We start from the raw sequence: 56,475 nt of genomic DNA, 5'->3' as shown, positions 1-56,475 counted from the left end.
TCGTGCCGGAGGGGGTGCGGATCACCTCGTCGAGCCGGGGGCCCAGCGGACCGAGGTCGATCCCGTGCGGAGAGCCGAGCAGCCGGGCCAGCGTGAGCCCGCCCGGTACGCGGCCGAAGTGGTCGCCGTAGGGGCCGGACCGGATGCGCAGGTCGAGCAGCCTGCGCGGTCCCCGCTCCGGGAAGTCGGTGACGATCCCGTCCTCGCCGGTGTCGAGCCCGCGCGCGACCGAGGCCCGCAGCGACGCGGCGATCTCGTCGTCGACGAGCCCGGGGTCGGCGCCGGGGCCGCGGCCTTCGTAGATCGCGCAGAGCCGCAGCAGGATCTCCCACTCCGGGATCATCCCGTCGGGCACCGGCCGGGCGGGCCGGGAGAACCGTGCGAAGTTCCGCTGAGCGAACTGGTAGAGCACCAGGTCGAAGTGGTCGCGGGTGAGCGAGCCCGGCGGCGGGAGGATCACGTCGGCGTACCGGGTGGTCTCGTTGAGATAGGGGTCGACGCAGACGAGCGCGTCGAGGTCGGCGAGGGCCCGCTGCATGCTCGTCGAGTCCGGCATGGACCGGGCGAGGTTGCCGCCGTAGACCACCATCCCGCGGACACGGCCCGGACCGGGGGTCAGGATCTCCTCCGCCAGCGCGGCGACCGGGAGCTCGCCGAGCACCTCGGGGTGCCCGCCGACCCGGGTGCGGTACCGCCCGGTGGTGAAGGGCCGCGGGGGCCTGGTCGCCCGCCGGGTGGTGGGGGAACCGGTGACGGGACGGGTGAACTGCAGCCCGCCCGGACGGTCGAGGTGACCGCACACGACGTTCAGGACCTGCAGCGCCCAGCAGGTCAGGGTGCCGTGCCGGTTGAGCGTGGTGCCGAGCCGCCCGTACACTGCGGCGCGTCCGGTCCCGGCGAGCTCGCGTGCGAGCCGGACGATCGCGTCCGGCGCGATCCCGCAGGCGCGGGCCGCGGCGTCGGGCGTCCAGGGCGCGACCGCGGTGCGGAGCTCCGCGAGTCCGGAGACGCGGCCCTCCGCGGCCCGCAGCCGGACCCGGTCCTCGGTGATCACCACGTGCAGCAGGCCGAGCAGCAGGAACAGGTCGGTGCCCGGCCGCACCCGCAGGTGGTCGTCGGCGACGTCGGCGGTCGCGGTCCGCGCCGGGTCGACGACGACGAGCCGGCCGCCGCGCGCCCGTAGGGCACGCAGCTTGCCGCGGTAGTCCGGCGAGGCTCCGACGCTGCCGTTGGACACCAGCGGGTTGCCGCCGATGATCACGAGCAGGTCGGTGGTGTCGAGATCGGGCACCGGGATGCTGCTGGGCTCGCCGAACAGCAGGGCTGCGGTCACGGTCTGGGGCAGCTGGTCCATGGTGGCCGGCGAGTAGGTCTGGGCGCTCCCCAGTGACCGCGCGAGCCTGCCCGCCAGCAGGGTGAAGGCGACGTTGTGGCCGGTCGGGTTGCCGATGTAGGCGGCGACGGTGTCGCGGTCCGTGGCGAGCAGCGGCCCCAGCAGCCGGTCCACCTCGGCGAACGCCTCGTCCCAGGTCGCGGGGCGCAGCTCCCCGTCGCGCCGCACGAGCGGCCGGGTCAACCGGTCGGGGTCGTCGTCGACCGCGCCGAGCGACGCCCCCTTGGGGCAGAGGTAGCCCGCGCTGTAGACGTCGTGGTCGTCGCCGCGGACCGTGACCACGCGGTCGTCGGCGTCGAGGGTGACCGCCAGCCCGCACATCGCCTCGCAGAGCGGGCACCCGCGCGGGACGGTGCGCGGGACGCCCGGTCCCGGGTCGGGGAGCGGGACGGTCGACGGGCGGGTGGACATGGCCGAATTCTATAGCCGTTAGGTTTTGTCGTCCAGGTCCGCCGGGGCGCGGCGGGACCGTCCGGGCAGCGGCCGTGCGGTGCCGGCGAAGGCCGAGCGCAGGAACGTCCCGATGCGGTCGAGCGAGCGCGAGGCCTCCGGGAGCACCGGCGCGAACGCCTGGAACACGTGCGGCTGGCCGTGCCAGATCTCGAGCACGCAGTGCGCCCCCGCGGCGGCGAGGCGGCGCGCGAGCTGCTCGGTCTCCTCCCGCAGCACCTCGGCGGAACCGACGGTCAGCAGGGTGGGCGGCAGGTCCGCGAGGTCCGCCCGCAGGGGCGAGTACCGGTCCGGCGCGTCCCCGGCCAGGATCATCTCGATCATCCACTGGAGGGCGGCCGCCGACCCGGTCGGATCGTCGCCGGGATCGAGCGCGGCCCGCGCGGCGGTGTCGAGGTCGTAGACCCCGGACATCCCGACGACGGCCGCCGGTCGCGGCAGGCCGCGTTCCCGGGCACGCAGGGCGGTCGCGACGGCGAGGTGCCCGCCGGCGGAGTCGCCGGCGATCGCGATGCGCCCCGGCGCGATCCCGCGGGCGAGCAGCCACCGGTAGGCGTCGAGGCAGTCCTCGATCTCCTGGTCCAGCGACACCTCCGGGACCATCCGGTAGGCCACCGCCAGGGCGGCCTGCCCGGACGCCGACGACAGCCGGGAGACCAGCGAGCGGTGCGAGTTCAGGCCACCGAACAGCCAGCCCCCGCCGTGCAGGTAGAGGACGACGGCGTCGGGGTCCCGCACGCCCCGCCCGACCGACCACTCCGCGGGGAGGCCGTTGACCGAGGTGCGGCCGACCCGTGCGCCCCAGGGCACCGGCACGTGGGCGGCCCACTCGTCGAAGCGTGCCAGCCGGTCCCGCAGCGCCTGGGTCAGCGTGTCGCCGGTCAGGGCGCGCAGGGCCCGGGCCATGAGCTGGTCCATGACGGCCGTCAGGACGCGGGACCGGATGCTCGGCCGGTGGTGCTCCGTGACGAGCACGCCCACCGGCTCCGGCCCCTCGGGGTGGGCCGCCGCCCGCGGACGGCCGTGGTGCTCGGCCGTCATCCGCGCAGCGTCGGCGTCGCGGTGCCCGGCGCCAGGTCGAGCACCTCGGTGAACCCGTCCACCAGGCACTGCAGGTACAGGTCGCCGTCGGCGAAGGCCGCGGTGTCGAGGCCGACCCCGATGCAGGCGGTGGAACCGTGGCTGACCAGCGTGATCAGCGAGGCACCCCCGCCGAGCGGGCCGTAGCCGTAGAACCGTTCGACCCGGGCACCCGCGAGGTAGTGGTCCCCCTGCAGCCCCGGCACGTTGCTGGCGTGCAGGTCGTTGCCCTTCGTCATCGGCCCGGCGAGGATCGCGGCGAGCGCGCCGGGCATGCGGCCGAGCAGCGGCGAGAACAGGCCGATCACGTCGACCGCCGGCTCCTCCCGGACCTCGGACACCACGGCCCGGATCCGCTCGACCCGGCGGGCGACGTCGGTCTCGGCCATCGGACCGGCGAACCGGGCGGAGGCGATGCGGTTCCCGCCCTCGGGATCGTCGGACCGGCGCAGCGAGATCGGCATGGCGGTCGGGACGGCCTCCGGGACCGGCGCCCCGGAACGCTCGTGGAAGAGCCGGTACCCGCCGAGCAGCGCGGCCAGGAACGCGTCGTTCACGCTGCCGCCCGCGGCCTTCGCCGCCGCCCTGAGCCGGTCGAACGGGACGTCGACGGCGGCGAGCCGGAGGGTCAGGCCCCGCTCGGCGAGCAGCGCCGAGTTCTCGGCGGCCGGGGGAGCGAGCACTCGGCCCAGGGACGACACGTACCGGGACACCGCCCCGGCCGTCGAGAACGGCGCGGCCAGCGACCGCAGTCCGGCCGAGCCCAGCCTGCCCACCTCACCGGTCACGCGGCCGAGATCGGCACGGGCCTGGGCGACCAGCGCCTCGTAGGGCGACATCGGTGGCGTCTGCAGGTGCGCCGGCCGCGGCCCGCCCGGGACGTCGTCCTGCCGCTCCGGCGCCAGGATGCGCGCCAGGTGCTGCATCACGCCGAGACCGTCGGTGACGGCGTGGTGCATCTTCAGCGCGTACAGGGCGCGGCCGCGGGGGAGCCCCTCGACCAGGAGGGCCTCCCACGGGGACCGCGCCCGGTCGAGCGGGCTCATGTAGAACTGCGACAACCCCTCCATCAGCTCCGGCCAGCCGCCGCGGGCCGGGAGCTGGTGGCGGCGGAGGTGGAACCGGAGGTCCATCGCCGGGTCGGTCGTCCACCGCGGCACCCCGAGCCCCAGTGCCGGCTCCACGACCCGCTGGCCGAGCCGGGGGACGACGGCGACGGCGGCCTCGTGCACCGCGGCCAGCCGTCCGGGGTCCGGGACGGCGTCGAGCTCGAGACAGGCCATGGCCGGTGTCCGCAGTGCGGGATCCGACTCGATCCGCCACATGACGGTCTCGAAGGCGTTCATCTCCTCGCCGGCGGCGTCCATGCGACTCGTCCCCGTCACTGCACGCGGGGGAACTCGGTCGTGGGCTCGTCCCGGAACCCGTGCCGGGCGGCGCCGGCGCCCGCCGGGACCGCCTGGTCGTCCATGTTCGCGCGGATCGCCTCCTGGGCCGCGGGCGACAGCGTGTGCATCATCTCGCGGACCCGTTCCTGGCGGCGCCGGACGGCCGCCCGCTCGGGCATCCCCGGGGAGGCCTGGAGCTGCGGCTTCATCGGGGGCAGCCCGGCCAGCCCGCCGGCCTCGGCCATCTCCCGTTCGGCCTGCGCCGAGTCCTTCTCCTCGGACATCCCGATCGGCCCCTGCCTGCGGCCGTTGAGGAACTGTGCGACGACGGGCTCCTCGGAGGTCAGCAGCTGCTCGCGGGGGCCGAACATGGCGAGGTGCTTGCGGTACAGCAGGCCGATGTTGTCCGGGATCGTCTGCGCGGTGTTGATGTCGTGCGTGACGATCAGGAAGGTGGAGTCGGTCTGTGCGTTGAGGTCGATGATCAGCTGGTTCAGGTACGCCGTGCGCACCGGGTCGAGGCCCGAGTCCGGCTCGTCGAACAGGATGATCTCCGGGTCCAGCACGAGGGCCCGGGCCAGCCCGGCCCGCTTGCGCATGCCGCCGGAGATCTCGCCGGGCAGCTTGCCCTCGTCGCCGCGCAGGCCGACCAGGTCCATCTTCTCGAGCACGATGTCGCTGATCTGCGACTCGTTCTTCTTCGTGTGCTCGCGCAGCGGGAAGGCGATGTTGTCGAACAGGTTCATCGACCCGAACAGCGCGCCGTCCTGGAACAGCACGCCGAACAGCTTCCGGATCTCGTAGAGCTTCGACTCGTTGCACCGGACGAGGTCGGTGTCGTGGATCACGATCGACCCCTGCTCGGGCTTGAGCAGCCCGATGAGGGTCTTCAGGAACACGGACTTGCCGGTACCCGACGGGCCCAGAAGCACCGACACCTCGCCCGGAGGGAGGGTCAGTGACACGTCCGACCAGATGTTCGCCTTGCCGAACGACTTCGACAGGTTCTCGACCTTGACCTCCACGCCCTTCACGGCGCACCTCCTCGTGTCGCTGCGTCGGCGATGACCGCCTCCGATACTGAAACAACGAAACATCTTTCGTCGAGTGTCTCTTACTCGGCTGCTCGTTCGGGTGATGTCTCGGTGGGTCAGTACTCCGATCGGGTTAACAGTGAGACGTTGAACGAAACTTGTCAAAGCGTAGCTCGTTCTGCCTCTGAAGACGGAGCGCCGTCCCCGCGACGCCCGTCCCGAACCCCGTCGTCTCAGAGCAGAGGCCCCCGATGCAGCCCGACGTTGTGACCTGCACCGATGCCACCCCGAGGGGGATGGCGTCATGAACACCCCCCCGGCGGTCGCGCGGACCGTGACACCGCTCGGCACCTTCTTCGCCTTCACCGCGGACACCTTCGTCGCGATGTTCAGGCGCCCGTTCCAGTGGCGCGAGTTCGTGCAGCAGACCTGGTTCGTCGCCAGCGTCTCGCTCGGGCCGGCGATCCTGCTCGGCATCCCCTTCGTCGCACTGGTGACGTTCCAGTTCAACCTCGTGCTCGTCGAGATCGGCGCGATCGATCTCAGCGGCTCGGGGTCGGCGTTCGCCACGGTGACCCAGATCGGACCGGTCGCGACGACGTTCATCATCGCGGGGGCCAGCTCCACCGCCGTCTGTGCCGACATCGGTGCGCGCCGGATCCGCGAGGAGCTCGACGCCATGGAGGTCCTCGGCATCGACGTCGTGCACCGCCTCGTCGTGCCGCGGGTGCTGGCGACGGCGGTCAACGCCTTCCTGCTCAACGGCGTGATGATCCTGATCGGTCTCTCCGGCGGCTACGTCTTCGCCGTCTACCTGCAGGACGCCAGCCCGGGTCAGTACATCGACTCGCTCACGCTGCTCGTCGGCTTCGACGACCTGGTGCACGGCGAGCTCCGCGCCGTCGTGTTCGGCGTCGTCGGCGCCCTCATCGGCTGCTACCGGGGGATGACCTGCAAGGCAGGTCCGCGCGGTGTCGGGAACGCGGTCAACGAGACCGTGGTCTACACGTTCCTCGCGCTCTTCCCGATCAACATCCTGCTGACGCAGATCCCCTACTCGCTCGGACTCGTGTGAGGGACGTGCCCATGCTCTCCTCTGTTCGCAACGCCCTGGGCGCTCCGCTCCGGCTGCTCGACGACCTCGGCAAGCAGGCCGAGTTCTACGGCAAGGGCGTCGTCTGGATCCCCAAAGCCGTCAAGAGCTACAAGACCGAGCAGGTCCGGCTGATCGCCGAGGTCGGTATGAGCACCGGCGCGCTCGCCGTCATCGGTGGCTCGTCGGTGATCACCTTCTTCATCACCCTGTTCGCCGGTGTCACCGGCGGCCTCCAGAGCTACGACGCGCTGGCCAACCTCCAGCTCGAGGCGCTCGGCGGGTTCGCCTCGGCGATCATCAACCCGCGCCTGCTGGTGCCGATCATCGCGGGCGCCGCCCTCGCGGCCACGGTCGGCAGCGGGTTCACCGCCCAGCTCGGCGCGATGCGGGTCTCCGAGGAGATCGACGCGCTCGAGGTGATGGGCGTCCGCTCGCTCCCCTACCTCGTCACCACCCGCCTGGTCGCCGGAATGATCACGATCATCCCGATCTTCTCCATGTCGATGGTCGGCGCCTGGGTCGGCTGGAAGGTCACCCAGGTCGGCTTCTTCGGGCTCTCCGAGGGCACGTTCGACCACTACATGCAGACGTTCATGCAGTGGCAGGACGTCCTCTACTCGTTCGCCCAGGCGATCGGGATCGCGATCGTCGTGATCTCCATCCACACCTACTACGGCTACACCGCCAGCGGTGGCCCGGCCGGCGTCGGGAAGGCGGTGGGGCAGGCCGTCCGCACGTCGCTGATCGCGGTGCTGACCGCCGAGCTCGCCATCTCGATGGCCCTCTACGCCGACTCCGACGCCTTCCGCATCACGGGATGACCTGATGAACGAGACCTTCTTCTCGCGGTTCAAGTACCGCGTCTACGCGTTGATCCTGCTCGGGATCATGCTCGGGTTCCTCGGGCTGTGCACCGCCATGTACCTCAACGCCTTCGCCAAGACCGTCCCCGTGCAGCTGCGCGCGGACCGGTCGGGCCTGCAGATGTACCCGGGCAACCGGGTGCAGCTGAAGGGCGTCGACGTCGGCGAGGTCGGCTCGGTGTCGCTGGCCGACGGCGACCGCGGTGCGGTCGACATCGTCCTCGACATGGACGCCGACCGGATCGGTCAGGTCCCGGCGGACGTGTCCGTCTCCCTCGACCAGCTCACCGCCTTCGGCGCGAAGACGGTGCAGATGACCATGCCCCAGGCGCCGTCGGGCCGGATGCTCGCCGCCGGGGACCGGATCAGCAGTGACGCGGTCACGGTCGAGGTCAACACGCTGTTCGACTCGCTCGACCAGATCCTCGACACCCTCGAGCCGGCCCAGGTGAGCCAGGTGATCGGCAACCTCGCCACCGCGCTCGACGGCCGCGGCGAGGAGATCGGCGAGACGGCGACGCAGCTGAACGCCTACCTCAAGCGGTTCAACGCGAACCTGCCACAGCTGCAGACCGACTTCCGCAAGGGCGCGGACCTCACCAACCTCTACGGCGACGTGGCCGGTGACCTGGCGTCCACCCTGGACAACGCCACGGTGACCAGCCGGACGGTCGTCGAGCAGCAGGCCGACATCGAGAGCTTCCTGTTCCAGCTGTCCCGGGTCTCGAAGACCGGCGAGTCGTTCTTCCTGCAGAACCGCGAGGGGATCCGCGACGTCGCACAGACGGCGTTGCCCACGACCGACCTGCTGCGCGAGTACTCCCCGATGTTCTCGTGCTGGCTCAAGGGCCTGGACAAGTCGCGCCAGCAGCTCGAGCAGCAGCAGGGCAACACCGTCCCCGGCTTCGTCGGGCTCGTCACGCTGCAGCCGGGCGACACCGTCTACAAGAGCCCGCCCGAGGTCGGCGCCGACAACGGCCCGGACTGCCACCAGATGCCCGGGCTCGACGGCAGCGTGGTGCCCGAGTCGCTGATGAAGAACGTCGACAAGGGTGGCGAGCCCAACCCGGACGGCGACAACACCGTCCGGATCGGCGAGCCGCCGCTGGTCACACAGCTCTTCGGCCCGTTCGCCGGTGCCGGTGAGGGGCTCGGCCTCCCGGGCGCCCAGGTCCAGCCGGTCCCGGGCGGCGAGAACGCGCCGGCGCCGGGGGCACCGGCCGGGCCGGGCGCTCCGCCCGCTCCGGCACCGGGCGCTCCCGGACCGCTGACCCCGGAGCAGGAAGCGACGCCGCCGACGGCGCCGGACGGTGGGTCCGGCGGTCTCCTCGGCGGGCTGTTCACCGACGAGGAGGGCGGCCGATGAGCGTCTCGAAGGCCCAGAACATCAAGGGCCCCCTGGTCAAGTCGACGATCTTCGTGGTCGTGACGATGCTCGTGCTCGCCGTCGTGAGCATCGAGATGGGCGCGGGCTCCGGGTTCGGCGACCGCAAGAGCTACTCGGGCGTCTTCACCGACACCTCCGGGATCCTCGAGGGCGACTCGGTGCGGATCGCAGGCGTCGAGGTGGGGTCGGTCCAGGACGTCTCGGTCGTCGACAACACCCAGGGGAAGGTCACCTTCACCGTCGACTCGGCGAAGGAGCTCCCCGCCGACACGAATCTCGCCGTCCGGTACCTCAACCTGACCGGTGACCGCTACCTCGAGGTCTCCCGGGGCACCGGCGGCGGCGCGCCGCTGGCGGAGGACGCGGTCATCCCGGTCGCGCAGACCCGCCCGGCCCTCGACCTCGACGTCCTGCTGGCGGGCTTCTCGCCGCTGTTCGAGGGGCTGGCGCCGGACCAGATCAACCAGATGAGCTCCGACATCATCTCGGTCTTCCAGGGGCAGGGCGGCACCATCGAGTCGCTGCTCGCCCGGGTCGGCTCGCTGACCAACACGCTCGCCGACAAGGACGCGGTGATCGGCTCCGTCGTCGACAACCTCAACACCGTGCTCGGCACGCTCGACAAGCGCGCCCCCGAGCTGGAGTCGACGATCGGCCAGCTGCAGGAGCTCACGACCGGGCTGGCGAACGACCGGGAGCGGATCGGCAACTCGCTGGAGGGCGCCAACCGGCTCACCAGCAGCGTCGACGAGCTGCTCGGGAAGGTCCGCGGCCCGCTGAAGGGCACCGTGGACCAGCTCGACCGGGTGTCGAAGCAGGCCAAGGCCGGTGAGGCGGCGATCGACGAGAACCTGGCGCTGCTGCCCGGGGCGTACCTGCGGGTCAGCCGGCTGGGTTCGCGCGGCGCGACCTACAACCTGTTCATCTGCTCGGTGCGGGTGAAGACCACCGGCCCGGCCGGTGACCCGGTCTACTCGCCGTGGGTGGGCCCGGCCGACAACGTCGACCGCTGCAAGTTCGGCAACTCCCCGCTGGAGACGCCCGAGCAGCGCGAGGCGAACCCGATCCCGCAGGAGGACGCCGCGGACCAGGGCCAGGTCCCGAACGAGCTCCTCCGCACCGACGGTACGGAGGGCCCGCGATGAAGCTCCGGTTCCGGGAGAAGAACCCGGTCACGATCGCGATCGCCGGCCTGGCGATCCTGGCGGTGCTGCTGGTCGCCTCGTTCCAGCTGGCCGAGCTGCCGGTCTTCGGCGGCAAGAAGTACGAGGCCCGGTTCACCGAGGCCGGTGGCCTGCAGATGGGCAACACCGTCCGGGTGGCCGGTGCCGAGGTGGGCCAGGTCAAGAACGTCACCCTGGACGGGCCGGACGTGGTCGTCGAGTTCACGGCGAAGGACGTGGAGCTCGGCGACCTGACCTCGGCGACGATCGGCACGCAGACCCTGCTGGGCGAGCGCAACCTGGAGATCCGGCCGGACGGGCGGACCCCGATGGAGGCCGGCGGGGTCATCCCGCTGGAGCGGACCGTCGCGCCGTACAGCATCACCGAGGGCATCGAGGATCTCACCCGGCGCACGGGCGAGATCGACATGAACCAGGTCAGCACGGCGCTCGACACGTTCACCGACGCCTTCCAGAACACCCCGGACGAGCTCGGGCCCGCGTTCGAGGGCATCACCCGGCTGTCCCGCACGATCGCCAGCCGGGACGCCGCCATCGGTGACCTGCTCGAGCGGGCGGAGAGCGTCACGGGCGTCCTCAACCGGCAGACCGCGAAGCTGACGACGCTGCTCACCGACGGCAACAAGCTGCTCGGTGAGCTGGAGGCCCGCCGCGACATCATCGGTGAGCTGCTCGTCACCACCCGGCGGGCCACCGACCAGATCGTCGGCCTGACGGAGGATCAGCGGGGGCGGCTCGCACCGGCGCTGAACGAGCTCAACGGAGTGCTCGAGATCCTCGAGCGCAACGAGGGCAACATCGTCTCCGCCGTCGAGCGCGTCTCGAGCTTCATCACCGGCCTGGGCGAGGGTCTCGCCGGCGGCCCGTTCTTCGCCGGGCACGGCGACCTGGGGAACGCCGGGCCCACGTTGTTCCCGGCCGCGGACTTCCTGCCCAGCCTGGCCGTTCCCACACCGCCCGCCGGGGGCGCACCACCCGTCCCCACTCCGCCCTCGATCGGCGGCCTGATCGGTGCCGGAGGAAACTGAGATGTCCCGTCTGAAAGCAGGAACGGCGCTGACCCGGCTGCTCGCCGCCGGTCTCGTGGCCGCCGTCGTGGCGGCTGCGGTGATCGTGCTGGTCAGCACGTCGTCGAAGACCGGTGTGGCCTACTTCGAGTCGGTCAAGAGCATCTACCCGAACGACCGCGTGAAGATCCAGGGCGTCGACGTCGGCAAGATCAGCTCGATCGAGCCCGCCGGCGACAAGGTCCGGATGGAGTTCACCTACGACTCCCAGTACGACCTCCCCGCCGAGGTGAACGCCGCCGTCGTGTCGCCGACCCTGGTCGCGACCCGGTTCCTCCAGCTCGCACCCGCCTACACCGGCGGCCCCGTGCTGGAGGACGGTGCGGAGATCCCCGTCGAGCGGACCGTCTCCCCGCTGGAGTTCGACGACCTGAAGAAGGAGCTCCAGAACCTGAGCACGGCGCTCGGGCCCGACGAGGCGAACCAGAGCGGTTCCCTGTCCCGCTTCCTGGACATGGCGGCCCGCAACGCCGCAGGTGGCCAGGGCCAGAAGTTCAACGAGCTGGTGCGTGAGGCGTCCTCGGCGGTCGAGACCCTGTCCGAGGGGCGCGGCGACCTGTTCGGGACGGTGCGCAACCTGCAGGCCTTCGTCACGGCGCTCAAGCAGGTCGACGGCCAGATCGTCGAGTTCAACTCGCGGCTCGACACGGTCTCCGGAGTCCTGACCGACAACGAGGACGAGCTGTCCCGGGCGCTCGAGGGCGTCTCCCGGGCCGCCGTGGCGGTCGACGAGTTCGTCGCCGACAACGGCCCGGTGCTCAACGAGTCGGTCACCGAGCTCGGTGACCTCACCCGGACGCTGTCGAACTCGCGCGACGAGCTCGCGACGATCCTGCACGTCGGCCCGAGCACGCTGATGAACCTCTTCAACATCGTCTCGCCGAGGACGCGGGCCCTCTCCGGGAAGCTCGTGGTGGACAACCTCAACACCCCGGCGGACTTCGTCTGCTCGGCGTTCACCGCTGCGGCCCAGGACCCGATCAAGGGCATCGACTACTGCAAGAGCAACCTCGGCCCGCTGTTCAACCTGCTGCGCGTCCAGCAGCCGCCGGTCGGCGTCAACCCGATCGCCGTCCCCGGTACGGGTGGGCCGACCGACAACCAGCCGGGCAGGGACGCGCCCTACCGGCAGCCCACCCCCGGACCGGAGGCCCCGCCGGACGTCGACGCCCCGGGTCTCGGCGGCCTGCTGTTCCCCCAGGGAGGCAACTGATGGCCAGGACGCCACGCAGCGTCGCGATCGCGATGATCGCCGCCTGCTCGGTCTCGCTCTCCGCGTGCGGGTACAGCGGGCTGAACGACTTCACCCTGCCCGGTGTGCCCGGCGTCGGGGACGGCGCGTACACGGTGCAGATCGAGCTGCGCAACGTGGCCGATCTCGTGCCGAACAACCCGGTGCGGGTCGGTGACCAGCCGGTCGGCAACATCACCAAGGTCGAGCTCGACGACTGGAACGCGCTCGTCACGGTGTCGCTGAACTCCGACGTGGAGCTGCCGGCGAACACCCAGGCCCGGATCGGCCAGGCCTCCCTGCTCGGCGCGAAGTTCGTCGAGCTGACGCCTCCGGCCGACCAGGCGCCGACCGGGCGCCTGACCGACGGTGCCCGGATCGGGCTGGAGCAGTCCGGCAAGTACCCGGAGACCGAGGAGGTGCTGGCCTCGGTCGCGACCCTGCTCAACGGCGGCAACCTGCAGAACCTCAAGACCATCACCGGCGAGGTGAACAAGGCGCTGGGCGGCCGCACCGAGGACTTCCGGGGCCTGATCACCGAGCTGGAGACCTTCTCCCGCGGGCTGGACGACCAGAAGCAGGACATCACCCGCGCGATCGACGGGATCGACCGCCTGGCGGCCAACTTCGCCGAGCAGGACCAGGCCATCGACGGGGCCCTGCAGGCGATCCCGCCGGCGCTGACCGTGCTGAACCGGGAACGCGAGAACCTGACCGACACGCTCGTGTCGCTCGGCAAGTTCGGTGACGCCACGGACGCGGTCGTCGCGGAGAGCTCGGACAACCTCGCCCGCAACCTGGACAACCTGACCCCGGCCCTGGCCGGGCTCGCGGACGCCAACAACTCGCTGACCGACTCGCTCGGGCTGCTCGGGACGATCATCTTCCCGCTGCGCAACTTCGGCGAGACGTTCCAGGGCGACTACATCAACTTCTGGCTCACGCTGGACCTGACGCTCGGCACGCTCGACCAGAACTTCCTGACCGGCACGCCGTTCGAGGGTCAGCTGAACCGGCTGCAGGACATCATGAAGGCCGGCGGCAACGCCCTCGGTGCGGCGAATCCCCTGACGGCGCCGGTGCTGCCCGAGGAGCCGGGTGCCCCGGTCGGTGAGCCCGGGCTCGACCTGCTCGACGGCGCCGTGCCGAACGAGCCACCGCCGGGACCGCCGTCCGGCACGCTCGAGCGCCCGGCCCCGCCGGAGCAGAGCGAGTTCGAGCGGCAGCAGGAGCAACAGCAGCAGCAACGACCGGCCGAGGAGCCCTCCGGCGGCGGCCTGCTCGACGGCCTGACGGGAGGCAACTGACGTGATCACCAGGTACGTCAAGGTCCAGCTGGCGATCTTCATGGTCCTCACGCTGCTCGCCTCGCTACTGATCGTCTTCTACTACGTGCGGGTGCCCCAGGTGCTGGGGTTCGGCCGGATCGCGGTGACGGCGACGCTGCCGGCCACCGGTGGCCTCTACCCGAACGCCAACGTGACGTTCCGCGGCGCCACCGTCGGGACCGTCACCGACGTCGACCTGGACCCCGAGGGTGTCCGGATCCGGATGACGCTCGAGGAGGACCGGCTGCCGCCCAGCGGCAGCCGGGCCGAGGTGCACAGCGTGTCGGCGATCGGTGAGCAGTACGTCGACTTCGTCCCGCAGGACCCGGCGGCCCCGCCGCTGGCCGACGGGGACCACATCCCCAAGGAGATGACGACGGTCCCGATCCCGACGGCCGACGTCCTCCAGAACACCGACAACCTGCTGACCTCGGTGGACCAGGACAACTTCACGACCGTCCTGAACGAGTTCGCCGACGCGTTCCGCGGGATCGGGCCCGACCTCGGGCGGCTGGTCGACAACACCCGGCTCCTCGTCGACGAGGCGGACAAGAACTACGAGCCGACCGAGCGGCTGATCAACGACTTCGAGGGCTTCGCCGACCCGCAGCTCGCGACCAGCGACTCGATCCGGAACTGGAGCCGGAACCTGAACTCCTTCACCGGGCAGCTGCGGGAGAGCGACACCGATCTGCGGTCGGTGTTCACCGACGGCACCCGTGCGGCCGAGCAGGCCGAGGGCCTGCTCGGTGACCTGAGCCGGAGCACGCCGACGCTGCTGAGCACCACCGAGGTCCTGACCCGGCTGGCGGAGGCGTACAACGCGCCGATCGAGCAGATCCTCGTCGTGTACCCGATGTTCACGGCCGGATCGCTGGTCGTCGCGCCGGAGGCCGAACCGGGGATCTTCCGGTTCAACCTCGAGACCAACGCCAACCAGCCCAACTGCGTCGAGGGATGGATCCCCGCCGGCCAGCCGGGCGGACCGCGGAACGCGATGGAGACGGGTGACGTCCCGCTCCCGGAGAACAGCTACTGCAAGCTGCCCCAGGACGACCCGACGCTGGCCCGCAGCGCGCGCAACCTGCCGTGCTTCGAGCCGGGGTCGCCCCCCGGCCGGCGTGCGGCGACGATCTTCCAGTGCCGTGGCGAGGGCTACAGCCCGACGGCGGCCGGCCGCCTGACGCTCCGTCCGGACACCGGGCTGAACGGTGAGCCCGCCTTCGAGCCGCTGGGTGCGATCGGCGCCGTGAGCACGCCGGCACCGCCCGCGGACCAGATGACGCTCGGCGGTCTGATGTCCGTCCCGGGCCCGGCCTGACCGTGGTCAGCAGTGGTACCGGACCCCGGATGCGAGACAGTCGAGCCAAGATGTCACGATCGAACGGCCGTGACGGAGACAACATCGTTGGTCCGTCCGGTCGTGGGCACGGCCGCACCCGCTGTGCGGCCGGGCCCCCACACGGCGCCGGCACCCCGCGCCCCGCTCACCCCCGGAGCGGGGCGGCCCGGCACCGCCGAACCGAGGAGTTGACGTGGTGAGAACCTTCCAGTCCGGCAGGCGGGCGACGACGCCCGCGGCCGGGGACGAGGCGGCCGACGCCGTCACGTCGCAGGAGAGCGACGTCCGCACCGAACGGACCGAGACCTCCGGTGCGGAGAACACCCCGGAGCGCGAACCGGACGGGCTCCCCGCCGCGCCGCCGCTGCGCACCGGTGACGACGAGGACGGTGAGGACGGCGACGGCGGCGAGGCCGGCCGGGGTGGCTCAGGCCCCGCCGCGACCCGCCGCGAGCCCGAGAGCGGCCCCGCGCCGAGCGCGACCGTGCGCCGTGGTGTGGCGGCGGCCTTCGGGCTGATGCTCGTCGCCGCCGTGGCGACGGGCATCTGGTGGGGCATCGGGCAGCAGGCGGAGTCCGACCGTGCCGCGGCGCTCGAGTCCGCCCAGGCCGCGGCCGTGAGCCTGACCTCGATCAACTTCGAGACCGCCGAGGACGACGTCCGCAAGGTCGTCGAGGAGTCCACCGGTGACTTCGGCGGCCTGTTCGCCCAGAACCTCGACTCCTACATCTCCCTGGTGAAGGAGTCCAAGGTCGCCACCCAGGGCGAGGTCACCGGTGCCGGCATCGACCGCATCGACGGCAGCACCGCCCGCGTCGTGGTCGCGGTCAAGGCGGACGTCAAGAACCAGAGTGTGCCGAACGGGGAGCCCCGCTTCTACCGGATGGTCACCGAGCTCGAGAAGAAGGACGGCGAATGGCTCGTCTCGCGAGTGGAGTTCGTGCCGTGAGGGGCCCGAAGGCGTTGCTGCGGCCGGTGGGCCGTGGCCTGAGGTGGGTCGGCCTGCTGCCGGTCCGTGCGTACCGGTCGGTCGTCGGCTGGTACCGGGACCGGCCCCGGCAGGCGACCCGGGTGCTCGGCGCCGGTGCCGTGGTGCTGGCGGTCCTGGCGGTGCTGTTCACCGTGCTGCAGGTGCAGAACATGCGGACGGACTCGGCCCGGAACGAGGCGCGGGCGGTGGCCGAGGAGGTCGTGCCGCGGCTGCTGTCCTACGACCACCGCAGCATCGCCGACGAGATCGACGAGCGGACCCAGCAGGTCGGCGGCAGGTTCCGCGACGATTACACCAGCCTGGTCCGGGACATCGTCATCCCGGCGTCGGACCGTGACCAGCTGGTCACCCAGACCTCCACGGCCGCGGTCGGCACGACCGAGGTGTCGTCGCCGGGGCAGGTCCAGCTCATGATGTTCCTGAACCAGACCTCCACGCGGGCGGGGCAGGACCAGCCGACCCTGTCGGGCTCGCGGGTGCGGGTCACGATGGAGCAGGACGGTGACCACTGGCTGGTGTCGGCACTCGACCCGGTGTGACGGACCGCGCCGGGAGGTCCCGCCTCCCGGCGCTCCGTCGGTCCGGTACCGGCTCAGTGCCCGCTCATCCCGCCGTCGACGGCGAGCGTCGTCCCGGTGACGTAGCCGGAGGCGGGGGCGGCGAGGAACAGCATCGCGGCGTCGAGCTCGCGCTGGGTGCCGAGCCGCTGCAGCGGTGCCCCGGCGAGGAAGCGGCCGAGGGTCTCCTCCGGCATCTCCTCGGTCATCTCGGTGTTCACGAACCCGGGTGCGAGTGCGTTGACCCGGATCCCGCGGCGGCCCGACCACTGCTGGGCGAGGTCGCGGGTCAGGCCGAGGAGGCCGGCCTTGCTCGCCGAGTAGGCGGCCTGTGGCAGCGCCGACGCGACGAGGCCCAGCACGCTCGCGACGTTCACGATCGCCGAGCCGGGCTCCATCCGCCGGGCGCAGGCCTGTGCCATCCAGTACGCCCCGGACAGGTTGACGTCGAGCACGCCCCGGAAGTCGCCGGGCTCCTCCCGCAGCGCGGGCACCACGCTGCTGATGCCGGCGTTGTTCACGAGCACGTCGACCCGGCCGAAGCGTTCGAGTGCGGCTCCCGCGACCCGGTCGCAGTCGTCCGGGTCGGCGACGTCGGCCGCGACGGCGTGCCACCCGCGGCCGTGCCGGGCCACCGCGTCACCGGTCTCGGCGAGGCGGTCCGCCCGGCGGGCGGCGAGGACGACGTCCGCGCCCGCCTCGGCGAGCGCGACCGCGAACCCGGCCCCGAGCCCGGAGCTCGCCCCGGTGACGACGGCGACCTTCCCGTCGAGCCGGAAGAGGTCGAGCAGGGGTGTCGGCGGGGCGGGGTCCCCCGCGGGAGCGGCTTCGTCGGCGATCATGTGACGGATGATGTCATATGTATCCATCAGTGCCGTACGAACGTGCTCTCACCTGGTGTGACGCGCCGCGCGATGCTTCTTGCGAGACAAAAACCCGAGAACGTATTGACGGCCCTACCTACCAACTTTAGGCTGGTCCACGCTCCGGAGGGTCCCGATCTTCCCCGGCCCCTCGCCGAGGCCGTCGAGGGAGACGGTCGCTCCGCTCCGAGCGGCATACCGCACATTCCCCGAGAGGAACAAGACGATGAAGTCGAGGGCAGCTGTCCTGTGGGAAGCACCGGGCGAGTGGGACGTCATCGAGATCGACGTCGACGAGCCCAAGGAGCACGAGATCCTCGTGCGGTACACCTCCGCCGGGCTGTGCCACTCCGACGACCACCTCACCAAGGGTGACGTGCCGTCGGCGCACTACCCGTACTGCGGCGGGCACGAGGGTGCCGGCGTGGTCGAGCGGGTCGGCTCCGGCGTGCGGGACCTGCAGCCCGGCGACCACATCGTGGCCAGCTTCATCCCCGGCTGCGGCCGCTGCCGCTGGTGCGCCGAGGGCAAGCAGAACCTCTGCGACAACGGCGCGTTCATGATGACCGGGACCCAGCTCGACGGGACCTTCCGCCTGCACCACGGCGACACCGACATCGCCCAGTGCTCGCTCGTGTCGACCTTCTCCGAGTACAGCGTCCTCCCCGAGTGGGGCGCCATCAAGATTGACAAGAGCATCCCGCTGGAGAGCGCCGCCCTCGTGGGCTGCGGTGTCCCGACCGGGTGGGGATCCGCCGTGAACGCCGGCCAGGTGCGGCCCGGGCACGTCGTGATCGTCATGGGTGTCGGCGGGATCGGCATCAACGCGGTGCAGGGTGCGAAGCACGGTGGCGCCCTGCGCGTCATCGCGGTCGACCCGGTCGAGTTCAAGCGCGAGAGCGCGCTCAAGCTCGGTGCGACCGACGCGGTCGGTACCATGGCCGAGGCCACCGCACTGGCCAAGGACCTGACCAACGGCCAGGGCGCGGACAGCGCGATCGTCTGCGTCGGCGTCGCGACCGGCGAGCACGTCGCCGAGGCGTTCGCGTCGGTCCGCAAGGACGGCATCGTGGTGCTCACCGCCGTCGCGAACTTCATGGCCACCGGCATCCCGGTGAACCTGATGGAGTTCGCGATGTACCAGAAGCGGATCCAGGGCGCACTGTTCGGCATGTCGTCGCCGACCCGCGACGTGCCCTACTTCCTGAACATGTACCAGCAGGGCTACCTGCGGCTCGACGAGCTCGTGAGCCGGCGGTACAAGCTCGAGGAGATCAACCAGGGCTACGCCGACATGCACGCGGGCCTGAACCTGCGCGGAGTGGTCGACTTCGCGTGACCGGCGTGGCGCAGGCGGAGGTGACCGTCCGGCGGAGCGGTCCGGCGGCGACGGTCGAGCTGTCGAACCCGGGCCGGCGCAACGCGCTGACCGCCTCGATGCTCGACGAGCTGTACCGCCTGCTGACCGAGCTCGACGACGACCCGCAGGTGCGGGTCGTCGTCGTGACCGGGCGGGACGGCGACTTCTGCTCCGGGGCGGACCTGTCGGCGGTGTCCGACGAGCGGCACCCGCTCGGCTCGATGAACCGGATCAACCGCACGGCGCTGGCGCTGCACCGGATGGCCACCCCGACCGTCGCGCGCGTCGACGGGGTGGCCGTCGGGGCGGGGCTGAACCTGGCCCTGGCCTGCGACCTCGTCGTCGCGTCCGACCGGGCCCGCTTCTCCGAGGTGTTCGTCCGGCGCGGGCTGGCCGTCGACTTCGGCGGGTCCTGGGTCCTGCCCCGGCTGGTCGGCCTGCACCGGGCGAAGGAGCTCTGCCTGCTCGGCGAGATCGTCCCCGCGGACCGCGCCGCCGAGATCGGCCTGGTCAACCGGGTCGTGCCGGTGTCCGAACTCGACACCGTCACGGGCGACCTGGTGGACCGGCTCGCCGCCGGGCCCGCGGTGGCGATGGCGCTGACCAAGCGGCTGCTCACCGACGGCGGTGACCGCAGCATCCAGGAGGCCCTGGACGCGGAGGCCGCCGCGCAGGCGATCACGCTGCGCGGCGACGACTCGCGGGAGGCCTTCAGCGCGTTCCGCGAGAAGCGGGACGCGGAGTTCACCGAGCGGCTCTGACGCCGCCGCACCGGATCCCAGCGGGAGGAGACAGATGGCGCTGCGTACGAGGTTCACCGAGGTCTTCGGGATCGAGCACCCGGTCGTGCAGGGCGGGATGCAGTGGGTGGGCCGCGCGGAGCTCGTCGCCGCGGTCGCCGAGGCCGGCGGCCTCGGCTTCCTGACCGCGCTGACCCAGCCGACCCCCGAGGACCTGGCGAAGGAGATCGCGCGCTGCCGCGAGCTCACCGACCGGCCGTTCGGGGTGAACCTGACGATCCTCCCGGCGATCGACCCGCCGCCGTACGACGAGTACCGGCGGGTGATCGTCGAGTCCGGCATCCCGATCGTCGAGACGGCCGGGTCCAACCCCGAGCCGCACCTCCCGCTCTTCCACGAGCACGGCGTGAAGGTGCTGCACAAGTGCACCAGCGTCCGGCACGCCCTCAAGGCCGAGCGGGTGGGCGTGGACGGCGTGAGCATCGACGGGTTCGAGTGCGCGGGGCACCCCGGCGAGGACGATGTGCCGGGGCTCGTCCTGATCCCGGCGGCGACGGCCCGCCTGTCGGTCCCGGTGGTGGCCTCCGGCGGGTTCGCCGACGGCCGCGGCCTCGCGGCGGCGCTCGCGCTCGGCGCCGACGGCATCAACATGGGCACCCGGTTCATGGCGACCGCGGAGGCGCCGGTGCACCGGAACGTGAAGCAGGCGATCGTGGACGCCGACGAGCGGGCCACCGACCTGATCTTCCGCCCGCTGCGGAACACCGCACGGGTGGCGCGGAACGCGGTCAGCACCGAGGTCGTCCGGATCCTCGACGAGGGCGGGCAGTTCCCCGACGTCCGCGAGCTGGTGGCGGGGGCCCGCGGGCGGACCGTGTTCGAGACCGGCGAGCTCGACGCCGGTGTCTGGACGGCGGGCCAGTGCCAGGGACTGATCGACGACATCCCCACGGTCGCCGAGCTGGTGCACCGCATCGTCGCCGACGCCGAGGAGGTGCTCGGCCGGCTCGCCGGCCGGGTCGTCCTACCGGCCTGACCCCGTACCGGGCCGGTCCGACGGCCCACCGAAGGATGTCCACGTGACCGGGAGGTCCGGGGCCCGAGGCCCCGTCCGGTCGCCGGCTGCGCACCGTGGCGCGAGAAGGAGAATCATGGCGACGTCAGTTGCATCGGCCCTGCACTGGTGGGCTCGTCGGAAGCCGGACCAGCAGGCCGTCGTCGTCGGCGACGACGCCGTGACCTACCGGCAGCTGCAGGACTGGTCCGGACGGCTCGCCCGCAGGCTGGTCGGGGAGGGCGTCTCGCCCGGCGACCGGATCGGCCTGATGAGCGCGAACAGCGTCGAGTGGGTCGTGACGGCCTGGGGGATCGTCAAGGCGGGCGGCGTGCTCGTCCCGCTCAACCCCCGGCTGGTGGCGAGCGAGCTGCACAAGATCCTCGGCGACTCCGGCGCCCGGGTGGTCGTGACCGCGGAGGCGCACGAGGAGACGCTCAAGGAGGTCGTCGGGCTCGGGCACGACCTCACGACCGTCCCGTTCGACGAGGTCGGCCGGCTCCGCACCGGCGGCACCGACGACTTCCGGATCGACCTCGACCCCGCGGACCCGGTGGCGATCCTGTTCACCAGCGGGTCGACCGGCCTGTCCAAGGGTGTCGTCTGCACCAACCGGACGCTGCTCGACATCGTCTTCGAGAACTCGCTGACCGACCCCGGGATGCGGCCCGGCGCGCGGACGCTCCTGCTGCTGCCCCTGGCCTTCACCCCGGGCCTGGTCTACGGCGTGGTGATCACCGGTGTGCTCGGCGGGACGCTGGTCGCGGAGCGGGAGATGAAGCCGTCGCGCGCCGTGCAGCTGATCGAGAAGCACCGGATCACCGTCATGTTCGGCGTGCCGCTGATCTTCCAGGCGCTGGCCGCGACCCCGGAGTTCGCCGACGCCGACCTGAGCAGCCTGGACACCGCGATCGTCGGTGGCGCGGCGGTGCCCGTGCCGCTGCTGGAGGCGTACGCGGCGAAGGACGTCGTGCTCCGCCAGATCTACGGGATGACCGAGGTCGGTGGCGTCGCGACCGCGACGTGGCCGGAGGAGGCCGCCGACCACCCCGACAAGTGCGGCAGCGGCAACGTCTTCACCGAGATCAAGGTCGTCCGTCACGACGGCACCGAGTGCGAGCCCGGCGAGAACGGCGAGATCCTCATGCGCGGGCCCGGTGTCACACCCGGGTACTGGCAGGACGAGGAGAACACGGCCAAGGCGCTGCGCGACGGCTGGCTGCACAGCGGCGACCTCGGGAACCGCGACGAGGGCGGCCGGCTCACCTTCGTCGACCGGCTCAAGGACCTGATCATCACCGGAGGCATCAACGTGTCGCCGTTCGAGCTGGAGGCCGTGATCTCGAAGATCCCCGGGGTGAAGGAGGTCTCGGTGATCGCCGCCGAGGACGAGCGGTTCGGCGAGACCCCGGCGGCGATCGTCTGGGGCGAGGGCCTCGACGAGGCGTCGATCATCGCGGAGTGCAACCGGCACATGGCGGACTACAAGGTCCCGCGCTACGTCGTGGTCCGCGAGGACCCGCTGCCGCGGCTGCCCAGCGGGAAGATCGCGAAGCCGGCGATCCGCACCGAGTACTCGGACATCACGTCCACCCACCAGAAGGTGCGTTGATCCCCAGCACGACGCATCCCGCCGCCGGCGGCGGGCCCCGACGGGCCCGCCGCCGGCGGCCTGCTCCCGTCCGCACCGTCGAGGACCACCGATGACCCATGTGATCACCCGCTCGTGCTGCAACGACGCGTCCTGCGTCGAGGTCTGCCCGGTCGACTGCATCCACCCGACGCCCGACGAGCCGGGCTACGCGAGTGCCGAGATGCTCTACATCGATCCGGACACCTGCATCGACTGCGCGGCCTGCATCGACGTGTGCCCGGTGTCGGCGATCGTGCCGGACGAGGACCTCGAACCGGTCGACGAGCGCTACCTGCGGATCAACGCGGCCTGGTACGACGGCCGGGAGCCGGCCGCGCGGACGGAGCGGACCGAGCCGGAGATCAGCTCGCCCGAGGGGGCGGGGCCGTTGCGGGTCGCCGTCGTCGGGACCGGCCCGGCCGCCTGCTACGCGGCGGAGAGCATGCTGCGCCGGCGCGGGCTGGACGTCGAGATCACGATGATCGACCGCCTGCCGGTGCCGGGCGGCCTGATCAGGCACGGCGTGGCCCCCGACCACCAGGACACCAAGGGCGCGGGCACCGCGCTCGCCCGCACCTGGGGGCGGCGGAAGGTCGACCTGCACCTCAACGTCGAGGTGGGGGAGCACATCGGGCACGACGAGCTGCTCGCCCACCACCACGCGGTGCTGTACGCGGTCGGTGCCCCGGGCGGGCGGAGCCTCGGGATCACCGGGGAGGACCTGCCCGGCTGCAGCTCGGCCACCGACTTCGTGGCCTGGTACAACGGCCATCCGGACGCCGCGGACCGGCAGTTCGACCTGTCCGGCGAGCGCGCGGTCGTCGTCGGCAACGGCAACGTCGCCCTCGACGTCGCCCGCGTGCTGGTCGCGGGGGAGGAGCACCTGGCGGGCACCGACACCTCGGCGCACGCGCTCACCGCGCTGCGGGACAGCGCGGTCCGCGAGGTCGTGGTCCTCGGCCGCCGGGGCCCCGCCCAGGCGGCGTTCACCACCCCCGAGATCCTGGCGCTCGGCGACCTTCCCGGGATCGACGTCGTCGTCGACCCCGCGGAGATCGAGCTCGACGAGGTCACGGCGGCCCGGCTGGAGCGGGAGCCGGACCCGGTCCTCGCCCTGAAGCTGGACGCGCTGCGCGAGCTCGCCGGGCGCGAGCCGGGCGGTGCCGGCCGCCGCATCGTCCTCCGGTTTCTCACCGGGCCCGACGAGATCCTCGGGGAGAAGCGCGTCGAGGGCGTCCGCGTCGCGCGGAACACCGCGGTCGCCGACGGGGACCGGGTCGCCGCCCGGCCGACCGGCGAGACCGAGGACCTCGACTGCGGGCTCGTCCTCACCTCGGTCGGCTACCGCGGCGCGCGGATCCCCGGGGTGCCCTTCGACGAGCAGCGCGGGGTCCTCCCGAACGACGACGGCCGGGTCACCGACCCGGACACCGGCGAGGCCGTGACCGGCGTCTACACCGCGGGCTGGATCAAGCGCGGCCCGAGCGGCGTCATCGGGACGAACCGCTGGTGCGCCGAGGACACCGTGAACGCCCTGCTGGCGGACTGGTCGGCGGGCCGGCTGGACACCCCGCGGGCCGGGGGGCCGGAGTTCTCGGCGCTGGTGGCCGAGCGCAGGCCCGAGGCGATGGGGCTCGCCGCCTGGAAGGCGATCGACGCCCACGAGCGGCGGACCGGCCGGGGCGAGGGACGACCCCGGGTCAAGCTCGTCGACATCCGGGACATGCTCGACGTGGCCGAGGCCGCGGCGACCCGCTGACACCGTCCGTCCCGTTCACCGCCGGTCCGACCGGCCGGAAGGAGAGACCGCGTGGAGACCGACCTGTACGGGGCCGACCACGAGGCGTACCGCGAGACGGCCCGGGCCTTCGTGACCCGCGAGGTGGTGCCCAACGTGGAGCGGTGGGACACCGACCGGCAGATCGACCGGGAGACCTGGAAGAAGGCGGGTGCGGCCGGCCTGGTCGGGCTCGCGGTGCCGGAGGAGTACGGCGGCGCGGGCGAGCCGGACTACCGGTTCCGCTTCGTGCTGTCCGAGGAGATCGCCGCGGCCGGGGCGGCGTCCCTCCAGTCCGCGTTCGGGACCAACGACGACATCGTCCTCGGCTACCTGCTGAACCTCGCCGGCCCGGAGCAGCGGGAGCGCTGGCTCCCCGGCTTCGCGACCGGGGAGACGATCGCCGCCATCGCGATGAGCGAGCCCGCGGCGGGCAGTGACCTGCGGGGCATCGCGACGACCGCCGTCCGCGACGGCGACCACTGGGTCCTCAACGGCTCCAAGACGTTCATCAGCAACGGGATCACCTCGGACCTGGTCGTCGTCGTGACCCGCACCGACCCGGACGCGGGCTCCGCCGGGTACTCCCTGTTCGTCGTCGAGCGGGACACCCCGGGCTTCGAGCGCGGCCGCAAGCTGGACAAGATCGGGCTCCCCGGCCAGGACACCGCGGAGCTGTTCTTCCAGGACGCCCGGGTGCCGGCGGCCAACCTGCTCGGCGAGCTCGGCGGCGGACTGCCGGCGCTGATGCAGAACCTGCCCCGTGAGCGAATGGGCATCGCGGTCGCCGCGCAGTGCTCGGCCGAGGCCGCGTTCCGGTGGACGCTCGACCACACCCGCGAGCGCACGGCCTTCGGCAAGCCGCTCGCCGCGCAGCAGAGCGTCGGGTTCACGCTCGCCGACCTCCGGACCCGGATCGAGGTCACCCGCAGCTACGTCGACCGGTGCGTCCGTGAGCTGAACGCGGGCCGGCTCACCCCGGTGGACGCCGCCAAGGCCAAGTGGTGGGCCACCGAGATGCAGTGGCAGGTGATCGACGCCGGGGTCCAGCTGCACGGCGGCTACGGCTACATGACCGAGTACCCGATCGCGCGCGCCTTCACCGACGCCCGGGTCCAGCGGATCTACGGCGGCGCGAACGAGATCATGAAGGAGATCATCAGCCGGGATCTCGTCCGGGGCTGAGATCCCCTCAGGTCCCGGCGAGCTCGGCGACGACCGGGGCCATCCGCTCCAGCAGCGTCTCGTTCACCGTCAGGTAGCTCACGCCCGTCTCGTCGCGGCGGCGGCGGAGCTCGTCGGCGATCTCCGCGGTGTCCCCCACGAGCACGCTGGGCAGCCGGGGTACCTCGCCGGGCGCGACGCCGAAGCTGTCGGCCAGCCGGTCGATCCGGGCGGTGTCGGCGCGGTCGTGGATCCCGGTGATCGACATGTGCAGCTCGACCGTGGCCCCGCGGGCCGCGGCCACCTCCCGGATCCGGGCCGCCTTGGCCATGACCTGCTCCCGTCCGGTGGTCCGTGCCGCGGCGCGGCCGATCCGGCCGCTCCGCATGTCCGGGGCGATCCCGACGACGTCGGCGTGCCGGGCCGCGAGATCGAGCACCCGCCGCCCGCCGCCGCCCACGAGCAGCCGCGGCGGGGTCGCGGTGGCGGCACCCTCCGGCAGGTCCTCCAGCACGTAGTGCGTCCCGGCGAACGACGTCCGCCCGGCCCAGCACCCCCGGATCAGCGCGAGGGCCTCGCCGAGGCGGTCGACCCGCTCGGCGGGCTCCCGGAACGGACGGCCGAGCATCGTGTGGTCGGCGGCCATCCAGCCCGCCCCGATGCCCAGTTCGAACCGGCCGCCGGTCGCGGCGGCGAGCCACGCGGCGTCCCGCGCGACGACGGCCGGGTGGCCGGTCTCGTTGTCCAGCACCAGCGTCCCGACGGTCAGCCCCGACGTGGCCGCGGCCGCCGTCGCGAGGGCGGGCAGCGGCGGTACCGACGGCACGCTGAAGTGCTGGGGGACCTGGAGCACGGACCAGCCCTGGTCCTCGACCCGCCGGGCGAACGCCGGCCAGCCTCCTGGACCGCAGGTGGCACCGGTGCTGAGCACTCCGAAACGGAATCCCGACATCGCTTCACCTTAAGGCAGAAGGTAGCGTCCAGTGTCGTGAGATGATTGACAGATATTGTCTCACGTGTCACGGTTCGGCGACGGACGGAGGAGGAGTGGTGGGCGGATACTCGTTGCTCGACGGCGTGCGCGTCGTCGAGGTCGCGCAGCTGGCGCCGTCGTCGGTCGGCGGGCACCTCGCCGATCTCGGCGCCGACGTCATCAAGATCGAGACGCCCGGCCGCGGCGAGGGCGTCCGGTACGCCGGGGCGCAGGCCGTCGGCGGACCGGACGGCCCCGGGTTCATGCACCTGCGGTGGAACCGCGGCAAGCGCAGCGTCGAGCTCGACCTGCGCACGGCGGAGGGCGCCGAGGCGTTCCTCCGGCTCGCCGCGTCCGCCGACGCGGTGGTCGAGGGGACGAGGCACGGGTACCTCGACCGGCTCGAACTCGGCTGGGAGCGCCTGGCCGGGCAGCGCCCGTCGACCGTGCTGTGCGAGGTCTCCGGCACCGGGGCCGAGGGGCCGTACCGGGACCTCGCCACCGGCGGGATGTGGTTCGACGCCTACGCCGGGCTGCGCACGGTGGACACCGCGCGGCCGTCCCCGCCCGGGGTGATGGGCGGCTCGGGGGAGACCCCGCAGGCGATGTACGCCGTGGGCGCGTACGGCGCGATGGCGGTCCTGGCGGCGGTGCTGCGGGCACGCACCACCGGAGAGGGCGCGCGCCTGCAGGTGAGCAGCGCCGACGTCGCGATCGCCTGGATGCCGGACCGGATCGACGGCGCGCTGAACGCCGGCCGCACCCACCGGCGTCCGGGCTGGACCGCCGACGGGCGGCTGCCGGACTGGCCGCTGCTCGACGCGTACGCCACGAAGGACGGCGGCGCCATGGTGTTCGGCTCGCACACGCCGAAGTTCTGGCGGGCGTTCTGCGACGCGGTCGACCGGCCGGACCTGCTGGAGGTCGATCTCGTGTCGGTGGACGAGGGGTCCGACGCGCGCGCCCGGCACGTCTGGCGGGAGCTCGACGCGGTGTTCCGCACCCGGACGCGGGCCGAGTGGACCGCGCTGTTCCTGGCCCGCGACATCGCGGGAGGCCCGGTCAACACCGTGACCGAGCTGGTGGACGACCCGCACTTCACGGCCCGCGCCACCACCTACGACCAGGACGGGTTCCGGTTCGCCGCCAGCCCCGTCCGGGTCGTCGGCGAGGAGTTCGCGCCGCAGCGGGCCCCGGACCTCGGGGCCCACACCGACGAGGTGCTCGGGGAGATCCGAGCGTCCCGCCCGTCGACCACCACCACCCTGGGGACCGAGACATGACACTGCTGAACGACGACGTCGCACACACCCTCGCCGAGCACCTGCGCGCCGGGACCACGGAGATGTCCCCGACCGATCTCCGGGTGCCGATCTCGCACTTCGTCGGTGAGGAGCGGGCCGCGCAGGAGCGGGCGCTCCTGAAGCGGCTGCCGGTGATCATCGGGCACGGTTCGGAGATCGCGAGGCCCGGCAGCTTCCTGACCCGCGAGATCCTCGGGATGCCGCTGATCGTCGTCCGCCGGTCGGACGGCACGGTCGGCTCCTACCTCAACATCTGCCGGCACCGCGGCGGCCGGGTGGAGGACGAGCCGTGCGGTCAGAAGCGGATCTTCACCTGCCATTACCACGGCTGGAGCTACTCCCGGGAGGACGGCGGCCTGCGCGGCGTGCCGTACGACGACTTCTACACCCACGTCGACAAGGACCGGCACGGCCTGCACCGGATCCGGACCGAGGAGCGGCACGGCTTCCTGTTCGCCGTCCTGTCCGGTGACCAGGACCTCGAGATCGACGACTGGCTGGGGCCGGAGGTGGACGCGCAGCTGTCGCCCTACGGCCTCGGCGGCGCCGAGATCTTCCTCGACGAGTCGTTCACCCTGGACATCAACTGGAAGATCGTTCTCGACGGTGCGATCGACGTCCTGCACCCGAAGTTCCTGCACCCCGAGGGCGTCGGGAAGCTGATCGAGACGAACACCAGCGTGTGGCGGCAGTACGGCCGGCACGGCCAGTCCTTCAGCCCGCGGACCCGGATGGGCGACCTCGCCCGCGCCGGGGAGGAGGTCGACGCCGACTTCCGGCTGCTGGGCAGCAACCTGTTCCTCTACCCGAACTCCATGGTCATCTCGACGCCGGACCACGTGGAGTTCTGGACCGTGTGGCCCGACACGACCGACCCGAACCGGTCGACGACGCAGATCCGGTTCCTGGTCCGCCCGGAGAAGCGGACCGAGCGGATCGAGCGGCGGATCCGGCGGAGCTGGGAGATCCTGCAGGACGCCGCCGTGAACGAGGACTGGCCGATGGAGCTGACGATCCAGCAGAACGCGGCCGCCTGGCCGCACGGGACGTTCCTCTACGGCCGCAACGAGCAGGCCTGCCAGCACCTGCACCGCGAGCTCGCCGCCGACCTGGGTGACTGACGCGCTCCGGCCGGCCCGCTCAGCGGGCCGCCGTGAGCGCGGGCACGACGAAGTCGGCCACGAGCCGGCGGATGCGGTCCGTGTCCTCCGGCGTGTCCTCCAGCTGGACGATGAACATGATCTCCAGCCGGGAGATCCACTCGCACAGGCCGACCAGGTCGAGGTCCGCCCGGATCTCGCCGGTGTCCCGTGCCGCGGCCAGGACGGGCTCCCAGAACTCGTGGGTCAGCTCCGTCGCCAGCCCGGTCGAGCTCAGGAGGGTGTTCGCCAGCGCCATCTGCTCGGGGGAGACGAGCGCGTGCATCAGCGGGTCCCGGTGCCCGACCCGGACGTTGAGCGTGATGCCCTCCACGACGCGCTCGGTGAGCGAGCCCAGCGCCATGATCCGGGCCCGGCTGCGCTCGATGTTCATCCGTGCGCGGCGGCGGACCAGCGCCGTCAGCAGGCTCTCCCGGTCGGAGAACGTGCGGTAGAGCGTCGCGCGGGAGATCTCCGCCGCCGACGCGACGTCCTCCATCGTCGTCTTGGCGATGCCGTAGTGGGCGAAGCACGCGTCGGCGGCGTCGAGGATCCGCTCGACGGCAGCGGAGGGCCGGGCGGTCACCGGAGGCGAGCGGTCGGGCACCGGCCCAGCATACGGAGCGGCCCCGATGTTCCTCGACGCTCGTCCCGTGCAGGCGCTGTGACAATGGACGGTATTCGTCTCACGTGTCAGGATGATCGGAACCGAGGAGAGGACGTACGCGTGCCGTCACCCGACGCCGCGGCCCGGCGGGTCGCGCTGCTCACCGGAGGGGCCCGCGGGATCGGGGCCGCGGTCGCCCGGCGGCTCGCGGCCGACGGCCACGCCGTCGCCGTCGACTACGCGACCAGCGGGGCCGAGGCCGAGGCGCTCGTCGAGGAGATCCGGGGAGCCGGCGGGACCGCGGAGTGCCTGCAGGCCGACGTCACCGATCCCGCCGCGGTGACGGAGCTGGTCGAGCGGGTGACCGCGCTGTGGGCCGCACCGTCGGTCCTGGTCAACAACGCCGGGATGAACCTGACCGCGTCGGCCCGGCGGCTCGACCCCGCCGACTGGGACCGGGTGATCGGCGTCAACCTCAGCGGGGCCTTCTACTGCACGCACGCCGTGCTCCCGGCGATGTACGAGGCGGGGCACGGCCGGATCGTGTTCGTCGGCAGCCCGGCGGCCGGCCGGTCGGTCCTGCCCGGGACCGGCGCCTACGCCGCCGCGAAGGCGGGCGTCGGGGCGCTGGTCGAGGTGCTGGCCAAGGAGACGGCGCGCCGCGGGATCACGGTCAACTCGGTGATCCCGGGGTTCGTCGAGACCGGGATGACCCGCGGCGAGGGGGAGAAGGCCATGGAGGTCCTCCGTGGACAGTGGCCGGAGATCCCGCCCGACGCCGTCGCCGACGCCGTGTCCTACCTGGTCTCGGACCGCGCGGCACACGTCTCGGGTGAGCAGCTGGGTGTGTGGCTGGGCGGTCCGTCCGGCCTGCACCGGTGAGCCCGCCGAGAGAACCCCTGGAGGACGGATGACGACCACCGGCGACGCCGTACCCGTACCGGACGACCGGCCGGTCCTGACCGACCGGCCGGAGCCGGGGATCCTGCGGATCACCCTGAACCGGCCCGGAGCGCTCAACGCCATGGGTGCGGAGCTGGTCGAGGCCCTGCACGACGAGCTGCGCGCGGTCCAGGAGGACTCCGGGGTCCGCGCGATCGTGCTGACCGGCGCCGGCCGGGCGTTCTGCGCGGGCCTCGACCTCCGCGGCTACGGGGACCCACCGGGCAGCCCTGCGGAGGAGGGACGCTCCCAGGCGGGGATGCGCGTCCAGCAGCACATCTCGAGCCTCGGCGAGACCTTCCGGCGGGTCCGGGCCCCGATCATCGGCGCCGTCAACGGCGCGGCGGTCGGTGGCGGCATGGCGCTGGCCGTGTTCTGCGACATCCGGCTGATGGCACGTTCGGCGATCCTGCAGGCGTCGTTCATCCGGCGCGGACTCGGCGGCACCGACATCGGGCTGAGCTGGCTGCTGCCCCGGATGGTCGGCTTCGCCCGGGCGACCGACCTGATCCTCACCGGCCGGACGGTCGACGCGGACGAGGCGGAGCGGATCGGCCTGGTCGCGGCGGTCGTCGACGACGACGCACTGCAGGAGGCCGCCCTGGAACGGGCCCGGCTCATCGCCGGCCACAGCCCGTTCGGTGTGTGGATGAGCAAGGAGGTCCTGTGGGCGAACCAGGAGACCGGCAGCTTCCAGGCCGCGGTCGAGCTGGAGAACCGCTCGCAGATCCTGACCGCGCTGACGAAGGACCACCGCGAGGCGGTCGAGGCGTTCCTGGAGAAGCGCCCGCCCGTGTTCCGGGACCGGTGACCGGGCCCGCGCTGGCCGGGCGCACCGCGGTCGTGACCGGGGCGGCGAGCGGGATCGGGGCGGCGGTCGCCGCGCGGTTCGTCGCCGAGGGGGCCTCGGTGCTGGTGTGCGACGTCGACACCGAGCGCGGTGCGGCGCTCGCCGGCGAGCTGGGGCCGCGGGCCCGGTTCCGGCGGGTCGACGTGCTGCGGGAGTCCGACGTGGAGGGCGCCGTCGCGGAGGTGCTCGACCGGGACGGCCGGCTGGACTGCCTGGTCGCCAACGCCGGTGCCGTCGGCCGGTGGCGCTTCGTGGACGACATCCCGGCCGACGAGTGGGACGCCGCGTTCGCGCTGCTCTGCCGCTCGGTCCTGTTCGGGATCAGGTACGCGGTGCCGCCGATGCGGGCCGCCGGGCACGGCAGCATCGTCGCCACCGGCAGCGTGGCGGGCCTGCGGACCGGGTACGGCCCGCACGCCTACGGGGCGGCGAAGGCCGCGGTCGCCCAGCTCGTCCGCAGCGCCGCCGTCGAGCTCGCCCCCGACGGGATCCGGGTGAACACGCTCGTCCCCGGCGGTGTGGCGACACGGATCGTGGGGCACGGCGCGGGCCTCACCGGTGACGCACTGGACCGCTCGGTCGACACCGTCCGGGAGAACCTGCGGTCGTTGCAGCCGCTGCCCCGCGCCGGGGAGCCCGACGACCTGGCCGACGCCGCGGTGTTCCTCGCCTCGGACGCGTCGGGCTTCGTCACCGGTCAGGAGCTGGTCGTGGACGGCGGCGCGTCCCTGGGCCGGGGGTGGCCCGCCGACGCGGTCCGGGCGGCGTCCCGGGCGCGGCGGCGCCACCGCTGACCCGGCGGGCCCGGACCGGGCCCGCCGGGCCGGTGGTCAGGCGGGTGTCGTGTCGCGCAGGGAGACCGCCTCGGGCGGGACCTCCCGGAACCTCTCGCGCAGCGCGGCCTTGGTCAGCTTCCCGGAGAAGGTCCGCGGCAGCGGATCCGGCGAGGCGACGGCGTGCCGCGGCTGCTTGAACCGCGCGAGCCGGGACCCGGCGGCGGCGGCGAGCTCCGCGACGACGACGGACGCGTCGCGCTCGGAGTGGAAGACGACCATCGGCACCTCGCCCCACACCTCGTCGGGGACCCCGATGACGGCGAGGTCACCCACCCCGGGGACGGCCGCGAGCACCTTCTCGATCTCGGCCGGATAGACGTTGATGCCGCCGGAGATCACCAGGTCCTTGCTCCGGTCCACGATGGACAGGAAACCCTCGTCGTCCATCCGGCCGAGGTCCCCGGTGTGCAGCCACCCGTCGACGACGGTCTCGGCGGTCGCCTCCGGCCTGCGCCAGTACTCGCGCATCACGTGCGGGCCGCGGACGAGCACCTCACCGACCTCACCGGTGGCCGCGGCGACCCGGACCTCGGTGCCGACCAGCGCCCGGCCGCAGGACTCGGGGCGGTGCAGCGCGTCGTGCCATGGCAGGCTGGTGACCAGGCCGGACGCCTCGGTCAGGCCGTAGACCTGGTTCAGCGGGACGCCCCGGTCGCGGTAGGCACGCAGGGTCTCGGTCGCGACGGGCGCGCCGCCGGCGGCGGCGTAGGTGAAGGCGGAGAGTGCGGCGTCGGCGAAGCCGGAACGGGCGGCCATCCGCTGCCAGATCACCGGGACGAACGTCGCCGCGGTGACCCGCTCGCGCACCATGATCTCCAGGCTGCGCTCCGAGTCGAAGTCGGCGAGCAGCACCATGGTCGCGCCCGGGTAGATCACGAGCTGCACGAACACCGACACGACGGAGCCGGTGTAGACCAGCGGGGCGGGTACCAGGACGCGGTCCCGCCAGGACAGGCCGTAGGCGATCATCTGCGCCTGGGCGGGCGCGAGGACGCTGCGGTGGGTCAGCAGTGCGCCCTTCTGCACGCCGGTGGTGCCCGAGGTGTAGCAGAGGAAGGCGCCGTCGTCGTCGGCGATGTCGGCCGACGGTGCCGGGCCGGGGGTGCCGAGCAGCGTGTCGTACCCGGGGACGGCGGTCGAGCCCAGCGAGACGACGTCGTGACGTCCGTCGCCGTCGGCGACCAGGGAGAGCAGCGACTCCTCGGTGACGACCAGGGAGCAGTCCGCGTCGTCCAGTAGTTCGGCGAGCTCGCCGGACAGCAGCCGGAAGTTCAGCGGGACGCAGATCGCGCCGAGCTTGAGCACCGCCACCATGGTCCGGGCGAGCTCGGGGCGGTTGTGCATGAGCACCGCGACCCGGTCACCCCGGGCGATCCCGCGGGCGGCGAGACCGCGGGCGAGGTCGTCGGTCGCGGCGTCGAACGCGCTCCAGGACTCGGCGGCGCCCTCGAAGGCGATCGCGTCGTGGTCGGGCCGGGTGCGGGCCCAGAATCGGACGAGCTCGGGGACGTTCATCGGCTGCTCCGGTGGTGGGACGTCGGGTCGGGACGGACGCGGTGCTCACGGGCCCGTCGCCGAGCGCGCCGGTGCGGTCGTGGTCCTGCATGTCCAGACTGACACGTGAGACAAAGAACGTCTAAAGTCTCATCGTGTTGCGACCTGCTCCCGGCCGATCCCGGCGCGCGGAACTTCCGAGGGGGCATGCGCGAATGGTCCGGGCCGGCTCCGGGAACGGTGTCCGATCGGTGACCGGAAAGCGACGGAATGTGTTCGCGTGGCGATCTCCGTCGTCGGGGTCGCGATATGGGGACGCGATTCGGGAATGGTGGCCGACCGTCCTGACGGAAGTACCTTACGGCGATAGGTAGAGAGTGTCAAGGGTCACTCCGGGGGGTCACGGCGTCCGTCGTCGCGGGTCTCGCGGGCGTCTCCGGCCGCATGGCGTCGATGCCGCGCAGGAACGTCCGGACGGACTCGGCCCAGAGGGTCTCGGGGTCGAGCGCGTTGTTGCCGATCGCCCGGACCAGGGCCGGGTGCTGCTGCGGGTTCGCGTGCGGGAAGACTCGGTCCTGTCCGGCCGGCGCCTTCATCGCATCCGTCAGTGCGGCGCCGAGGGTGAGGCGGTCGAGCCCGTCGAGGACGAGGACGTGCAGGTGGGGCGGGATGCCGACCTCCTCCAGGAAGGTCGCCGAGGTCTCGTAGACCGGCGTGAAGACCTCGCGCGGCATGAACTCCAGCAGGATCGGCGCGGCGTGGGCGTGGCGCAGGATCGTCCGGCGGAAGAGCAGGCTCAGGGCGACGAAGTACTCGATCCAGTCGTCCGTGTCCCGGGCGACCGGCTGCGGCGTCTCGCGGATGATCGACCGGGCGACGGCCTCGAGGATCGATGCCTTGTCCGGGAAGTGGTGGTAGAGCGAGGGGGCCTGCACGCCCATCTCGCGGGCGAGCCGGGTGAGGCTGAACGCCTCCAGTCCGTCGGCGTCGATGATCGCGAGCGCTGCCGTGACGATGATTCTCCGGCTCAGCATCGGGCGGTCGGGTCGTGGCATGGAGGAATCATGCCGGACCGTCGGAGAAATGGTTGACCGCTTCTCACCTAATTGCATAAGGTTCGGCCTCCTCGCGCGCCCGTTCCCGGCCGACGCGACCCAGCACACGGAGGACGTCGATGTCCAGATCCGCCACACGCAGCACCGGGTTCCGGGCCGTCGTGTCCACCTGCCTCGCGGTGACCGTCCTCGACGGGGTCGACCTGCTCATGTTCGGAGCGGTCCTCCCGGTCCTGCTGCAGGACCAGGTGTGGGGCATGACGACCGTCGAGGCCGGACTGATCGGCAGCGTCTCGCTGTTCGGCATGATGATCGGGGCGATGCTGGCGGGGTGCCTGACCGACATCGTGGGCCGGCGGCCCATCGTGCTCGGCTGCGTCGCGAGCTTCAGCGTGTTCACCGGGTTGTGCGCGCTCGCCCCGAGCCTGGAGGTCTTCGCGATCCTGCGCTTCCTGGCGGGGCTCGGGTTCGGCGGCGCGCTGCCGACCGTCATCGCGCTGACCATGGAGTACGTGCGGATCGAGCGGCGTCAGTTCTACAACGGCGTCGTCCAGACGGGGTTCCCGATCGGCGGCGCGCTCGTGTCGGTCATCGCCATCGTCGTCATCCCGGTCTTCGGGTGGCAGTCCCTGTTCGCCGCGGCGGGCCTGGTGGGGATCGTGCTGTTCGTCGTCGCCTACCGGAACCTGCCCGAGTCGATGGCGTTCCTCGTCGCCCGCGGCCGTGCCGACGAGGCCGCGGAGCTCGCCCGCCGGTACGAGGTCGGCGTCGCCGCCGAGTCCGGCCTCGCCGTCCGGCAGGGCGCCACCGCCGGGGACGAGCGGCGCTCGGCGTTCCGCCTGTTGTCCGCCCCGGGGTTCCGCGTGGCCGCCGTGCTGTTCCCGCTGATCAGCTTCTTCGGGTTGCTCGTCTCCTACGGTATGAACACCTGGATCCCGCAGATCCTCCGCACGACCGGCTACGACCTCGGCTCGGCGCTGTCGTTCATGCTGGCGTTCAACCTCGGCAGCGCCGTCGGCATGGTCGTCCTGACGGGGCTCGCCGACCGCTTCGGCTCGCGCCGGGTCATCTCCACCGGGTTCCTGGCCGGCGCGGCGGCCGTCGCGGCCCTGACCCTGGGGCCGGCCCAGGGGGTCGTGTTCGGCCTGGTGCTGCTGATCGGGTTCTGCGCGTCGTCCCAGTCCGCGGTGTACGGCTTCGCCGGCGTCTACTACCCGGCTGCCGCGCGGGGCACGGTCCTCGGGCTGTGCACCGGGCTCGGCCGGCTGGGCGGGGTCGCCGGGCCGATCATGGTCGGCATCGTCATCGCGGCCCCGGCCGGTGCGACCGGCGTGTTCTGGGCGTTCACGGCGGTCGGGCTCGTCGCCGCGGTGCTCGTCGCACTGGTCCCGCGGACCGGGCTCACCGACCGGCCCCGCCCGGTCGTGGACGACGGCCCCGCGGACCGTCAGGTCCCGGCGTGACCGGGGCGGACCCGCGGTCGCCGTGGGAGCGCCTGCTCGGGACCTGGGACCTCGTGTCGTTCGTCCGGCTCGTCGACGGCGACCCGATCGGTGACGTCCTCGGGCCCGATCCGGTCGGCCGGCTGACCTACCAGGCGGACGGGCGCGTCACCGCCCTGCTCGCGCGTCGCGACCGTCCGTGGCGGTCCGGTGAGACCTTCCTGTCCGCCGGCGACGAGGCCCGCGGGGCCGCTGCGCGTGAGTTCGTCGCCTACTCGGGCCGGTTCGAGGTCGTGGACGACCGCGTCGTGCACCACGTGGACATCTCGCTGTACCCGGAGCACCCGGGGACCGACCTGGTGCGGACGGTGTCCTGGCGCGACGGGCTGCTCGAACTGCGCACGCCGTCGCGTGACACCCGGTCCGGGCGCTCGATGTGCGACCGCCTCACCTGGCGCCCGGAGTCCGGGGCCTGCCGTCCACCGTCGGTGACGAGCGCAACGGCGACACGGGGCCCGGAAGGGTGGTGAAACAGATGACGGATCCTGTAACACTGATGCATCAGCTCCGGGCCGCATCGTCGCGGCACTGACCGCGGACCGCCCCGGATGCCAACGACGTCGATCCCTGGAGGTCAATCGTGCGGGACGCAGTCATCGTCGAAGCGGTGCGCAGCCCGGTCGGCAAGCGCAAGGGCGGTCTGGCCGGGGTGCACCCGACCGATCTGTCGGCCCACGTGCTGCGGAGCGTGGCGGAGCGGTCGGGTGTCGACCCGGCTGAGATCGAGGACGTGATCTGGGGCTGCGTGTCGCAGTCCGGTGAGCAGACCCTGGACATCGCCCGCAACGCGGCGCTGGCGGCCGGGTTCCCGGAGTCGGTGACGGGTGTGACGGTCGACCGGCAGTGCGGGTCGAGCCAGCAGTCGGTGCACTTCGCGGCGGCGGGCCTGATCGCCGGGCAGTACGACGTGGTCGTCGCCGGTGGTGTGGAGTCGATGACCCGGGTGCCGATGTTCTCGTCGAGCCAGGGCGAGGACCCGCTCGGTGCGGACTTCGCGGCGCGGTACGGCACCGCCCCGAACCAGGGTGTGGGCGCGGAGATGATCGCCGAGAAGTGGGGCTTCTCGCGGCAGCAGCTCGACGAGTTCGCGCTGCAGTCGCACGCGCGTGCCGCCGAGGCGCAGGACGCGGGCCGGTTCGACGGCCAGATCGCGCCGCTGGCCGGGGTCGCCGCGGACGAGGGTGTGCGGCGGGGCGGGACGCTCGAGGGTCTCGCGCAGCTGAAGACGGTGTTCAAGGAGGCCGGCCAGGGTGGGGTGATCCATGCGGGGAACTCGTCGCAGATCTCCGACGGGTCGGCGGCGTTGCTGATGACGACCTCGGAGAAGGCTGCGGAGCTGGGGTTGCGTCCGGTGGCGCGGGTGCACACCGCGGTGCTGGCGGGTGCGGATCCGGTGATCATGTTGACGGCGCCGATCCCGGCGACGGAGAAGGCGCTGGCGAAGTCGGGGCTGGGTCTGTCGGACATCGGGGCGTTCGAGGTGAACGAGGCGTTCGCGCCGGTGCCGCTGGCGTGGCTGGCCGACATCGGTGGGGACGACGCGGGTGTGGCGCAGCGGTTGAACCCGAACGGTGGGGCGATCGCGCTGGGGCATCCGCTGGGTGGTTCGGGTGCGCGGATCATGACGACGCTGGTGCACCACATGCGGGACAACGGCATCCGTTACGGCCTGCAGACCATGTGCGAGGGCGGCGGGCAGGCGAACGCCACCATCCTCGAACTCCTCTGATCCCTACCTTCACACGTTCCCCACGGAAAGGACCGCTACAGACATGGACATCAACGGTTCCGTCGCCGTCGTCACCGGTGGGGCCTCCGGCCTCGGCCTGGCCACCACCGAGAAGCTCGTCGAGCAGGGCGGCAAGGTCGTGATCATCGACCTGCCGTCGTCGCAGGGCGAGGCCGTCGCCGACAAGCTCGGTGACGCGGTGCGCTTCGTGCCGGCCGACGTCACCGACGAGGCCCAGGTCGGTGCCGCGCTCGACGCCGCCGAGGAGCTCGGCACGGTGCGCATCGCCGTGAACTGCGCGGGCATCGGCAACGCCGCCAAGACCTACGGCAAGAAGGGCGCCTTCCCGCTGGACGGGTTCACGAAGGTGATCAACGTGAACCTGATCGGCACGTTCAACGTGATCCGGCTGGCTGCGGAGCGGATCGCGACGGCCGAGCCGGTCGACGGGGACCGCGGCGTGGTGATCAACACGGCGTCGGTGGCGGCGTTCGAGGGTCAGATCGGGCAGGCGGCGTACTCGGCGTCGAAGGGTGGCATCGTCGGGATGACGCTGCCGATCGCGCGTGACCTGGCCGACCTGGGGATCCGGGTGTGCACGATCGCGCCGGGGCTGTTCGAGACCCCGCTGCTCGGGGCGCTGCCCGAGGACGTGAAGGCGTCGCTGGGCAAGCAGGTGCCGCACCCGTCGCGGCTGGGGCAGCCCGCGGAGTACGCGAAGCTGGCCGCGCACATCGTCGAGAACCCGATGCTCAACGGCGAGACGATCCGCCTCGACGGCGCGATCCGGATGCAGCCGCGGTAGCGGGCCCGGCGCGAGGAGGAGACGTCCGATGCGGCGCACACTGTACGAGTCCGACCACGAGGACTTCCGGTCCGCGTTCCGAGCCTTCGTCGACAAGGAGGTCGCTCCGCACGGGGAGCGGTGGACCGCCGACGGGATCGTGCCCCGGGAGCTGTTCACGACGGCCGGCGCGAACGGCTTCCTGGGCATGGACGTGCCCGAGTCCTACGGCGGCGGCGGGGTCCCGGACTTCCGGTTCAACGCCGTCGTCATCGAGGAGCTGATGGACGCCGGTGCCGGCGGCCTGGGCCTCGGGATGACCCTGCACAACGACATCGTCATCCCGTACCTGCTCGCCTACGGCTCCGACGAGCAGAAGCAGCGCTGGCTCCCGGACGCGGTGAGCGGGAACGCGATCCTGGCGATCGCGATGACCGAGCCCGGAACCGGCTCGGACCTCGCCTCGATGACGACGACCGCGGTCCGGGAGGGCGACCACTACGTCGTCAACGGGTCCAAGACGTTCATCACCAACGGCATCAACGCCGACCTGGTGGTCGTGGCGGTGAAGACCGACCCGTCGCAGAAGCACAAGGGCATGAGCCTGCTGGTGCTCGAGCGCGGGATGGAGGGGTTCGAGCGCGGCCGGAACCTGGACAAGCTGGGCCAGCACGCGCAGGACACCGCCGAGCTGTCGTTCACCGACGTCCGGGTCCCGGTGGGGAACCTGCTCGGGCCCGACGAGGGCCAGGGCTTCACCCAGCTCGTCACCAACCTGCCCCAGGAACGGCTGTCGATCGCGGTCGCGGGCGTCGCCGCGGCCCGCACCGCCCTGACGCAGTCCCTGGAGTACGTGAAGGAGCGCAAGGCGTTCGGCTCGCCGATCGGCTCGTTCCAGAACTCGAAGTTCGTGCTGGCCGAGCTGGACACCGAGATCGACATCGCCGAGCACTACGTCGACGACTGCGTGCGCGCCCTCAACGCGGGCGAGCTGACCGCGGTCGACGCGTCGAAGGCGAAGTACTGGTGCACCGAGCTGCAGGGCCGGGTCGTCGACAAGTGCCTGCAGCTGCACGGCGGCTACGGCTACATGAGCGAGTACCCGATCTCCACGGCGTACGCCGACGCCCGGATCACCCGGATCTACGGCGGCACGACCGAGATCATGAAGGAGGTCATCGGCCGGGGCCTGGGACTCTGAGGCCCCGGGACCGCGGCGTCACCGGAGCGCCGCGTCCAATCGCCGGACCAGCTCGCCGACCCGTCCGCCCCCGCCGCGTGCCCCGCGGCGCGGGCGGCGTCGCTCGCCGCGGCCAGGCCCGCGTCGCGGGTCTCCTGCGCCGCACGGTGCGCGGCCCACGCGGCGTCCCTCGTCGCCCTGGTGCGGTCGGCGCCCCCGGCGAACGCGTGGGCCGCGTCCACCGCGTCGCGCGGGCGCGGGTCGCCCGGACACGCGTGCTCGACGATCTCCAGGGCGGGCCGCGCGCACGCCACGGCGAACGCGGTGACGGCCCGGAGCTCGTCGTGGCCCAGCGGGATCGTCGTCGGGTCGTCCGGCACGGTGTCCCTCCCGGTCAGGGCCGTGTGCCGGGTGCGCGGTCCCGGTACCGCTCGACGACGAAGTCGGCGAACCGGGCCACGACGGGCGGGGCGGGCCGTTCCCGCAGCCAGGTCAACCCGATCGACCGGTGCGCCGTCGCGTCGGTCAGCGGGACGTAGGAGACGCCCGACTCGGCCCGGTCCGGCCGCGGCTCGGGCACGATCGCGACCCCCAGCCCGGCCGAGACGAACCCCTCCAGCGTGCCGATCTCGGTGCTCTCGAACGCGAACCGCGGGCTGAGCCCCGCCCGGGCGCAGAGCTCGTCGGTGAGCCGCCGCAGGCCGATCGGCGCGCGCAGCGCCACGAACGGGTCCGTCCCCGCCGCCGACAGCGCGACCCGCGGGCGGCCGGCGAGCCGGTGGTCGGCGGGGACGGCGAGGCACAGCTGCTGCCGGTACAGGCCGGTCCAGGCCAGCTCGTCGTCGTCCGGGCGCGGGGCGGTCAGCCCGAGGTCGGCGCGCCCGGCGCGGACGTGCTCGATGATCTCGTGCCCGGCGGCCTGGGTGAGCTCGAAGACGACCCCGGGGGCGTGCGAGCGGTAGGCCCGCAGCATCTCGGGGGTGAGGCCGGCCGCGATCGAGTGCAGGAACGCCAGCCGGACCGTGCCGTGGTCCGGGTCGCGCAGCGTCGCGATCCGGTCCCCGGCGGCGGCCAGCTCGGCGAGGCTGCGCCGGGCGTGTTCCAGCATGATCTCGCCGGAGGCGTTCAACCGGAGCCTGCGGGCGACCCGGTCGAACAGCGGGGCGCCGACCTGGCGCTCGAGCCGGCCCAGCGCGCGGGACAGCGTCGGCTGGGCGACGGAGAGCTTCTCCGCGGCCCGGGTCATGTGCTCGGTCTCGGCGAGCACGACGAACCACTCGAGCTCGTCCAGCGTCGTCACCGCCTCATCATGTCACCGCCCGCGATGCACCACGGACATGACGCGGGCCGGGCGGTCAGACGGGGGCGCCCGCCTGGCGGAGCACCTCCCGGGCGTGCGCGAGCACCGGCGCGTCGATCATCCGGCCGTGCAGGCGGAACACTCCGCCGCCGGTGTGCTCCCGTGCCGCGTCGAGGACCTCGCGGGCCTCGGCGACCTCGTCGTCGGTCGGCAGGAACGCCTCGCGGACCACGGTGACCTGCTTCGGGTGGATGCAGGCCTTCGCCGCGTACCCCGAGCCGACGGCCGACTCGCTGTCGGTGCGGAGCGTGTCGAGGTCGTCGATGGCGACGAGCACCGTGTCGACCGGGGTGACCCCTGCGGCGCGCGCGGCGTAGAGGATCCGGATGCGGGCCTCCTCGACGGCCGGGCGGTAGCCCCCGCCAGGTGCGCGGCCGGGGCGTCCGCCCAGGTCGGCGACCAGGTCCTCGCTGCCCCACATCAGCCCGGTGCAGTTCGGTGCGGCGGCGATCTCCGGTGCTGCGAGGACGCCGGCCGCGGTCTCGCACAGCGCGATCACCGGGCGCGGCGCCAGCGCGGCGACGTCGGCGGCGCGGGCGGCCATCGGCAGCATCACCGCGACGTCCGGGTGGCCGGCGAGTGCGGCGACGTCGGCGTCGTGCCACGCGGTGCCCGGGGCGTTGACCCGGACGACCACGGCGGCCGGGTCGAGCTCCGCCAGCCCGGCGACGACGGCGGCGCGCGCCGCGTCCTTGCCGTCCGGGCCGACCGCGTCCTCCAGGTCCAGGATCACCGTGTCGGCCGCGGCCGCCGCCTTCGCGTACCGCTCGGGTCGGTCGCCCGGGCAGAACAGCAGGGCCGGGCCGCGCAGCGTGTAGCCCGTGTCCGTCGTCGTGTCCGTCATCCCCGCTCCAGTCCGCCGCGCTTGACCAGCTGTGCGGCGATCACGTTCCGCTGGATCTCGTTGGTCCCCTCGCCGACGATCATCAGCGGAGCGTCGCGGAAGTACCGCTCGACGTCGAACTCGGTGGAGTAGCCGTAGCCGCCGTGGATGCGGACGGCGTTCAGCGCGACCTCCATCGCGATCTCGGAGGTGAACAGCTTCGCCATCCCGGCCTCCATGTCGCACCGCTCGCCGCGGTCGTACTTCTGGGCGGCGTAGAGGATCAGCTGCCGGGCGGCGGTGATCTTCGTGGCCATGTCGGCGAGGTGGTTGCCGACCGACTGGTGCTGCCAGATCGGCTTGCCGAAGCTCTCCCGGTCCTGGGCGTAGCGCAGGGAGTCCTCCAGGGCGGCGTCGGCGACGCCGAGCGCGCGGGAGGCGACCTGGATGCGGCCGGTCTCGAGGCCCTTCATCATCTGGCCGAAGCCCCTGCCGGGGGTGCCGCCGAGGACGGCGCCGGCGGGGACCCGCATGTCGTCGAAGATCAGCTCGCAGGACTCGACGCCCTTGTAGCCGAGCTTGGGCAGATCCTTGGACACCGTGAGGCCGGGGCCGTGCTCGACGAGCAGCACCGAGATGCCCCGGTGCTTGGGCTCGGCGGCCGGGTCGGTCTTGCACAGCAGCGCGATCAGCCCGGAGCGGCGCGCGTTCGAGATCCAGGTCTTGGACCCGTTGATCACGTAGCCGTCGCCGTCGGGCGCGGCGTGGGTGGCCATGTTCTGCAGGTCGGAGCCACCGCCGGGCTCGGTGAGCGCCATCGTGGCGCGCAGCTCGCCGGTGGCCATCCGCGGCAGGTAGCGGTCCTTCTGCTCCTGGGTGCCGAACTCGACGAGCAGCTTCGCGACGACGGTGTGCCCGCCCATCGCGCCGGCCAGGCTCATCCAGCCGCGGGCCAGCTCGGCGGTGACCAGGGCGTAGCAGGGCATCGAGACCGGGGCCTCGCCCCAGGGCTCGGGGACCGCGAGCCCGTAGATGCCGAGCTCCTTCATCTGCTCGATCCACTTCTCGGGGTACTCGCCCGAGTGCTCGACCTCGTTGACCGAGGGCTTGACCTCGCGGTCGACGAAGTCGCGCACGACGTCGACGACGGCCTGTTCCTCGGTGCTCAGCACACCCATGACTCGGTTCTCCTGCTGGTCGTGGTGGGGGTCGTCCGGCCCGGTCTCAGCCGAGGTGGACGGTGGCCGTCAGCGAGGGCTGCACGCCCTCGGCGGCGACGGCGACGGTCGCCTCGGCCCCGCTCCGGTCGCCGGTCGCGACGAGGGCCGACGGCACGAACGCCGGGCGGGCGAGCCGGTACTCGAACCCGGTGACCCGGTCGGACGGTGCGTTCTGCCGGGGGAGCTCCAGGGCCAGCAGTGCCATCAGCGGGCCGTGGATCACCAGGTCGGGGTAGCCCTCGACGCCGGTGACGTAGGGGAGGTCGTGGTGGATGCGGTGCCCGTTGTAGGTCAGCGCGCTGAACCGGGACAGCAGGACGGAGTCGGTCGGGCGCCGCAGCCGCCACGCGCCGCCGGGATCGGGCTGGTCGGCGACCGGACGCTCGACGACGCGGCGCTCGGTGCCCTCGGGCTCGGAACGGTAGACGATGTCCTGCTCCTCGACCGCGACGACGTCGTCGCCCCCGTCGACGGTCAGCTCGTGGCGGACCGTCACGAACAGCATCTCGCCGGACCGCCCGGACTTCGGCGTGACGGTGGTGACGGACGACCGGCTCCCCAGCACCGAGCCGAACGGGATCGTGCCGTGGGCGTGGAAGCGGCCTCCGGCGAACATCCGGCGCCGGCCGGGTACCGGCGGGAGGAACGGGCCGTCGGTGGGGTGCCCGTCCTCGCCGATCTCCGAGGTGCGCGGGTGCGGGAGCAGGAGCAGCCAGTGCCACATCGGGGGGAGCGCGGCGCCGTCGCGGAGATCCGGCACCGGGGCGTCGAGCAGGTCGGCGAAGGCGGCGGCGGGCCACGGGTCGACCCGCCTGCTGTCGGTGACCTGCGGCGGGTCCCAGTCACGGACCAGGTCGGCCAGGACTCCGGTGGCGGCGGTCTCGGGCACGTCACTCCCTCGTTCGACGGCTCGGGGCGGGGCCGGCGCCCGTCGTGGTCGCCGGCCGGTCGGGATCAGTCTCCGCCCCCGGCGGCCCCGGGGGAAATGACCGTTGGTGGGTGACCCCATGTGTCCGGGACATGGACGCGGGGGACGCCCGGTGGGCACGTCACCGGATCGGGGACCGCTTGTTACCCGCGCGACTCCTGCGCTCCGCCTCGCCGGAACATCGCCTGGGCACGCTGGGGTCATGAGTGAGAGCAGCACGCAGCACGCGGACGCCGGGTGGCCGCACCCGGCGAGCGAGGCGGCCCGCCTCGACGGCCGCTACAGCCCGGACCGGACCGGGGCACCGACCCGGCTCACCGACGACGCCGGCATCCACCGGGACTGACCCGCGCACGACCCGACCCACCGGCCGGGGTCAGTCCGAGCAGACGCCCGGGCACCGCCCGAGCGTGCCGTGGAAGGTGACGGTGGTTCCGCCCGGGCCGCGCTCGACGCGCACGTCCTCGGTGACCGCCTCGATCATGCCCAGCCCGCGACCGCGGCAGCCGTTGTCCTCCGGCGGTTCCCGCCAGGAACCACGGTCGGAGATCTCCATCCGCACCCGGGCGCCGTCCGCCGTCCCGCGCAGCGAGACCGTGCCGGACGGTGCCGCCCGGTAGCCGTGCTCGACGCAGTTCGACACGGCCTCGTTCACGGCCAGCACCAGGTCCTGCGCGGTCTCGCACGGCCGGTCGGCGCCGCACAGCGACGTCAGCCAGCGGCCGGTCTCCCGGCGCGACCGGCCCGCCGCGCCGGGATCGGCGGGCAACTCGACGTGCAGACGCGGTCCCATGGGGGCTGGGGTACCCCGACCGGTGCACCCTGATGCGTGCCCCCGGCCACACCGCGTGCACCGCATCCCCCGTCCGGTGCGGCGTCGCGGCCGATCCGGTGCGGTTCGACGCGCGGGCCCCCCCGACGCCGCCCTATCGTCGCTGGTGATGAGACCAGACCACCGCCTTCCGTGGGTGCGGGATGGCTGAGCCGGACACCCGGATGGACACCGCGACCGTCGCTACCGACGACGAGTACGCGCACCTCGACGCGCCGCTGCGGGCCTTCGCGGCCGCACCGGGCGACGACCCGGAGCGCGCCGCACTGCGCGAGCAGCTCGCACGGGGATTCCATCCGGTCGTCCGGCACATCGCCGGGCGCTACCGGCACCGCGGTGAGCCCGCCGACGACCTCGAGCAGGTCGGCGCGATCGGCCTGCTGAACGCCCTCGACCGGTTCGACCCGGAGCAGGGGACCCCGTTCCTCGCCTACGCGGTCCCGACGATCACGGGGGAGATCCGGCGGCACTTCCGGGACCGGACCTGGTCGATGCGGGTCCCCCGGCGGCTGAAGGACTTCCAGACCCGGATGACCCGCGCCCAGGAGGAGCTGGCGGTGCGCCACGGCCGGGCACCGAAGGTGTCCGAGCTGGCCGAGCACCTCGGGACCAGCCGGGAGGAGGTCATCGAGGGTCTGCAGGCGCAGGACTCCTACCGGTCGGACTCGCTCGACCGGCTCGCCGGTGACACCGAGAGCCCGCTCGGCGAGATCGTCGGAGGGGCCGACGCCGGCATCGGCACCGTCGAGGACAGGGAGGCGTTGCGCCCGGCGTTGCGCCGGCTCCCCGAGCGCGAGCGGACCATCCTGCTGCTGCGGTTCTTCGGCAACAGGACGCAGACCCAGATCGCCGAGGAGGTCGGGTTGTCCCAGATGCACGTCTCCCGGCTGCTCGCCCGCAGCCTCGCCACGCTGCGCCGGCACCTCGTCGAGGAGCCCGGTGGGGACTCCGTGTCCCCGATGTCCGACGCGGGGTGAACGCCGCCCCGGCGGGCCGGGGAACGCCGCCCCGGCGGGCGTCGGGGCCGCGCCGCCGGTCACATTGCGTGTTTGCCGGGCGGTCACCGGGGAACCCTCCTGTGTTCGCGCACGACACCTCCCGATCACGGGGCCGGTGCTCGTGCGACACCGTCGTCATCCCGCACGGGGCGCAGGCGCGCCGCCGACCCGGCCGGGTGCACCGGGGCCCGACCCGGGCCGCACCGCCGGCACGTCGCCACGCCCGCTCCGGCCGGGACAAGGGGAGGACCTCGTATGGCCAAGAAGGACAAGAAGGACAAGAAGGGTTCCGGCGCTGCCGCCGAGCAGACCCTGACCGCCTCCGCCACCCGGATGGAGCGGGCGGCCGAGCGGGCCGAGCAGGCCGCCGTCCGCGTGCAGCGTGCGGCCCGCATCGCCACCGAGGCCGCCGACTCCGTGGCCGGTGGGTCCGGCGACGCGGCGGGCGCGACCACGGAGAAGGCCGGGAAGTCCGAGAAGGCCGGGAAGTCCGGGAAGTCCGAGAAGGCGGAGAAGGCCGGGAAGAAGTCCGGCAAGAAGGACGGCAAGAAGGACGGCAAGAAGGCCCGTCGCGCGGAGGAGAAGGAGGCCGAGCAGGCCGTCCGCGCCGCGGCGAAGGCCGAGAAGAAGGCCAAGGCCGAGGCCGACGAGCAGCGCAAGGCCCAGAAGGACGCCGCCAAGGCCGAGAAGAAGGCCGCGAAGCAGGCCAAGGCCGCCCGGCTCGAGAAGGTCGCGAAGCGCGAGAAGGCGGACAAGGCGGAGAAGAAGGCCCGTCGTGCGGCGACCGAGAAGGTCGTCGCCGAGAAGCCCGGCTCCGGCGTCGGCGCGCCCGAGACCGCGCCCGCCGACCGGGAGGCCCGCCGTCGCGAGGCCGAGCGTGAGGCCGCCCGGATCGCCGCCGCCGTCGAGCACAAGGTGGACAGCGACCAGCCGGCCGAGGTGCATCACACGAACGCGATCCGCAACTGACGCGTTCGTCGTAGTCCCGCACGCCCGGGCCCTCCGTACGGGGGTCCGGGCGTGTCCGTGTTCTCACACATGAGTGGATGTTCAGTCTTGCAGGGTTGCGCTGCGCAGCCGTAGCGTTCCGGCGAACCGCTGGACCTGCGAGGAGAACACCCGTGCACATCGCCGAGGGCTATCTGCCGCCGCTGCACGCGGCGGCCTGGACCGTCGTCGCCGCGCCGTTCGTGGTGCACGGCGCGCGGGCCGTCGTCGTCCGGGTCCGGGAGGACCCGGACACCAAGCTGCTGCTCGCCGCGGCCGGGGCCTTCACCTTCGTGCTGTCCGCGCTGAAGATCCCGTCGGTCACCGGGTCGTCGTCGCACCCGACCGGCACCGGACTCGGTGCCGTGCTGTTCCGGCCACCCGTCATGGCGTTGCTGGGGACGGTGGTGCTGTTCTTCCAGGCCGTCCTGCTCGCCCACGGCGGCCTGACGACACTCGGCGCGAACGCCTTCTCCATGGCGATCGCCGGGCCCTGGATCGCCTACGGCGCCTACGTCCTGGTGCGCCGGCTCGGCGGCGGGCTCGGGCCCGCCGTGTTCGCCGCCGCGTTCCTCGGCGACCTCGGCACCTACACGATCACCAGCGCGCAGCTGGCGCTGGCCTTCCCGGACCCCACCTCGGGGTTCGGCGGCGCCTTCGTCACGTTCGCCTCCATCTTCTCCCTCACCCAGATCCCGCTGGCGGTCGCCGAGGGGCTGCTGACGGTGCTGGTCGTCCGGCTCCTCGTGAGGATCACCCCGGACGAGCTGCGCCGGCTCGGCGTGCTGCGCCCGAAGGACACCGCCGGTGACGGCGCCGCGTCGAAGGAGGCATCGGCGTGAGCCGTTCCACCCTGGTCAACGTCCTGCTCGTCGTCGCCGTCGTCGCGCTGTTCGCGATCCCGGTGCTGTTCGTCCCCGGCGAGTACTCCGGGGCCGACGGCCAGGCCGGCGAGGCCATCGAGGCGTCGGGCTACGAGCCGTGGTTCTCCCCGGTGTGGGAGCCGCCGTCGGGCGAGATCGAGTCCGGCATCTTCGCGCTCCAGGCCGCGGCGGGTGCCGGTGTCCTGGGGTACTGCCTCGGCGTCGCCCGGACGCGGTCGAGGCAGCGGGGCGCGGACTCCGCGCCGACCGAGACCTGATGCTGCTGATCGACGAGATCGCGCACGCCAACCGCTGGCGGGGCAGGCACCCGGGGGAGAAGGCGTTCCTCGCGCTCGGCCTGCTGGTGCTGGCCGTCGCGCTCCCGCCGTGGCCCGGCGCGCTGCTCACCGGCACCGCAGCGGTGGCGCTGCTGCTCGCCGGTGCCCGCGTCCGGCCCGGGACGGCGCTGCGGCTGCTGCGGCTCCCGCTCGGGTTCGTGCTGGTGGGGGCGTTGCCGCTGCTGGTCACGCTCGGCGGGGACCCGTGGCTCGCGCTCGCGCCGGGCGGCCCGGCGCGGGCCGCCGAGCTGGTCGGCCGCTCCATGGCGGCCGTGGGCTGCCTGATCCTCTTCGCCGCGACGACCCCGCTCGCCGACACGCTGCCGCGGCTGCGGTTCGTGCCGCCTGCCGTCCTGGAGATCACGTTGCTGATCTACCGGATGCTGTTCCTGCTGCTGGACTCGCTGAACGCGGTGCGCGAGGCGCAGTCGCTGCGGGTGGGGTTCCGGACCCGCCGTGCCACCTTCCGGTCGCTGGCCGGGCAGGGGAGCGCGGTGTTCGTGCGTGCCTTCGACCGGGCCCGGCGGCTGGAGGCGGGTCTGGCGTCGCGCGGCTACGACGGCAGCCTGCGGGTGCGGGTGACCTCCCGGCCGGTGTCTCCGCGGTTCGTCGCGGCGAGCGCGGCGCTGCTGGTCGCGGTCGGTGCGACGGCGCTGGCGGTGCGCGCGTGACCGCCCCGGTGCTGGAGGCGCGCGGCGTCGCCTTCGCCTACCGCGACGGGCCGCCGGTCCTCGACGGCGCCGACCTCGCCGTCCGCACCGGACGGCGGCTGGCCGTGCTCGGACCGAACGGCGGCGGCAAGACGACGCTGTTCCGGTTGCTCCTCGGGCTGCTCGAACCGGCCCGGGGCGAGGTCCTGCTCGACGGTGCCCCGCTCGACCGGTCCCGCCGCGGGCTCGCCCGGCTGCGCGAGTCCGCCCAGCTCGTGCTGCAGGACCCCGACGACCAGCTGTTCGCCGCCGACGTCGCGCAGGACGTCTCGTTCGGCCCGCTCAACCTGGGCCTGCCCGACGCCGAGGTCGACGCCCGGGTCGGCGAGGCACTGGCCGCCGTCGGGATGGCGGAGCTCGCCGACCGGCCCACCCACCGGCTCTCGTTCGGCCAGCGCAAACGGGTCGCGATCGCGGGAGCGCTCGCCGTCCGGCCGCGGATCCTGGTGCTCGACGAGCCGACGGCCGGGCTGGACCCGGCCGGGGTGGAGGAGCTCGTCGCCGTCCTGGGCCGGCTGCACGACGAGGGCACCGCGGTCGTGCTGTCCACGCACGACGTCGACCTCGCGCACCGCTGGGCCGACGACGTCGCCGTCGTCCACGACGGGCGGGTGCGCCGGGGGCCGTCGGCCGAGATCCTGGGGGACACCGGGCTGCTCGCCGCGGCCCGGCTCGGTCCCGCGTGGGCGCCCGCGGTCGCCCGGCTGCTCGCGGCCGCCGGGCACCCCGGGCCCGCCCCGCGCACCGCGGCCGAGCTCCACGACGTGCTGACCGCCCTTGCGCTGCGAGAGGAAATAGCGAGAGGGTAACGCCATGATCGACCCGGACCGGGCCGGAGGCCCCGATCTCAGCCTCCCCAACCCCGCCCGCGTCTACGACTACATGCTCGGCGGCGCGCACAACTTCGACGCCGACCGCGCGTTCGCCGAGCGCCTGCTGGAGGCACTGCCCGGTGCCCGCGACGCCGCCGTGGCCAACCGGGCCTTCCTCGGCCGCGCGGTGCGGGCCTGCCTGGACCGGGGCTGCCGGCAGTTCCTCGACCTGGGCTCCGGGATCCCGACGGCCGAGCCGCTGCACGAGATCGTCCGCCGGCACGATCCCGCGGCCCGGGTCGCCTACGTCGACAGCGAGCCGGTCGCGGTCGCGATGTCGCGGGAGATCCTCGACGGCGTCGACGGGGTGACGATCTCGGCCGCCGACCTGACCGACGCCGACGCCGTCCTCGCCGCCCCCGGCGTCGCGGACCTGTTCGATCCCACGGTGCCCACCGCCGTGCTGGCCGTGTCGGTGCTGCACTTCGTCCGCGACGACGCCGTCCTCACCCGGCTCCTCGACCGCTACTGCGACGCCTTCGGGCCCGGCGGCCTGCTCGTCCTCTCGCACGGCAGCACCGACGTCGACGACGAGCGCGCCGCCGAGGAGATGCGGACCATCGAGCGGTTCACCCAGGAGAGCGCCCAGCCCGCGGCCGCCCGGGACCGCGCGACCCTGCGCCGCCTGCTGCACCGGGTCGACCTGCTGGAACCGGGCCTCGTCGACGTCAGCCGGTGGCGCCCCGAGCCCGGCCACGAGCCGGGCCGGGTCGTCGGCATGTACGCCGCCGTGGGCGAGATCGTCCACTGACCGGCCCGGCCCGGAGCCACCCGCCCTCGCACAGCCCCACGGCAGCCGCACAGCCCCACGGCAGCCGCACAGCCCATCGGCATCCGCACAGGCCGGCCGGCTGCCGCACAGGTTCGGGCTCGTGCGGGAGGCCCGGACGCTGTGCGGCTGCGCCGTGCTAGTCGCGGTAGGTGCCGGGGCGCTTCTCCAGGAACGCCGACACCGCCTCCTGCAGGTCGGCGGAGACCAGCTGCCCGCCGTTCCAGGTCGCGATCTGGTCGAGGGAGTCGGCGACCGTGTGGTCGCGGGCGTAGGTGATCGCGTACTTGGTGCCGCGCATCGCCAGCGGGGACTTCGCGGCCAGCTCCGCCGCGAGGCCCGCGACGCCCTCCTCGAGGGCGGCGGCGTCGTCGTAGACGCCGTTGACCAGCCGCAGCTCCCGCGCCTCGGTCCCGGAGACCGGGCGGCAGGTGTAGGCCATCTCCCGCGCGACGCCCTCGCCGACGATCCGCGGCAGCCGCTGCAGCACGCCGACGTCGGCGGCGAGGCCCATGTCGACCTCCTTCAGCACGAAGGACGCGTCGGCCGTCGCGTACCGCAGGTCGCAGGCCACGGCGAGGTCGAGACCGGCGCCGAGGCAGACGCCGTGCACCGCCGCGATCACGGGCGTGCGGCAGCGCTCGACCGCCGTCAGGCACTCCTGCAGGTCGAGGATGACCCGCCGCAGCCGGTCCGCGCCGTGGCCCGGGGAGTCGTCGGCGGCGGTCTCCTTCAGCCCGCCCAGCATCGCCACGTCGATGCCGGAGCAGAAGTGCCGCCCGTTGCCGCTGATCACGACGACGCGGACGGCCGGGTCGTCGTCCAGCGCGCGGAGCGCGTCGCGCAGCCCGAACCACATCGGCTCGTTCAGCGCGTTCGCCGCCTCCGCGCGGTCCAGCCGCAACCGCGCGACCCCGTCCGCCACCTCGACCGCGATGCCCGTCGGCTCGCCCATGCGCACTCCCTCGTGTCCGATCCGGTCCGACCCGGAGGCTACCGCGGAGTAACCCCGGCCTGACAGGATGCGTCGGTGCGGCAACGGGGCGCGGGGGACCGGACGTGGTGGGTGGCGTGCGGGCTGCTGTTCGCGACGGCGTTCGGCACCAACGTGCCGACACCGCTGCTGCTCGTCTACCGGACCGAGCTCGATCTCGCGCCGAGCACGCTCGCGGCGATCTTCGGCGTGTACGCGCTGGGGCTCGCGCCGTCGCTGCTGCTCGGCGGGCCGGCGTCGGACCGGTTCGGGCGGGTCCGCGTGCTGCTCCCCGCCTCGGTGGGGGTGGTGCTGGCGTCGCTGCTGTTCCTCGGCGGGGCGTCGGCGCTGTGGCTGCTGTTCGCGGCCCGCTTCGTGCAGGGCCTCGCCTCGGGCGCCGTGTTCTCGGTGGGCAGCGCCTGGCTGCAGGACCGCGCCGGTGCGGACGGTGCGGGCCGGGCCGCCCGGGCGGCCTCGGTGGCCCAGACCGCGGGGTTCTGCCTGGGTCCGCTCGCCTCCGGGCTGCTGGCCGCGTACGGGCCGTTGCCGCTGACCCTGCCCTACCTCGTCCACGTCGGGCTGCTGGTCGTGGCCGTCGCGGCCGTCCTGGTCACCGTCGGGACGGGGAGCCCGCCGGTGGGGGTGGTCCCGCGCGGGCTGCTGCCGCGGCCCGGGTTCGATCCCGCGGCCCGGCGGACGTTCGTCCGTGTCGTCGTCCCGACGGCGGTGTGCGTGTACGCGTTCCCGTCGGTCTCGGTGACGGTGCTGCCGCTGCTGCTGCCCGGCGCGTCCGGGCTGGTCGCCTTCACCGGGCTGCTCGCCGCGCTGACCCTGGGCACCGGGACCCTGGTGCAGCCGTTCGCGCACCGCCCCGGGGCGCGGGCCGGCGCCCTGGGCGCGGCGCTCGGCGCGCTCGGGTTCGCCACCGGCGTCGTCGCGGCCCTCACCGGCTCGGTCGTCGCGGTCGCGGTGGCGGGGATCCTGCTCGGTGCCGGGGGCGGGCTCTGCCTCAACGCCGGACTGACCCTGGTGGGGCGGCTCGCGCCGGCGTCCGGCCGCGGCGCCGCGAACGGCGTCTTCTACACCGCCGCCTACCTCGGCTTCGCGACGCCGTTCCTGGTGACGGCGTCGGCACCGGTGCAGGCGCTCGCCGTCCCGCTGGCCGTGCTGGTCGCGGTGACGGTGGCGACCGCGGCCTGGCTCGCCGCGCGCGCCGGGGACACCGCCTCCTGACGGGCCGCCGCCCGGCCGGTCCGGGCGCGGACCGGCCGTCCTAGGCTCGCCGGGTGCCCGACCTGACCAGCACCGCCAACCCGCGCGTCAAGAACCTGGTCCGGCTGCGCACCCGCCGCCACCGCGACGCCGCGGGCGTCACCCTCGTCGAGGGGCACGACGAGCTGTCCCTCGCCCTCGACGCCGGGGTCCGGCCCACCGAGGTCTACTGGGCCCCCGACCTGGTGCGGTCGGAGGAGCTGCTGGAACGGATGCCCGGCGCCCGCGCGACGTCGGTGACCCGCGAGGTGTTCGCCCGCATCGCCTACCGCGAGTCCCCGGACGGCTGGCTCGCGGTCGCCCCCGCGCCGGGCCGCCCGCTCGACGAGCTGGAGCTCCGGCCGGACGCGCTGGTGCTCGTCGCCGAGGGGATCGAGAAGCCCGGCAACGTCGGCGCGATGCTGCGCACCGCGGAGGCGTGCGGGGTGGACGCCGTGGTCATCGCGACCCCGGACCGGGCCGGGACCGACTTCGCCAACCCGAACGTCGTGCGGGCGTCGAAGGGCACGGTGTTCGCGGTGCCGGTGGCGTCGGCGCCGACCGCGGAGGTCCAGGAGTGGCTGCGGCGCCGCGGCGTGCGCAGCGTCGTCACCACCCCGGCCGGGACGACCGAGCTGGGCCGGGCCGACCTCACCGGCCCGACGGCGCTGGTGATCGGGACCGAGGCGACCGGCGTCACCGGGCCGTGGCTGGCGGGTGCCGACGCCACCGTCGTCATCCCGATGCGCGGCACCGTCAACTCGCTCAACGCCTCGATCGCCGCCGCGGTGGTGCTGTTCGAGGCGGTCCGGCAGCGCTCGGGTACGTCAGCAGGCTGACGCGGCGCGGACCGCGCTCTGCGTAACCTCGCGGCATGCCGACCGTGCGCGACGTGCTGGTGGCGCTCGTCGTGGGTGCCGCCGCGGTCGCCGGTGCGCTGTTCGCCGACCCGTCCGGCCGCCCGCTGCTGCCCTGGGGCGCGGTCCTGATCGCACTCGCCACGCTGCTGCTGTGCTGGCGGAGCCGCCACCCGGTGCCCGTGCTCGTCGCGGTGATGGTGCCGACGGCGCTCTACTACTGGCTCGACCATCCCGACGGTCCGGCCTCGCTGCTCGTCGCGGTCGCCGTCTACACCGTCGCCAGCCGGGTGAGCTGGCCGCACGCGGTGCTCACCGGGGTCCTCGTCGTGCTGGCGTGGACCGGTACCGAGCAGCTGATCGTCGGCCCGCCGCCGGAGCTGCACCTCGACCACTACTCGTGGATCGTCGTCACCGTCGCGCTCGGTGTCGCGGTCGGAGCGGTGCGCCGGGCCGCCGAGGCGTCGGCGGGGCGGGCCGAGGAACGGCTGGTCCGCCGGGTCGAGCAGGAACGGCTGCGGATCGCCCGCGACGTCCACGACGTCGTCTCGCACAGCCTCTCGATGATCGTCGTGCAGGCCGGGGTGGGCGCGCACGTGGCGGCCCGCCGCCCCGAGGAGGCCGTCGCGGCGCTGGAACGCATCCGCGACGCCGGCACCGACGCCCTGCGCGAGCTGCGCGGCACCCTCGCGCTGCTGCGTGATCCCGCCGACCCCGGTGCCGACCCGGGCGATGGTGACGGAACGGCCCCGGACCGGCACGCCGGCGGGCTCGACCGGCTCGACGAGGTCGTCCGCGCCGGGCGGGCCGCCGGGATCACGGTGACCGTGGCCGGGGACGCCGGTGCGCTCCCGCCGGAGGTGGACCGGGCCGCGTTCGGCACCGTGCGGGAGGCCGTCACCAACACCGTCCGGCACGCGCCGGACGCGTCGGCGGCGCGGGTCACGCTCGACCGGCACGGCGACCTGCTGCACCTGCGGATCAGCGACGACGGGGGCCCGCCCGCCCCCGCGGGGGAGCGCGGACGCCCGGAGGGCCAGGGCCTGCGCGGCCTCGCCGAACGCGCCGCGGCGCTGGGCGGGCGGTGCACCGCGGCACCGGACGGGGACGGGTTCGTGGTGACGGCGGAGCTGCCGGTCGCGATCCGGACCACGCCCGCGGCGGGAGGTGCGGCGGGTGCCTGACGTGCGGGTGCTGCTCGCCGACGACCAGCCGCTGATCCGGGCCGGGCTGCGGGTTCTGCTGGAGACCGAGGACGGCTACGCGGTCGCCGCCGAGGCCGCCGACGGCGCGGAGGCCGTCCGCCGGGCCCGCGAGACCCGGCCCGACGTGGCGCTGATGGACGTCCGGATGCCCGGCACCGACGGTCTCGACGCCCTCTCCGCGATCACCGGCGACCCGGAGCTGGCCGGGACCCGGGTGATCGTGCTGACCACGTTCGACCTGGACGACTACGTCTATCGGGCGTTGCGCTCCGGGGCGAGCGGCTTCCTGCTCAAGGACACCGACCCGGTGGCGCTGCTGCGCGCGATCGACCTCGTGCACGCGGGGGAGGCGCTGCTGGCGCCGTCGGTGACCCGGCGGCTCATCACCGAGTTCGCCCGGCACGGGCCCGCCGCCCCGCCGGGCACCGACCGGCTCGCCGTCCTCACCGGACGGGAACGCGAGGTACTCGCCCTCGTCGGGCGCGGGCACACCAACGGCGAGATCGCCGCCCAGCTGGTGATCAGCCCGGCCACCGCCCGGACCCACGTGGGGCGGCTGCTGACCAAGCTCGGCGCCCGCGACCGGGTGCAGCTCGTCGTCATCGCCCACGAGACGGGTCTGGTGGGGCAGCGGCGCTGACCCCGGCCCGGGTCCCGGGGTCGTACGCCCGGGCGCTTAGCTGCGGGTGACGTCGTCGCGCCGACGCGCCGGGACCGGTGTCCCGGCGAGGCTCGGTCCCATGACCAGAGCGTTCACCCGCCGGGGCTTCCTCGCCTCCGCGCTGGCCGGAGCGGGCGCCGCCGCGGGCGGCATGCTGCTGCAGTCGTGCTCGCGTGCCCCCGTCTCGGCACCGCGCCCCGCACCGGTGCCCCGCCCGCTCGCGGTCCCGCCGCTCGCACCCTCCACGGTAGACGGCGGCGTGCGCACCTTCCGGCTGACCGCGGCGCCCGGGACGAGCGGGTTCCTCGCCGGCCGGGACACCCCGACCTGGGGGTACGACGCCCCGTTCGGCGGCCCGACCCTGCGCGCGGCCCGCGGCGAGCGGGTCCGCGTGCACGTGACCAACCGGCTGCCCGAGCGGACCTCGACGCACTGGCACGGCATGGTGCTGCCCGCCGCCGCCGACGGCGGACCGCACAGCCCGATCGAGCCCGGCGCCACCTGGAGTCCGGAGTGGACGATCGACCAGCCGGCGGCGACGCTCTGGTACCACCCGCACCCGCACGGCGTCACCGGGCGGCACGTGCACCGCGGCCTGGCCGGGCTGTTCGTGATCGACGACAGCGCGGACGGCGCAGACGGCGGCATCCCGCTGCCGCACCGCTACGGCGTGGACGACGTGCCCGTCGTCGTCACCGACCGGGTGTTCACCGCCGACGGCGCGTTCGACGAGGCGCACCGCAACGCCCACGGCCTGCTCGGCGACACCCTGCTGGTCAACGGGACCGTCGCGCCGTACCTGGTGGCGACGACAGCGCGGATCCGGTTGCGGCTGCTCGACGCCTCACCGGCCCGCTGCTACCGGTTCGCCCGCTCCGACGGGCGCCCGCTCGTGCTCGTCGGCACCGACTCGGGGCTGCTCCCGGCCCCGCGCCCGGTCCCCGACGTGCTGCTCACCCCCGGTGAGCGCGCCGAGGTGCTGCTCGATCTCGAGCCCGGACGCCCCGTGATCCTGCGTTCGGTCCCGCACGACCTCGGCGCGGTGTCCGGCACCGAACGCACGATCGGTGCCCGCGACACCTTCGACGTGCTGCAGATCCGGCCCGCCGCCGTGCTCGCGCCCGCACCGCCGCTGCCGGACCGGCTGCCGCACGAGCCCGGCCCGGAGCCCGCGCCGGGAACGAGGGTCCGGAGGTTCGAGCTCGGCGACGACACGATCGACGGGAGGTCGATGGACATGACCCGGATCGACGAGGTCGTCCCCGCCGGTGCGGAGGAGGTCTGGGAGCTGGCGAACGTCCACTCCCGCCCGCACAACCTGCACGTCCACGACGCGCGCGGCCAGGTGCTGTCCGCCGCGGGCCGGCCGGTGCCCGCGGCGGAGCGGTGCTGGAAGGACACGGTGTACGTCCCGCCGCGGACGACCACGCGGGTGCTCCTGCGCTTCGGCC

General features: G+C 73.3%; 55 protein-coding genes (2 of these 55 only partly in view). 39 read left to right on the top strand and 16 right to left on the bottom strand.

The features are described from left to right. The 4 genes in view from AD017_RS07935 to AD017_RS07920 are tightly spaced (at most 18 nt apart) and all read right to left on the bottom strand, a layout consistent with a single transcriptional unit that may run on beyond the window. On the bottom strand, positions 1–1,804 hold the 5' portion of the coding sequence (locus AD017_RS07935) for a molybdopterin-dependent oxidoreductase (RefSeq protein WP_082399119.1). Its footprint begins 467 nt before the window's first position; 1,804 of the gene's 2,271 nt are visible here — the first part of the coding sequence; the start codon lies at positions 1,802–1,804; the stop codon falls past the left edge of the window. Positions 1,805–1,822: 18 nt separating this feature from the next. Further along, positions 1,823–2,884: an alpha/beta hydrolase gene (locus AD017_RS07930; RefSeq protein WP_060573788.1), complete on the bottom strand. Its 1,062-nt coding sequence runs from the start codon at positions 2,882–2,884 to the stop codon at positions 1,823–1,825. Continuing rightward, positions 2,881–4,290, bottom strand: a complete 1,410-nt coding sequence (locus AD017_RS07925) for a wax ester/triacylglycerol synthase domain-containing protein (RefSeq protein WP_060573787.1) — start codon at positions 4,288–4,290, stop codon at positions 2,881–2,883. The genes AD017_RS07930 and AD017_RS07925 overlap by 4 nt, the downstream gene beginning before the upstream one ends. 14 nt (positions 4,291–4,304) lie before the next feature. Continuing rightward, positions 4,305–5,345: an ABC transporter ATP-binding protein gene (locus tag AD017_RS07920; protein WP_082399118.1), complete on the bottom strand. Its 1,041-nt coding sequence runs from the start codon at positions 5,343–5,345 to the stop codon at positions 4,305–4,307. Positions 5,346–5,649: 304 nt separating this feature from the next. Between AD017_RS07920 and AD017_RS07915 the strand changes: the two genes are divergently transcribed. From AD017_RS07915 to AD017_RS07870, 10 genes are all read left to right on the top strand, one after another. Further along, positions 5,650–6,420, top strand: a complete 771-nt coding sequence (locus tag AD017_RS07915) for an ABC transporter permease (protein ID WP_060573786.1) — start codon at positions 5,650–5,652, stop codon at positions 6,418–6,420. 11 nt (positions 6,421–6,431) lie between these two features. Beyond that, complete coding sequence (locus AD017_RS07910) at positions 6,432–7,262, top strand: ABC transporter permease (RefSeq protein WP_060573785.1); 831 nt, start codon at positions 6,432–6,434, stop codon at positions 7,260–7,262. Between the two features lie 4 nt (positions 7,263–7,266). Continuing rightward, on the top strand, positions 7,267–8,670 hold the full coding sequence (locus tag AD017_RS07905) for an MCE family protein (RefSeq protein ID WP_060573784.1): 1,404 nt from the start codon (positions 7,267–7,269) through the stop codon (positions 8,668–8,670). Next, a complete protein-coding gene (locus AD017_RS07900) occupies positions 8,667–9,836 on the top strand; it encodes an MCE family protein (RefSeq protein ID WP_060573783.1) in 1,170 nt (389 codons plus the stop codon). Before AD017_RS07905 ends, AD017_RS07900 begins: the two co-directional genes overlap by 4 nt. Then, entirely contained in the window at positions 9,833–10,903 is a 1,071-nt protein-coding gene (locus tag AD017_RS07895; protein ID WP_060573782.1) for an MCE family protein, read from the top strand. The genes AD017_RS07900 and AD017_RS07895 overlap by 4 nt, the downstream gene beginning before the upstream one ends. 1 nt (position 10,904) lies before the next feature. Then, positions 10,905–12,155: an MCE family protein gene (locus AD017_RS07890; RefSeq protein WP_060573781.1), complete on the top strand. Its 1,251-nt coding sequence runs from the start codon at positions 10,905–10,907 to the stop codon at positions 12,153–12,155. Further along, positions 12,155–13,480: an MCE family protein gene (locus AD017_RS07885; RefSeq protein WP_082399117.1), complete on the top strand. Its 1,326-nt coding sequence runs from the start codon at positions 12,155–12,157 to the stop codon at positions 13,478–13,480. The genes AD017_RS07890 and AD017_RS07885 overlap by 1 nt, the downstream gene beginning before the upstream one ends. Position 13,481: 1 nt before the next feature. Continuing rightward, the gene (locus AD017_RS07880; RefSeq protein ID WP_060573780.1) at positions 13,482–14,822 is read left to right on the top strand and encodes an MCE family protein; all 1,341 of its coding nucleotides are present in this window, start codon (positions 13,482–13,484) and stop codon (positions 14,820–14,822) included. A gap of 214 nt (positions 14,823–15,036) precedes the next feature. Beyond that, positions 15,037–15,792: a hypothetical protein gene (locus AD017_RS07875; RefSeq protein ID WP_060573779.1), complete on the top strand. Its 756-nt coding sequence runs from the start codon at positions 15,037–15,039 to the stop codon at positions 15,790–15,792. Further along, positions 15,789–16,373, top strand: a complete 585-nt coding sequence (locus AD017_RS07870) for a hypothetical protein (RefSeq protein WP_060573778.1) — start codon at positions 15,789–15,791, stop codon at positions 16,371–16,373. Before AD017_RS07875 ends, AD017_RS07870 begins: the two co-directional genes overlap by 4 nt. Before the next feature lie 53 nt (positions 16,374–16,426). On the opposite strand, the gene AD017_RS07865 is transcribed toward AD017_RS07870, so the two are convergent. Further along, positions 16,427–17,233 (bottom strand): SDR family NAD(P)-dependent oxidoreductase, encoded by an 807-nt coding sequence (locus AD017_RS07865; RefSeq protein WP_060573777.1) that lies wholly within the window; start codon positions 17,231–17,233, stop codon positions 16,427–16,429. A gap of 247 nt (positions 17,234–17,480) precedes the next feature. Between AD017_RS07865 and AD017_RS07860 the strand changes: the two genes are divergently transcribed. The 6 genes from AD017_RS07860 (at position 17,481) to AD017_RS07835 (ending at position 25,003) form a co-directional block, all read left to right on the top strand. Further along, a complete protein-coding gene (locus AD017_RS07860; protein WP_060573776.1) occupies positions 17,481–18,593 on the top strand; it encodes an NDMA-dependent alcohol dehydrogenase in 1,113 nt (370 codons plus the stop codon). A 5-nt stretch (positions 18,594–18,598) separates the two neighbouring features. Next, positions 18,599–19,375: an enoyl-CoA hydratase/isomerase family protein gene (locus tag AD017_RS07855; RefSeq protein ID WP_060576295.1), complete on the top strand. Its 777-nt coding sequence runs from the start codon at positions 18,599–18,601 to the stop codon at positions 19,373–19,375. 34 nt (positions 19,376–19,409) lie between these two features. Further along, positions 19,410–20,390, top strand: a complete 981-nt coding sequence (locus AD017_RS07850; RefSeq protein ID WP_060573775.1) for a nitronate monooxygenase family protein — start codon at positions 19,410–19,412, stop codon at positions 20,388–20,390. Positions 20,391–20,505: 115 nt separating this feature from the next. Continuing rightward, positions 20,506–22,020, top strand: coding sequence for a class I adenylate-forming enzyme family protein (locus AD017_RS07845; RefSeq protein WP_060573774.1), 1,515 nt, complete (start codon positions 20,506–20,508; stop codon positions 22,018–22,020). A gap of 91 nt (positions 22,021–22,111) precedes the next feature. Continuing rightward, positions 22,112–23,800 (top strand): FAD-dependent oxidoreductase, encoded by a 1,689-nt coding sequence (locus tag AD017_RS07840; RefSeq protein WP_060573773.1) that lies wholly within the window; start codon positions 22,112–22,114, stop codon positions 23,798–23,800. A gap of 51 nt (positions 23,801–23,851) precedes the next feature. Next, entirely contained in the window at positions 23,852–25,003 is a 1,152-nt protein-coding gene (locus tag AD017_RS07835) for an acyl-CoA dehydrogenase family protein (RefSeq protein ID WP_060573772.1), read from the top strand. A gap of 7 nt (positions 25,004–25,010) precedes the next feature. Here the strand turns inward: AD017_RS07835 and AD017_RS07830 are convergent, their stop codons facing one another. Continuing rightward, on the bottom strand, positions 25,011–25,934 hold the full coding sequence (locus tag AD017_RS07830; RefSeq protein WP_082399116.1) for a TIGR03621 family F420-dependent LLM class oxidoreductase: 924 nt from the start codon (positions 25,932–25,934) through the stop codon (positions 25,011–25,013). A gap of 98 nt (positions 25,935–26,032) precedes the next feature. Between AD017_RS07830 and AD017_RS07825 the strand changes: the two genes are divergently transcribed. Together AD017_RS07825 and AD017_RS07820 are read left to right on the top strand one after the other, a co-directional pair. Then, positions 26,033–27,238, top strand: coding sequence for a CaiB/BaiF CoA-transferase family protein (locus AD017_RS07825; protein ID WP_060573770.1), 1,206 nt, complete (start codon positions 26,033–26,035; stop codon positions 27,236–27,238). Then, a complete protein-coding gene (locus tag AD017_RS07820; RefSeq protein ID WP_060573769.1) occupies positions 27,235–28,380 on the top strand; it encodes an aromatic ring-hydroxylating dioxygenase subunit alpha in 1,146 nt (381 codons plus the stop codon). The genes AD017_RS07825 and AD017_RS07820 overlap by 4 nt, the downstream gene beginning before the upstream one ends. A gap of 19 nt (positions 28,381–28,399) precedes the next feature. On the opposite strand, the gene AD017_RS07815 is transcribed toward AD017_RS07820, so the two are convergent. Continuing rightward, positions 28,400–29,005 carry a TetR/AcrR family transcriptional regulator gene (locus AD017_RS07815; protein WP_202968839.1) on the bottom strand — a complete coding sequence of 202 codons (606 nt, stop codon included), beginning with the start codon at positions 29,003–29,005 and terminating at the stop codon, positions 28,400–28,402. A gap of 120 nt (positions 29,006–29,125) precedes the next feature. Here AD017_RS07815 and AD017_RS07810 point away from each other — a divergent pair, with 120 nt between their 5' ends. The 3 genes from AD017_RS07810 to AD017_RS07800 are packed head-to-tail and all read left to right on the top strand — an operon-like array spanning position 29,126 to position 31,591. Continuing rightward, on the top strand, positions 29,126–29,887 hold the full coding sequence (locus tag AD017_RS07810; protein WP_060573768.1) for an SDR family NAD(P)-dependent oxidoreductase: 762 nt from the start codon (positions 29,126–29,128) through the stop codon (positions 29,885–29,887). Between the two features lie 28 nt (positions 29,888–29,915). Beyond that, positions 29,916–30,758 (top strand): enoyl-CoA hydratase/isomerase family protein, encoded by an 843-nt coding sequence (locus tag AD017_RS07805; protein ID WP_060573767.1) that lies wholly within the window; start codon positions 29,916–29,918, stop codon positions 30,756–30,758. Then, positions 30,755–31,591, top strand: a complete 837-nt coding sequence (locus tag AD017_RS07800) for an SDR family NAD(P)-dependent oxidoreductase (RefSeq protein WP_202968838.1) — start codon at positions 30,755–30,757, stop codon at positions 31,589–31,591. Before AD017_RS07805 ends, AD017_RS07800 begins: the two co-directional genes overlap by 4 nt. Positions 31,592–31,627: 36 nt before the next feature. Here AD017_RS07800 and AD017_RS07795 read toward each other — a convergent pair whose 3' ends face one another. Together AD017_RS07795 and AD017_RS07790 are read right to left on the bottom strand one after the other, a co-directional pair. Next, complete coding sequence (locus tag AD017_RS07795; RefSeq protein WP_060573766.1) at positions 31,628–33,148, bottom strand: class I adenylate-forming enzyme family protein; 1,521 nt, start codon at positions 33,146–33,148, stop codon at positions 31,628–31,630. A gap of 359 nt (positions 33,149–33,507) precedes the next feature. Further along, positions 33,508–34,182 (bottom strand): TetR/AcrR family transcriptional regulator, encoded by a 675-nt coding sequence (locus AD017_RS07790; protein WP_082399114.1) that lies wholly within the window; start codon positions 34,180–34,182, stop codon positions 33,508–33,510. Positions 34,183–34,301: 119 nt separating this feature from the next. Between AD017_RS07790 and AD017_RS07785 the strand changes: the two genes are divergently transcribed. The 5 genes from AD017_RS07785 to AD017_RS07765 all read left to right on the top strand — a co-directional run bounded on the left by AD017_RS07785 (position 34,302) and on the right by AD017_RS07765 (position 39,398). After that, complete coding sequence (locus AD017_RS07785) at positions 34,302–35,645, top strand: MFS transporter (protein ID WP_060573765.1); 1,344 nt, start codon at positions 34,302–34,304, stop codon at positions 35,643–35,645. Continuing rightward, entirely contained in the window at positions 35,642–36,154 is a 513-nt protein-coding gene (locus AD017_RS07780; RefSeq protein WP_060573764.1) for a lipocalin-like domain-containing protein, read from the top strand. The genes AD017_RS07785 and AD017_RS07780 overlap by 4 nt, the downstream gene beginning before the upstream one ends. Before the next feature lie 110 nt (positions 36,155–36,264). Then, positions 36,265–37,413, top strand: coding sequence for an acetyl-CoA C-acyltransferase (locus AD017_RS07775; protein WP_060573763.1), 1,149 nt, complete (start codon positions 36,265–36,267; stop codon positions 37,411–37,413). Between the two features lie 43 nt (positions 37,414–37,456). Continuing rightward, positions 37,457–38,218 carry a 3-hydroxyacyl-CoA dehydrogenase gene (locus tag AD017_RS07770; RefSeq protein WP_010224644.1) on the top strand — a complete coding sequence of 254 codons (762 nt, stop codon included), beginning with the start codon at positions 37,457–37,459 and terminating at the stop codon, positions 38,216–38,218. A gap of 28 nt (positions 38,219–38,246) precedes the next feature. Further along, a complete protein-coding gene (locus AD017_RS07765; RefSeq protein WP_060573762.1) occupies positions 38,247–39,398 on the top strand; it encodes an acyl-CoA dehydrogenase family protein in 1,152 nt (383 codons plus the stop codon). On the opposite strand, the gene AD017_RS07760 is transcribed toward AD017_RS07765, so the two are convergent. The 5 genes from AD017_RS07760 to AD017_RS07740 are packed head-to-tail and all read right to left on the bottom strand — an operon-like array spanning position 39,341 to position 43,669. Continuing rightward, complete coding sequence (locus tag AD017_RS07760) at positions 39,341–39,757, bottom strand: putative immunity protein (protein ID WP_060573761.1); 417 nt, start codon at positions 39,755–39,757, stop codon at positions 39,341–39,343. The two genes, AD017_RS07765 and AD017_RS07760, sit on opposite strands and share 58 nt — an antisense overlap. A gap of 14 nt (positions 39,758–39,771) precedes the next feature. Beyond that, positions 39,772–40,677: a LysR family transcriptional regulator gene (locus tag AD017_RS07755; protein ID WP_082539061.1), complete on the bottom strand. Its 906-nt coding sequence runs from the start codon at positions 40,675–40,677 to the stop codon at positions 39,772–39,774. A gap of 55 nt (positions 40,678–40,732) precedes the next feature. Beyond that, positions 40,733–41,581: a CoA ester lyase gene (locus AD017_RS07750; protein ID WP_010224589.1), complete on the bottom strand. Its 849-nt coding sequence runs from the start codon at positions 41,579–41,581 to the stop codon at positions 40,733–40,735. After that, positions 41,578–42,738, bottom strand: a complete 1,161-nt coding sequence (locus tag AD017_RS07745) for an acyl-CoA dehydrogenase family protein (protein ID WP_060573760.1) — start codon at positions 42,736–42,738, stop codon at positions 41,578–41,580. The genes AD017_RS07750 and AD017_RS07745 overlap by 4 nt, the downstream gene beginning before the upstream one ends. Positions 42,739–42,784: 46 nt before the next feature. Next, positions 42,785–43,669, bottom strand: coding sequence for a MaoC family dehydratase N-terminal domain-containing protein (locus AD017_RS07740; RefSeq protein WP_060573759.1), 885 nt, complete (start codon positions 43,667–43,669; stop codon positions 42,785–42,787). A gap of 241 nt (positions 43,670–43,910) precedes the next feature. Here AD017_RS07740 and AD017_RS35200 point away from each other — a divergent pair, with 241 nt between their 5' ends. Next, entirely contained in the window at positions 43,911–44,054 is a 144-nt protein-coding gene (locus tag AD017_RS35200) for a hypothetical protein (RefSeq protein WP_010224586.1), read from the top strand. A gap of 30 nt (positions 44,055–44,084) precedes the next feature. Here the strand turns inward: AD017_RS35200 and AD017_RS07735 are convergent, their stop codons facing one another. After that, entirely contained in the window at positions 44,085–44,501 is a 417-nt protein-coding gene (locus AD017_RS07735) for an ATP-binding protein (RefSeq protein WP_060573758.1), read from the bottom strand. 182 nt (positions 44,502–44,683) lie between these two features. Here AD017_RS07735 and AD017_RS07730 point away from each other — a divergent pair, with 182 nt between their 5' ends. From AD017_RS07730 to AD017_RS07700, 7 genes are all read left to right on the top strand, one after another. Continuing rightward, positions 44,684–45,517 (top strand): SigB/SigF/SigG family RNA polymerase sigma factor, encoded by an 834-nt coding sequence (locus AD017_RS07730; RefSeq protein WP_082399110.1) that lies wholly within the window; start codon positions 44,684–44,686, stop codon positions 45,515–45,517. 276 nt (positions 45,518–45,793) lie between these two features. After that, entirely contained in the window at positions 45,794–46,507 is a 714-nt protein-coding gene (locus tag AD017_RS07725) for a hypothetical protein (RefSeq protein ID WP_060573757.1), read from the top strand. A 152-nt stretch (positions 46,508–46,659) separates the two neighbouring features. Then, entirely contained in the window at positions 46,660–47,367 is a 708-nt protein-coding gene (locus AD017_RS07720; protein WP_010224582.1) for an energy-coupling factor ABC transporter permease, read from the top strand. Beyond that, entirely contained in the window at positions 47,364–47,666 is a 303-nt protein-coding gene (locus AD017_RS07715) for an energy-coupling factor ABC transporter substrate-binding protein (protein ID WP_010224581.1), read from the top strand. The genes AD017_RS07720 and AD017_RS07715 overlap by 4 nt, the downstream gene beginning before the upstream one ends. Continuing rightward, the gene (gene cbiQ / locus AD017_RS07710; protein ID WP_060573756.1) at positions 47,666–48,397 is read left to right on the top strand and encodes a cobalt ECF transporter T component CbiQ; all 732 of its coding nucleotides are present in this window, start codon (positions 47,666–47,668) and stop codon (positions 48,395–48,397) included. The genes AD017_RS07715 and cbiQ overlap by 1 nt, the downstream gene beginning before the upstream one ends. Beyond that, a complete protein-coding gene (locus AD017_RS07705) occupies positions 48,394–49,245 on the top strand; it encodes an energy-coupling factor ABC transporter ATP-binding protein (RefSeq protein ID WP_060573755.1) in 852 nt (283 codons plus the stop codon). Before cbiQ ends, AD017_RS07705 begins: the two co-directional genes overlap by 4 nt. A gap of 4 nt (positions 49,246–49,249) precedes the next feature. Next, complete coding sequence (locus AD017_RS07700; protein WP_082538355.1) at positions 49,250–50,059, top strand: SAM-dependent methyltransferase; 810 nt, start codon at positions 49,250–49,252, stop codon at positions 50,057–50,059. Between the two features lie 157 nt (positions 50,060–50,216). On the opposite strand, the gene AD017_RS07695 is transcribed toward AD017_RS07700, so the two are convergent. Next, positions 50,217–51,032, bottom strand: a complete 816-nt coding sequence (locus AD017_RS07695) for a crotonase/enoyl-CoA hydratase family protein (protein ID WP_010232861.1) — start codon at positions 51,030–51,032, stop codon at positions 50,217–50,219. 75 nt (positions 51,033–51,107) lie between these two features. Between AD017_RS07695 and AD017_RS07690 the strand changes: the two genes are divergently transcribed. The 5 genes from AD017_RS07690 to AD017_RS07670 all read left to right on the top strand — a co-directional run. Continuing rightward, positions 51,108–52,283, top strand: coding sequence for an MFS transporter (locus AD017_RS07690; RefSeq protein WP_139323790.1), 1,176 nt, complete (start codon positions 51,108–51,110; stop codon positions 52,281–52,283). A 53-nt stretch (positions 52,284–52,336) separates the two neighbouring features. Continuing rightward, positions 52,337–53,140, top strand: coding sequence for an RNA methyltransferase (locus tag AD017_RS07685; RefSeq protein WP_010228973.1), 804 nt, complete (start codon positions 52,337–52,339; stop codon positions 53,138–53,140). Positions 53,141–53,175: 35 nt separating this feature from the next. Further along, positions 53,176–54,342 (top strand): sensor histidine kinase, encoded by a 1,167-nt coding sequence (locus AD017_RS07680; protein ID WP_060573753.1) that lies wholly within the window; start codon positions 53,176–53,178, stop codon positions 54,340–54,342. Continuing rightward, entirely contained in the window at positions 54,326–55,003 is a 678-nt protein-coding gene (locus AD017_RS07675; protein ID WP_060573751.1) for a response regulator transcription factor, read from the top strand. The genes AD017_RS07680 and AD017_RS07675 overlap by 17 nt, the downstream gene beginning before the upstream one ends. Before the next feature lie 100 nt (positions 55,004–55,103). Continuing rightward, a protein-coding gene (locus AD017_RS07670; RefSeq protein WP_060573749.1) for a multicopper oxidase family protein crosses the window boundary here: on the top strand, positions 55,104–56,475 show its 5' portion. The gene runs 152 nt beyond the window's last position; 1,372 of the gene's 1,524 nt are visible here — the first part of the coding sequence; it begins with the start codon at positions 55,104–55,106; the stop codon falls past the right edge of the window.

The organism is Pseudonocardia sp. EC080619-01 (genome assembly GCF_001420995.1).
Lineage (GTDB): Bacteria > Actinomycetota > Actinomycetes > Mycobacteriales > Pseudonocardiaceae > Pseudonocardia.
This window is presented reverse-complemented; position numbering and strand designations above follow the sequence as displayed.

Bases quoted from the DNA above. Each gene is read 5' to 3' on its own strand.
- AD017_RS07900 (WP_060573783.1), top strand. From the start codon at position 8,667: ATGAGCGTCTCGAAGGCCCAGAACATCAAGGGCCCCCTGGTCAAGTCG.
- AD017_RS07860 (WP_060573776.1), top strand. From the start codon at position 17,481: ATGAAGTCGAGGGCAGCTGTCCTGTGGGAAGCACCGGGCGAGTGGGAC.
- AD017_RS07915 (WP_060573786.1), top strand. From the start codon at position 5,650: ATGAACACCCCCCCGGCGGTCGCGCGGACCGTGACACCGCTCGGCACC.
- AD017_RS07805 (WP_060573767.1), top strand. From the start codon at position 29,916: ATGACGACCACCGGCGACGCCGTACCCGTACCGGACGACCGGCCGGTC.
- AD017_RS07750 (WP_010224589.1), bottom strand. From the start codon at position 41,581: ATGACGGACACGACGACGGACACGGGCTACACGCTGCGCGGCCCGGCC.
- AD017_RS07830 (WP_082399116.1), bottom strand. From the start codon at position 25,934: ATGTCGGGATTCCGTTTCGGAGTGCTCAGCACCGGTGCCACCTGCGGT.
- AD017_RS35200 (WP_010224586.1), top strand. From the start codon at position 43,911: ATGAGTGAGAGCAGCACGCAGCACGCGGACGCCGGGTGGCCGCACCCG.
- AD017_RS07930 (WP_060573788.1), bottom strand. From the start codon at position 2,884: ATGACGGCCGAGCACCACGGCCGTCCGCGGGCGGCGGCCCACCCCGAG.
- AD017_RS07700 (WP_082538355.1), top strand. From the start codon at position 49,250: ATGATCGACCCGGACCGGGCCGGAGGCCCCGATCTCAGCCTCCCCAAC.
- AD017_RS07730 (WP_082399110.1), top strand. From the start codon at position 44,684: ATGGCTGAGCCGGACACCCGGATGGACACCGCGACCGTCGCTACCGAC.
- AD017_RS07890 (WP_060573781.1), top strand. From the start codon at position 10,905: ATGTCCCGTCTGAAAGCAGGAACGGCGCTGACCCGGCTGCTCGCCGCC.
- AD017_RS07795 (WP_060573766.1), bottom strand. From the start codon at position 33,148: ATGAACGTCCCCGAGCTCGTCCGATTCTGGGCCCGCACCCGGCCCGAC.
- AD017_RS07790 (WP_082399114.1), bottom strand. From the start codon at position 34,182: ATGCCACGACCCGACCGCCCGATGCTGAGCCGGAGAATCATCGTCACG.
- AD017_RS07820 (WP_060573769.1), top strand. From the start codon at position 27,235: ATGACACTGCTGAACGACGACGTCGCACACACCCTCGCCGAGCACCTG.
- AD017_RS07785 (WP_060573765.1), top strand. From the start codon at position 34,302: ATGTCCAGATCCGCCACACGCAGCACCGGGTTCCGGGCCGTCGTGTCC.
- AD017_RS07695 (WP_010232861.1), bottom strand. From the start codon at position 51,032: ATGGGCGAGCCGACGGGCATCGCGGTCGAGGTGGCGGACGGGGTCGCG.
- AD017_RS07925 (WP_060573787.1), bottom strand. From the start codon at position 4,290: ATGGACGCCGCCGGCGAGGAGATGAACGCCTTCGAGACCGTCATGTGG.
- AD017_RS07905 (WP_060573784.1), top strand. From the start codon at position 7,267: ATGAACGAGACCTTCTTCTCGCGGTTCAAGTACCGCGTCTACGCGTTG.
- AD017_RS07765 (WP_060573762.1), top strand. From the start codon at position 38,247: ATGCGGCGCACACTGTACGAGTCCGACCACGAGGACTTCCGGTCCGCG.
- AD017_RS07735 (WP_060573758.1), bottom strand. From the start codon at position 44,501: ATGGGACCGCGTCTGCACGTCGAGTTGCCCGCCGATCCCGGCGCGGCG.
- AD017_RS07885 (WP_082399117.1), top strand. From the start codon at position 12,155: ATGGCCAGGACGCCACGCAGCGTCGCGATCGCGATGATCGCCGCCTGC.
- AD017_RS07725 (WP_060573757.1), top strand. From the start codon at position 45,794: ATGGCCAAGAAGGACAAGAAGGACAAGAAGGGTTCCGGCGCTGCCGCC.
- AD017_RS07840 (WP_060573773.1), top strand. From the start codon at position 22,112: ATGACCCATGTGATCACCCGCTCGTGCTGCAACGACGCGTCCTGCGTC.
- AD017_RS07850 (WP_060573775.1), top strand. From the start codon at position 19,410: ATGGCGCTGCGTACGAGGTTCACCGAGGTCTTCGGGATCGAGCACCCG.
- cbiQ (WP_060573756.1), top strand. From the start codon at position 47,666: ATGCTGCTGATCGACGAGATCGCGCACGCCAACCGCTGGCGGGGCAGG.
- AD017_RS07680 (WP_060573753.1), top strand. From the start codon at position 53,176: ATGCCGACCGTGCGCGACGTGCTGGTGGCGCTCGTCGTGGGTGCCGCC.
- AD017_RS07770 (WP_010224644.1), top strand. From the start codon at position 37,457: ATGGACATCAACGGTTCCGTCGCCGTCGTCACCGGTGGGGCCTCCGGC.
- AD017_RS07910 (WP_060573785.1), top strand. From the start codon at position 6,432: ATGCTCTCCTCTGTTCGCAACGCCCTGGGCGCTCCGCTCCGGCTGCTC.
- AD017_RS07895 (WP_060573782.1), top strand. From the start codon at position 9,833: ATGAAGCTCCGGTTCCGGGAGAAGAACCCGGTCACGATCGCGATCGCC.
- AD017_RS07745 (WP_060573760.1), bottom strand. From the start codon at position 42,738: ATGGGTGTGCTGAGCACCGAGGAACAGGCCGTCGTCGACGTCGTGCGC.
- AD017_RS07845 (WP_060573774.1), top strand. From the start codon at position 20,506: ATGGCGACGTCAGTTGCATCGGCCCTGCACTGGTGGGCTCGTCGGAAG.
- AD017_RS07865 (WP_060573777.1), bottom strand. From the start codon at position 17,233: ATGATCGCCGACGAAGCCGCTCCCGCGGGGGACCCCGCCCCGCCGACA.